55 protein-coding genes and 1 riboswitch (2 of these 56 cut by a window edge) are annotated in these 57359 nt (G+C 60.8%); of the genes, 26 read left to right on the top strand and 29 right to left on the bottom strand.

Annotation, left to right across the window (positions count from 1 at the left end; all coding sequences use genetic code 11):
* From AC1DXO_RS07495 to AC1DXO_RS07475, 5 genes are all read left to right on the top strand, one after another.
* Window positions 1-777, top strand: the 3' portion of a protein-coding gene (locus AC1DXO_RS07495) for a tryptophan halogenase family protein (RefSeq protein WP_476977495.1). Its footprint begins 756 nt before the window's first position; the window shows 777 of its 1533 coding nt (coding positions 757-1533); its start codon lies off the left edge, out of view; the stop codon is at window positions 775-777.
* A gap of 62 nt (window positions 778-839) precedes the next feature.
* Entirely contained in the window at window positions 840-2408 is a 1569-nt protein-coding gene (locus tag AC1DXO_RS07490) for a glycoside hydrolase (RefSeq protein WP_476977494.1), read from the top strand.
* An 82-nt stretch (window positions 2409-2490) separates the two neighbouring features.
* Complete coding sequence (locus AC1DXO_RS07485; protein WP_476977493.1) at window positions 2491-3282, top strand: FadR/GntR family transcriptional regulator; 792 nt, start codon at window positions 2491-2493, stop codon at window positions 3280-3282.
* A 284-nt stretch (window positions 3283-3566) separates the two neighbouring features.
* Complete coding sequence (locus tag AC1DXO_RS07480; protein ID WP_476977492.1) at window positions 3567-3821, top strand: type II toxin-antitoxin system Phd/YefM family antitoxin; 255 nt, start codon at window positions 3567-3569, stop codon at window positions 3819-3821.
* A complete protein-coding gene (locus AC1DXO_RS07475) occupies window positions 3818-4072 on the top strand; it encodes a Txe/YoeB family addiction module toxin (protein WP_476977491.1) in 255 nt (84 codons plus the stop codon). Before AC1DXO_RS07480 ends, AC1DXO_RS07475 begins: the two co-directional genes overlap by 4 nt.
* Here AC1DXO_RS07475 and AC1DXO_RS07470 read toward each other — a convergent pair.
* The 5 genes from AC1DXO_RS07470 to pgsA all read right to left on the bottom strand — a co-directional run bounded on the left by AC1DXO_RS07470 (window position 4069) and on the right by pgsA (window position 8901).
* On the bottom strand, window positions 4069-5202 hold the full coding sequence (locus tag AC1DXO_RS07470; protein ID WP_476977490.1) for an acyltransferase family protein: 1134 nt from the start codon (window positions 5200-5202) through the stop codon (window positions 4069-4071). The genes AC1DXO_RS07475 and AC1DXO_RS07470 overlap by 4 nt on opposite strands.
* 61 nt (window positions 5203-5263) lie before the next feature.
* Entirely contained in the window at window positions 5264-6238 is a 975-nt protein-coding gene (locus AC1DXO_RS07465; RefSeq protein WP_476977489.1) for an efflux RND transporter periplasmic adaptor subunit, read from the bottom strand.
* A 21-nt stretch (window positions 6239-6259) separates the two neighbouring features.
* Window positions 6260-6973, bottom strand: coding sequence for an ABC transporter ATP-binding protein (locus tag AC1DXO_RS07460; protein ID WP_476977488.1), 714 nt, complete (start codon window positions 6971-6973; stop codon window positions 6260-6262).
* A complete protein-coding gene (locus AC1DXO_RS07455) occupies window positions 6970-8106 on the bottom strand; it encodes an ABC transporter permease (RefSeq protein ID WP_476977487.1) in 1137 nt (378 codons plus the stop codon). The genes AC1DXO_RS07460 and AC1DXO_RS07455 overlap by 4 nt, the downstream gene beginning before the upstream one ends.
* A 174-nt stretch (window positions 8107-8280) precedes the next feature.
* On the bottom strand, window positions 8281-8901 hold the full coding sequence (gene pgsA, locus AC1DXO_RS07450) for a CDP-diacylglycerol--glycerol-3-phosphate 3-phosphatidyltransferase (RefSeq protein WP_476977486.1): 621 nt from the start codon (window positions 8899-8901) through the stop codon (window positions 8281-8283).
* A gap of 157 nt (window positions 8902-9058) precedes the next feature.
* Window positions 9059-9245, top strand: a riboswitch (cobalamin riboswitch).
* Between the two features lie 146 nt (window positions 9246-9391).
* On the opposite strand from pgsA, the gene AC1DXO_RS07445 reads away from it, so the two are divergent.
* The gene (locus AC1DXO_RS07445) at window positions 9392-11245 is read left to right on the top strand and encodes a TonB-dependent receptor plug domain-containing protein (RefSeq protein ID WP_476977485.1); all 1854 of its coding nucleotides are present in this window, start codon (window positions 9392-9394) and stop codon (window positions 11243-11245) included.
* Between the two features lie 306 nt (window positions 11246-11551).
* Here the strand turns inward: AC1DXO_RS07445 and moaC are convergent, their stop codons facing one another.
* From moaC to AC1DXO_RS07430, 3 genes are read right to left on the bottom strand one after another with little or no spacing between them, the layout of a single operon-like run.
* On the bottom strand, window positions 11552-12025 hold the full coding sequence (gene moaC, locus AC1DXO_RS07440) for a cyclic pyranopterin monophosphate synthase MoaC (protein WP_476977484.1): 474 nt from the start codon (window positions 12023-12025) through the stop codon (window positions 11552-11554).
* Window positions 12022-12477: a molybdenum cofactor biosynthesis protein MoaE gene (locus tag AC1DXO_RS07435; protein ID WP_476977483.1), complete on the bottom strand. Its 456-nt coding sequence runs from the start codon at window positions 12475-12477 to the stop codon at window positions 12022-12024. Before AC1DXO_RS07435 ends, moaC begins: the two co-directional genes overlap by 4 nt.
* 1 nt (window position 12478) lies before the next feature.
* On the bottom strand, window positions 12479-12727 hold the full coding sequence (locus AC1DXO_RS07430; RefSeq protein ID WP_476977482.1) for a MoaD/ThiS family protein: 249 nt from the start codon (window positions 12725-12727) through the stop codon (window positions 12479-12481).
* A gap of 110 nt (window positions 12728-12837) precedes the next feature.
* On the opposite strand from AC1DXO_RS07430, the gene AC1DXO_RS07425 reads away from it, so the two are divergent.
* Window positions 12838-14001 carry an SDR family NAD(P)-dependent oxidoreductase gene (locus AC1DXO_RS07425; RefSeq protein ID WP_476977481.1) on the top strand — a complete coding sequence of 388 codons (1164 nt, stop codon included), beginning with the start codon at window positions 12838-12840 and terminating at the stop codon, window positions 13999-14001.
* Between the two features lie 334 nt (window positions 14002-14335).
* On the opposite strand, the gene AC1DXO_RS07420 is transcribed toward AC1DXO_RS07425, so the two are convergent.
* The 3 genes from AC1DXO_RS07420 to AC1DXO_RS07410 form a co-directional block, all read right to left on the bottom strand.
* The gene (locus AC1DXO_RS07420; protein ID WP_476977480.1) at window positions 14336-14632 is read right to left on the bottom strand and encodes an endonuclease domain-containing protein; all 297 of its coding nucleotides are present in this window, start codon (window positions 14630-14632) and stop codon (window positions 14336-14338) included.
* An 82-nt stretch (window positions 14633-14714) separates the two neighbouring features.
* Entirely contained in the window at window positions 14715-15047 is a 333-nt protein-coding gene (locus AC1DXO_RS07415) for a hypothetical protein (protein ID WP_476977479.1), read from the bottom strand.
* Between the two features lie 61 nt (window positions 15048-15108).
* Complete coding sequence (locus AC1DXO_RS07410; protein WP_476977478.1) at window positions 15109-15747, bottom strand: TetR/AcrR family transcriptional regulator; 639 nt, start codon at window positions 15745-15747, stop codon at window positions 15109-15111.
* Window positions 15748-15946: 199 nt separating this feature from the next.
* Between AC1DXO_RS07410 and AC1DXO_RS07405 the strand changes: the two genes are divergently transcribed.
* From AC1DXO_RS07405 to AC1DXO_RS07380, 6 genes are all read left to right on the top strand, one after another.
* Window positions 15947-17389, top strand: coding sequence for an efflux transporter outer membrane subunit (locus tag AC1DXO_RS07405; protein ID WP_476977477.1), 1443 nt, complete (start codon window positions 15947-15949; stop codon window positions 17387-17389).
* A 45-nt stretch (window positions 17390-17434) separates the two neighbouring features.
* Window positions 17435-18634 carry an EmrA/EmrK family multidrug efflux transporter periplasmic adaptor subunit gene (locus AC1DXO_RS07400; protein ID WP_476977476.1) on the top strand — a complete coding sequence of 400 codons (1200 nt, stop codon included), beginning with the start codon at window positions 17435-17437 and terminating at the stop codon, window positions 18632-18634.
* 153 nt (window positions 18635-18787) lie between these two features.
* Window positions 18788-20359 carry a DHA2 family efflux MFS transporter permease subunit gene (locus tag AC1DXO_RS07395; RefSeq protein ID WP_476977475.1) on the top strand — a complete coding sequence of 524 codons (1572 nt, stop codon included), beginning with the start codon at window positions 18788-18790 and terminating at the stop codon, window positions 20357-20359.
* Between the two features lie 240 nt (window positions 20360-20599).
* On the top strand, window positions 20600-21463 hold the full coding sequence (locus tag AC1DXO_RS07390; protein WP_476977474.1) for an isoaspartyl peptidase/L-asparaginase family protein: 864 nt from the start codon (window positions 20600-20602) through the stop codon (window positions 21461-21463).
* 93 nt (window positions 21464-21556) lie between these two features.
* Window positions 21557-22924 (top strand): DUF1800 domain-containing protein, encoded by a 1368-nt coding sequence (locus tag AC1DXO_RS07385; RefSeq protein ID WP_476977473.1) that lies wholly within the window; start codon window positions 21557-21559, stop codon window positions 22922-22924.
* A gap of 1 nt (window position 22925) precedes the next feature.
* On the top strand, window positions 22926-24104 hold the full coding sequence (locus AC1DXO_RS07380) for a DUF1501 domain-containing protein (protein WP_476977472.1): 1179 nt from the start codon (window positions 22926-22928) through the stop codon (window positions 24102-24104).
* On the opposite strand, the gene AC1DXO_RS07375 is transcribed toward AC1DXO_RS07380, so the two are convergent.
* The 5 genes from AC1DXO_RS07375 to AC1DXO_RS07355 all read right to left on the bottom strand — a co-directional run bounded on the left by AC1DXO_RS07375 (window position 24101) and on the right by AC1DXO_RS07355 (window position 28289).
* A complete protein-coding gene (locus tag AC1DXO_RS07375; protein WP_476977471.1) occupies window positions 24101-24739 on the bottom strand; it encodes a glutathione S-transferase family protein in 639 nt (212 codons plus the stop codon). The two genes, AC1DXO_RS07380 and AC1DXO_RS07375, sit on opposite strands and share 4 nt — an antisense overlap.
* Window positions 24740-24757: 18 nt before the next feature.
* A complete protein-coding gene (locus AC1DXO_RS07370) occupies window positions 24758-25174 on the bottom strand; it encodes a YciI family protein (protein ID WP_476977470.1) in 417 nt (138 codons plus the stop codon).
* A gap of 167 nt (window positions 25175-25341) precedes the next feature.
* Window positions 25342-27261, bottom strand: a complete 1920-nt coding sequence (gene uvrC, locus AC1DXO_RS07365) for an excinuclease ABC subunit UvrC (protein ID WP_476977469.1) — start codon at window positions 27259-27261, stop codon at window positions 25342-25344.
* Window positions 27262-27358: 97 nt separating this feature from the next.
* Window positions 27359-27940 carry a TetR/AcrR family transcriptional regulator gene (locus tag AC1DXO_RS07360; RefSeq protein ID WP_476977468.1) on the bottom strand — a complete coding sequence of 194 codons (582 nt, stop codon included), beginning with the start codon at window positions 27938-27940 and terminating at the stop codon, window positions 27359-27361.
* Window positions 27927-28289 (bottom strand): hypothetical protein, encoded by a 363-nt coding sequence (locus AC1DXO_RS07355; protein WP_476977467.1) that lies wholly within the window; start codon window positions 28287-28289, stop codon window positions 27927-27929. The genes AC1DXO_RS07360 and AC1DXO_RS07355 overlap by 14 nt, the downstream gene beginning before the upstream one ends.
* A gap of 163 nt (window positions 28290-28452) precedes the next feature.
* Between AC1DXO_RS07355 and AC1DXO_RS07350 the strand changes: the two genes are divergently transcribed.
* From AC1DXO_RS07350 to AC1DXO_RS07340, 3 genes are read left to right on the top strand one after another with little or no spacing between them, the layout of a single operon-like run.
* Window positions 28453-29631, top strand: coding sequence for an acyltransferase family protein (locus AC1DXO_RS07350; RefSeq protein ID WP_476977466.1), 1179 nt, complete (start codon window positions 28453-28455; stop codon window positions 29629-29631).
* 54 nt (window positions 29632-29685) lie between these two features.
* The gene (locus tag AC1DXO_RS07345; protein ID WP_476977465.1) at window positions 29686-29937 is read left to right on the top strand and encodes a type II toxin-antitoxin system ParD family antitoxin; all 252 of its coding nucleotides are present in this window, start codon (window positions 29686-29688) and stop codon (window positions 29935-29937) included.
* Window positions 29938-30246: a type II toxin-antitoxin system RelE/ParE family toxin gene (locus AC1DXO_RS07340; RefSeq protein ID WP_476977464.1), complete on the top strand. Its 309-nt coding sequence runs from the start codon at window positions 29938-29940 to the stop codon at window positions 30244-30246.
* 5 nt (window positions 30247-30251) lie between these two features.
* Here the strand turns inward: AC1DXO_RS07340 and AC1DXO_RS07335 are convergent, their stop codons facing one another.
* On the bottom strand, window positions 30252-30725 hold the full coding sequence (locus AC1DXO_RS07335) for an NUDIX domain-containing protein (RefSeq protein WP_476977463.1): 474 nt from the start codon (window positions 30723-30725) through the stop codon (window positions 30252-30254).
* Between the two features lie 212 nt (window positions 30726-30937).
* Here AC1DXO_RS07335 and AC1DXO_RS07330 point away from each other — a divergent pair, with 212 nt between their 5' ends.
* Together AC1DXO_RS07330 and AC1DXO_RS07325 are read left to right on the top strand one after the other, a co-directional pair.
* Complete coding sequence (locus tag AC1DXO_RS07330; protein ID WP_476977462.1) at window positions 30938-31699, top strand: SDR family oxidoreductase; 762 nt, start codon at window positions 30938-30940, stop codon at window positions 31697-31699.
* A gap of 87 nt (window positions 31700-31786) precedes the next feature.
* Window positions 31787-32662, top strand: a complete 876-nt coding sequence (locus tag AC1DXO_RS07325; protein WP_476977461.1) for a TIM barrel protein — start codon at window positions 31787-31789, stop codon at window positions 32660-32662.
* Here the strand turns inward: AC1DXO_RS07325 and AC1DXO_RS07320 are convergent.
* The 4 genes from AC1DXO_RS07320 to AC1DXO_RS07305 form a co-directional block, all read right to left on the bottom strand.
* Window positions 32659-34188 (bottom strand): helicase HerA-like domain-containing protein, encoded by a 1530-nt coding sequence (locus AC1DXO_RS07320; RefSeq protein WP_476977460.1) that lies wholly within the window; start codon window positions 34186-34188, stop codon window positions 32659-32661. The two genes, AC1DXO_RS07325 and AC1DXO_RS07320, sit on opposite strands and share 4 nt — an antisense overlap.
* Before the next feature lie 66 nt (window positions 34189-34254).
* On the bottom strand, window positions 34255-35658 hold the full coding sequence (locus tag AC1DXO_RS07315) for a sensor histidine kinase (RefSeq protein ID WP_476977459.1): 1404 nt from the start codon (window positions 35656-35658) through the stop codon (window positions 34255-34257).
* 114 nt (window positions 35659-35772) lie between these two features.
* Window positions 35773-36981 carry an acyltransferase family protein gene (locus AC1DXO_RS07310; RefSeq protein ID WP_476977458.1) on the bottom strand — a complete coding sequence of 403 codons (1209 nt, stop codon included), beginning with the start codon at window positions 36979-36981 and terminating at the stop codon, window positions 35773-35775.
* A gap of 34 nt (window positions 36982-37015) precedes the next feature.
* On the bottom strand, window positions 37016-38038 hold the full coding sequence (locus tag AC1DXO_RS07305; RefSeq protein WP_476977457.1) for a polyprenyl synthetase family protein: 1023 nt from the start codon (window positions 38036-38038) through the stop codon (window positions 37016-37018).
* A 222-nt stretch (window positions 38039-38260) separates the two neighbouring features.
* Between AC1DXO_RS07305 and AC1DXO_RS07300 the strand changes: the two genes are divergently transcribed.
* Window positions 38261-38959 (top strand): tRNA1(Val) (adenine(37)-N6)-methyltransferase, encoded by a 699-nt coding sequence (locus AC1DXO_RS07300; RefSeq protein WP_476977631.1) that lies wholly within the window; start codon window positions 38261-38263, stop codon window positions 38957-38959.
* 377 nt (window positions 38960-39336) lie between these two features.
* Here the strand turns inward: AC1DXO_RS07300 and AC1DXO_RS07295 are convergent, their stop codons facing one another.
* Window positions 39337-41163 carry an acyltransferase family protein gene (locus AC1DXO_RS07295; RefSeq protein WP_476977456.1) on the bottom strand — a complete coding sequence of 609 codons (1827 nt, stop codon included), beginning with the start codon at window positions 41161-41163 and terminating at the stop codon, window positions 39337-39339.
* Window positions 41160-42152, bottom strand: coding sequence for a ketol-acid reductoisomerase (ilvC, locus tag AC1DXO_RS07290; RefSeq protein ID WP_476977455.1), 993 nt, complete (start codon window positions 42150-42152; stop codon window positions 41160-41162). Before ilvC ends, AC1DXO_RS07295 begins: the two co-directional genes overlap by 4 nt.
* Window positions 42153-42221: 69 nt before the next feature.
* On the opposite strand from ilvC, the gene AC1DXO_RS07285 reads away from it, so the two are divergent.
* The 4 genes from AC1DXO_RS07285 (at window position 42222) to AC1DXO_RS07270 (ending at window position 47477) form a co-directional block, all read left to right on the top strand.
* On the top strand, window positions 42222-43028 hold the full coding sequence (locus AC1DXO_RS07285; RefSeq protein WP_476977454.1) for a thymidylate synthase: 807 nt from the start codon (window positions 42222-42224) through the stop codon (window positions 43026-43028).
* Entirely contained in the window at window positions 43025-43543 is a 519-nt protein-coding gene (locus tag AC1DXO_RS07280; RefSeq protein WP_476977453.1) for a dihydrofolate reductase, read from the top strand. Before AC1DXO_RS07285 ends, AC1DXO_RS07280 begins: the two co-directional genes overlap by 4 nt.
* Window positions 43544-43588: 45 nt before the next feature.
* A complete protein-coding gene (locus tag AC1DXO_RS07275; protein WP_476977452.1) occupies window positions 43589-44647 on the top strand; it encodes a M23 family metallopeptidase in 1059 nt (352 codons plus the stop codon).
* Between the two features lie 115 nt (window positions 44648-44762).
* Window positions 44763-47477: a tail fiber protein gene (locus tag AC1DXO_RS07270; RefSeq protein ID WP_476977451.1), complete on the top strand. Its 2715-nt coding sequence runs from the start codon at window positions 44763-44765 to the stop codon at window positions 47475-47477.
* 62 nt (window positions 47478-47539) lie between these two features.
* On the opposite strand, the gene AC1DXO_RS07265 is transcribed toward AC1DXO_RS07270, so the two are convergent.
* From AC1DXO_RS07265 to AC1DXO_RS07240, 6 genes are all read right to left on the bottom strand, one after another.
* Window positions 47540-48907 (bottom strand): hypothetical protein, encoded by a 1368-nt coding sequence (locus AC1DXO_RS07265; RefSeq protein ID WP_476977450.1) that lies wholly within the window; start codon window positions 48905-48907, stop codon window positions 47540-47542.
* 130 nt (window positions 48908-49037) lie between these two features.
* Window positions 49038-50132, bottom strand: a complete 1095-nt coding sequence (locus AC1DXO_RS07260; RefSeq protein WP_476977449.1) for an NADH:flavin oxidoreductase — start codon at window positions 50130-50132, stop codon at window positions 49038-49040.
* 64 nt (window positions 50133-50196) lie between these two features.
* On the bottom strand, window positions 50197-50766 hold the full coding sequence (locus AC1DXO_RS07255) for a hypothetical protein (protein WP_476977448.1): 570 nt from the start codon (window positions 50764-50766) through the stop codon (window positions 50197-50199).
* Window positions 50767-50811: 45 nt separating this feature from the next.
* The gene (locus AC1DXO_RS07250; RefSeq protein ID WP_476977447.1) at window positions 50812-51399 is read right to left on the bottom strand and encodes a hypothetical protein; all 588 of its coding nucleotides are present in this window, start codon (window positions 51397-51399) and stop codon (window positions 50812-50814) included.
* Window positions 51400-51458: 59 nt separating this feature from the next.
* Window positions 51459-52625, bottom strand: coding sequence for a thiolase domain-containing protein (locus AC1DXO_RS07245; protein ID WP_476977446.1), 1167 nt, complete (start codon window positions 52623-52625; stop codon window positions 51459-51461).
* Window positions 52622-53506, bottom strand: a complete 885-nt coding sequence (locus tag AC1DXO_RS07240; protein ID WP_476977445.1) for an alpha/beta fold hydrolase — start codon at window positions 53504-53506, stop codon at window positions 52622-52624. Before AC1DXO_RS07240 ends, AC1DXO_RS07245 begins: the two co-directional genes overlap by 4 nt.
* Before the next feature lie 168 nt (window positions 53507-53674).
* On the opposite strand from AC1DXO_RS07240, the gene AC1DXO_RS07235 reads away from it, so the two are divergent.
* The 3 genes from AC1DXO_RS07235 to AC1DXO_RS07225 all read left to right on the top strand — a co-directional run.
* Entirely contained in the window at window positions 53675-54367 is a 693-nt protein-coding gene (locus tag AC1DXO_RS07235; protein ID WP_476977444.1) for a TetR/AcrR family transcriptional regulator, read from the top strand.
* Window positions 54368-54736: 369 nt separating this feature from the next.
* Window positions 54737-57025 (top strand): sensor histidine kinase, encoded by a 2289-nt coding sequence (locus AC1DXO_RS07230; RefSeq protein ID WP_476977443.1) that lies wholly within the window; start codon window positions 54737-54739, stop codon window positions 57023-57025.
* 5 nt (window positions 57026-57030) lie between these two features.
* Window positions 57031-57359 carry the 5' portion of a hypothetical protein gene (locus AC1DXO_RS07225; RefSeq protein ID WP_476977442.1) on the top strand. Its footprint extends 778 nt past the window's final position, so 329 of the gene's 1107 nt are visible here — the first part of the coding sequence; the start codon lies at window positions 57031-57033; its stop codon lies off the right edge, out of view.

The following is a 57359-nucleotide window of genomic DNA, read 5'->3' as shown; positions in this document are numbered from 1 at the left end:
GAACGGCAACAGCCCCTGACGCCCTATACGCTTTCCACGGCGCATCCGTTCGGCTGGCAGTGGCGCATCCCGTTGCAACATCGCGTCGGCAACGGAATTGTCTATTCAAGCGCCTTCGTATCCGACGATAAGGCAGCCGAAACCCTCACCGCGAATATTGAAGGCAAGGCCCTGGCGCCTCTCAATCGCATACAGTTTACGACGGGCCGGCGAAAAACGCCGTGGACAAAAAACGTCGTCGCCATCGGACTTTCCAGTGGTTTCATGGAGCCTCTCGAATCCACCAGCATCCACCTCATTCAGTCGAGCATCCAAAGGCTGATCAAGCATTTTCCCGACAGGACCTTTTCCGCGATAAATACGGCCGCCTACAATAAGGGGGCTGAGGCGGAAATCGAAAACGTTCGCGACTTTCTCATCCTGCACTATCATGCGACGGAACGTAACGACTCGGAGCTCTGGAACTACACAAGAACCATGCAGGTCCCCGACAGCCTGACACATCGGATTGAATTGTTCAGAGAGCGTGGGCAGCTTAATATTGCCGCAGAGGAGCTGTTTCAAACCACGTCCTGGCTGGCGGTATTGATGGGCCAGGGTATCAGGCCACGAACCTATATGCCGACAATGGCATTCCAGGACGATGACCTTCTCGCCGAAGGTTATGCCCGGCTTGAGCGATATCTGAAAGGAACGGCGGAACGTTTACCGGATCACCTGGAGTTCCTTCGCGCCCACGGGCTCCTCAATGAGGGGCTTCTCACGGCCGCAACCTGATCGGCACCTGGTAGCGGTCAAACACACATATTGCTTCGATTTTTTGGGTCATAGGCAGGTAGATGTCAATTCAACGTCCGCACCGGGCAGGTTCACGCAGGTGGCATGGCGCATGGCTGTTTGGCGGCTATGCTCTGATTCAGGCGGCCTGCCTCGCCACAGGCGCTTTTGCACAAGCCTGCCCTGCGTCCGGCCCCGCCGATATCGTGGACGTTGACGTGTCTCCGCGATGGTCTGAACCGGGCAAGCCATTCGAAGGTTGGGGGACGGCGCTCGCCTGGTTCGCTAATGTCACGGGGCAACTGCCAGCGCCGGTCCGCACGCGGTTGGCGGACCTGCTTTACAGCAAGGACGGCTTGCAGCTGAATATCGCCAGGTACAATATCGGCGGCGGAAATTCACCCGAAACCAAGCCTTATCTGCGCGCCGGCGGTGATGTTCCGGGCTTCTGGCGCCGCCCTGAAGGCGTTGCGTCAATGGACGACTGGGATCCGCGGGATCCGGAGCAATGGGACTGGTCCGCAGATGCAGGGCAACGCTGGTGGCTTGATGCGATCAGGGAGCGCGTGCCGGAGAGCGAAAGGATTTTTGAGGCTTTTTCGAACTCGCCGCCTTATTTCATGACGGTCAGCGGCCTGGTTTCCGGCCATCAGGACGGCCTGCAAGACAATCTTCGCCCGGGCTACGAGTCGAAATTCGCCGACTACCTGGTCCAGGCGACAGCGGAGCTGGAGAAGCGCCATCATATCGTTTTCCGGACACTCTCGCCGGTCAATGAACCGAACACGCCCTACTGGCATGCCGACAATGCTCAGGAGGGGGCGCACTGGTCGCCGCAACGACAGGCACTTATTATCAAGGCGGTCGCACGCGCACTGCGCAGCCAGAATCTGACCACGGAAATTGCCGGCGTCGACGAGACGAATGCACAGACCTTCATGCTTGATTGGTCCGGCCTCGACGATGACGCAAGGGCCGAGATCGACCAGATCAACATCCACAGCTATGACACGACCGGCAAGGCAGGCGTGCGCGATCTGGGCCGCCGCACGGGAAAGCGGCTTTGGATGTCGGAAACCGATCTATCCCCGCCCAATGTCTGGCAGGACTATGACGACATGCGGCCGGCAATTGCGCTGGGAGAGCAAATTGTCAGCGATATCAATCGGCTGCAACCTGTTGCCTGGGTTCTTTGGCAAGCCGTCGAGAACGAATCAGCCGATCCTAAAGCGGGATCGAACTGGGGACTGATCAAGATGGACTTCTCCAATCGAGTCTCACCCGACATCCACCTGACGTCAAAATACTGGGCGATGGGGAATTTCACCAGATATCTGCGCCCGGGAGATCGCTTTGTTCCGGTCGATGATGACGACACAGTTGTCGCTGTCAGGCCGGGTACACCCGGCTTCACGGCCGTCCATGTCAATCCTGGCGTCCTGGCTCAACGCGTGCACATCAACCTGCCGCCGGCAGCACAAGGGGACAGCAAGAAACGGTCATACACGGTGTCGCTTGTCGTGTCGGATAGTCACCGTCATCTGAAAAACGAATGCGGCGTTGTGCGAAATGACGACGGAACCGTTGTCGTCCCGCCCATGTCGGTGACGACCATCCGGTTTGATCACTGACCGACGGCCGTCGGGCCGGCGCACGTGCCTTGCATTGTATGTCGGATAAAGCGTAAGTTACTGGTTAGAGCGTAATCGAAACATGGGCGAAAAAGACATTTCCAGAAACAAGGTGACATCGGCAGATTATGCCTTCGAGGACGGCAATTCGCAGGGGCGCCTGCATGGATCGCTAGCCCATCGCCTGGCCGTCGATATTTTGAACGGGGTCTATCAGCCCGGTGATATTCTGCCCTTCCAGCTCGATTCAAGCGAGGCGCTGAATATTTCCCGCACGCCATACCGGGAAGCGCTGAAAATATTGACGGCCAAGGGTCTTGTCGAAAGTCGTCCGAAACGCGGAACGCAGGTATGTGACCGAACACATTGGAATTTGCTCGATCCGGAAGTGATGGGGTGGATGTTCGAAACCACGCCGACGTCGGACTTCATCGACGGTCTCTTTGAATTGCGCCTGATTAACGAGCCAGCCGCCGCCGAACTTGCCGCGGAGCGCCGTACCGAGGAAGAGGTCCGACGCATGAAGGAGGCGCTCGACATAATGGGGCGCGAGACCCTGGCGACCGAAACCGGCCGAGCAGCTGATCTCGATTTTCACAAGACGCTGTTGCTGGCTACACGAAATGAAGTGTTGGTCTCACTTAACAGTTCGATTGCGGCTGCCATTGCCTGGTCAACCCGCTTAAAATCCACGGACCCCAAGGACGCTCGCGATAGCTGGCCGGATCATGCCCGCGTCTACGAAGCCATCGAAGCCAGGAATCCCCGTGCCGCGCGATGGGGCATGGAATGCCTGGTTCGCTTCGCACTGGAAGACACACGCCGCTCTCAGGTTCGTCACGCTCACGCCGACGAAAATGAGAACCGGCGATAGATGGTCTTTAGGCCTGGATGATCGTTCATTTTCGAAATTCTCGTCAAAAACAAACAGCGGCTACCGTTCCGGCGCGTCCAAATGGCTATTCCGACACGGGAGCGAAACGAATCATGAAGGTCTTGCCGGCGATCTCGGTGAGACAGTTAACGCCCCTCAGCCCGGTAAAGGGCTGCGGCCTTTGTCTGACGATTCTATTTAAAGTCATTTCGCTTCAAGTTGCCGGACGCGGTTTGACGTGTTAACGTCGACAATGTACAATAATACGTACAATTGAGGCCATCATGAGACACGTCACCTATTCCGCCTTCCGCAACGATCTTGCCAAACTGCTGGACAAGGTTGCGGAGGATCACGCGCCTTTGCTGATCACCCGGCAAAATGGAGCTCCGGCCGTCGTCATGTCGCTGGAAGATTTTTCGTCGTGGCAGGAAACGGCCTACCTGATGTCCAGTCCGAAAAATGCCGAACGTCTCAATGAGTCCATTGCACAGCTTCGAGCAGGCCGCGGTACAGAGCGTGACTTGATTGAAGAATGAAAAAAGTCTTTTCAGACAGGGCGTGGGACGACTATTTGCATTGGCAGGCTACGGATAAGGCGCTTCTTAAGCGTATCAATGCGTTGATCAAGGATATCGACCGCAGCCCGTTCGAAGGAATTGGACAGCCAGAGCCACTGAAACACAATTGGCAAGGTTTTTGGTCACGAAGAATAGATCAGGAGCACCGCTTGATTTACGAGATTTCAGAAGATTCGATTTTCATCGCCCAGATGCGCTTCCATTACTAAACTCCACCTTTAACGAATCCCAGTTTAGACACCCGTTCGCTCAACGGCTTGTCGATCAGCGCGTCGAACACAAATGCCGTCACGATCGCCGCCGCGACTCCCATTGCCCACAGCCCCCACTGTACAGGCGTGCTCAGCCCGAACCGCTCGACCAGTTTCGGCATGGCGCTGAACCAAACCGCGCCGACCAGCGAATGCGTCAGGAACAACGCGAACGACGCCTGGCCCATGCGCTTGGTCACCATTGTCTCGCCGAAGGTCACAGCCCCGGACACCGCGAGCACCGTGCCCAGCAGGCACAGGATCGCGCTGTCCGTCCCGGCGTGGCGTGGCAGGCCTGACAACAGGCATATGCCGGTGAAGGCGGCCGCCAGGGTGGACCAGTAGACGATTTTCGAGACGCGCAAGCCGGCGGTCATACGCTCGATGAGGTTACCCAGAATGAAAAGCGGTACGGCGCGCAACAGTCCCCAGGCAAACGGCAAATCGACAAAGGCATGATCCGCCAGGGTCAGGGCCAGGAGATGTCCGGCCAGCAGAATGGCAAGCGCCAGGCCAGCCAGGACCGCCAATGAGCGGTTATATATCCATGGCAGATAGACACTGAACAGGGCATAGCAGACCAGCAGGGCTGAGATCGTCCAGGTCGGCACATTCCACGCCGGCTCATGGATAATGCCCCAGCCATGAACCAAAAATGCCTGCGCAAACAAGGCCAGACCACCATATTTCTCGGCGTGATTGGGCGCAAATCCGGCCAGGCTCGACAAGGCCACAAAGACCGCAAACGCCGCCAGCACGATGACATGCGACGGCCATAGCCGCGCAAACCGCTTCAGGAAGAAATGCGACCGGCGCATGTGCGAGGTCACCAGCCTCTGGCCATAGGCGCGCGACAGCACATAACCCGACAGGAAAAGAAAGAAATCGGTCGCCAGCCAGCCCTGGGCAAAAACCGGCGATACCTGGTCCAGCGAAACCGGCGCGGACTGGCCGTAATGGAACAGCAGGATAAAGCTGGCGGCCAGGAAGCGCAGCACATCAAGGCTGGCGCCCCCGGCCCGGCCGGACACGGCAACCGGTGCGTCGGCCGCGGCTGTAAAGGAAAAGGAAAAGGACAGGGTTTTCACCCTGCCCTTTTAACCCATACCCGTTAAATTCTCGTTTTGTGAGGTCAAGTGAGGTCTGGAACTACTTCGGGGCTCCACCCGGCGCCGGAGGTGCCGCCCGCGGTATGCCGGCCTTTTCGCCCGGCTTCATGAACTTGACCAGGACGCGCTGGCCGATGAGGAACGGCGTTCCCGCGGCCGACACCACGACCTCGACGACGCGCTCGTCGCTGGCCTCGTTGCCGCCGTCCGACTTGAGCTTGCGGGCGCCGAAGGTGGCGGCGATGCGGATGACCTTGCCGACATAGAGCTTGGTCGGGTCGGCTTCCGGGATGATTTCGACGTCCTGGCCGACGGTCACGGACGGAATGGCGCTTTCGACGATTTCCGAACGCACAATGTGCGGGATGGCGGGTTCCAGGTCGAACATGTTCGACACGTTCAGGGTCGATGCCCCGGCGCCCGGCTGGGCGTAGCGACGGATGATCTTTCCGTCCATCGGCGCGCGAACCGTCGTCAGTTCAAGATTATATTCGGCCTGGGCCAATTGCGCCCGCGAGGTCGCGACGGCTGCCTGCTGGGTGCCGAGTTGCGCCTGCGCCGTGGCAATCGCGTCGCGCGCCTGATCCAGCTTTTGCTGGGCGACAAAATTACTGGGCGCCAGCTTGGCCAGGCGGTCATATTCGCGTTGCGCCGTCGTGATATTGACCTGGGTCAGGGCCATCTGGCTTTGCGCCTGGGCAACCTGGGCACGGGCGCTGTTGACCGCCAGAACCGAGTCCGTGTCCTCCTGGCGCGCCAGGATCTGGCCCTTGGTGACCATGTCGCCTTCCTGGACATAGACGGCGCTGACCACGCCGGCGCGGCGGGCGGCTACCTCGACGACACCGCCTTCGACGTCGACCTTACCGGCCGCAATGGCGGCATAGGGCGAAGGCGGCGCCTTGACCGCGGCCTTGGGATCGGGCTTGGCACCCGGCATCTTGCAGGCGGTCAGGGAGCCGGCCGTGAGGGCCAGGATGGCGAGAGCGGTGGCGGTGGCGAACGTGCGGGACATAGGGGTTCTCTGTTCCAAAACTTAGGCGATCGAAGGCGGTTCGGAGATCATCGTATCACTGAGGATCTTGCCGTCTTCCATGTGAATGACTCTGTCGGCATAGGCTTCAAGGCGCGGGTCATGGGTCACGACGACCACGGCCGCCCCACGTTCCTTGGCCGCCTGGTGCAGCAGCTTGATACAGACCTGGCCGCTCACCGAATCGAGCGCCGAGGTCGGTTCATCGGCGAACAGAAGCGATGGCATCTTGGCCAGGGCGCGGGCGATGGCAACGCGCTGCTTTTCCCCGCCGGACAACTCCGCCGGATATTGCTTCAGCCGATTGCCCAACCCGACCGATTCCAAAACCGCGACAGCCCGCTTATGCGCCTCTGCCTTGGGGACCTTGCAATATTTCAGCACCTGCTCGACCTGTTCGGTGGCGTGCAGCGCCGGGAACAGGTTAAAACCCTGGAAGATAAAGCCACAGTGGTCGAGACGAAACTTGTCGACCTTGCCGCGCGACTTCTTCCACAGGCTTTCGCCCAGCGCCATGACCTCGCCCTCGTCGGGCTTCATCAATCCGGACAAGGCGGCAATAAGGGTCGATTTGCCCGAACCCGACGGCCCCATGACCATGGTCACCTGACCGTGCCAGGCGGTGAAATCGACGCTCTTCAGCACCTGCTGCTTGATCTTGCCGATCTTGTAGCCCTTCGACAGGCCCTTTGCGTTCAAAGCTAGTTTCGCACTCATCGCAACAGATCCGCAGGCTGGCTCTTCTTCAGGACACCGAGCGAGATGATGCCCGACAGGATGGAAATGATCATCAGCATGATGGCGACCGGGATATCGATGAACAACGGAAAGTCCATCGGCACACCGTAGGTCTTGGCCAGCGCCCCTACCCCCCCGACAAGCACCACCGTCAAAGCCAGCCCGGCGATCCCGACCCAGAAACTCAGCTCCATGATGATCAGCCGCAACGATCCCATGGAAACGCCCAGTGCGCGCAGCGAGGCAAACTCCTTGATATTGGCCATGATGGCGCCCTGCAGGGTCTGCCAGGTGATGATGATGCCGATGCCGACCCCGACGATGGCCATGAAGCCGATCATGATGGCGATGCCGCCTTCCTTCAGTATGCCGGTCTGCGAGCTCTTGGCCAGTTGTTCACGCGTCCATGCCTTGAATTGACCGGTGCCCATGGCGTTGAGTTCGGTGGCCACTTCCTTGACGCGCGCAGGGTCCTTCAGCTTGACCAGCAGCGGGCCGACCCGTGGGCCGTCATCGGCGACATAGATTAGCTTGGCGGTCTGGTACGACGTAAAGACCTGGGTATTGAACATGTTGGGATAACCGTCGACCACGCCCGCGACCGTGACAGTCCGCCCGTTCATCTTGGCCTTGTCGCCCAGCTTTACGCCCAGCTTGCCGAGGCTGGTACTGTCGAGGACGACGGCGAACGGCTCCTTCAGTGCCTCGATGGTAGCTTCGGAAAAATCGTCTGGCAGGGTGACGGCGCCCTTGACCGGGTTCACTACGACGACCCGGACCCCGTCGCTTTTCGACGGCTGGCCGTCCTTGGGGAAGTTCGAGAACATGGCCCAATTCATCACCATCGGCTGGACTTCCGTAACCTCCGGGTGCTGGTAGATGGTGGGGATCAGCCGGCGCGGCTGACCTGAGTCACCGAAGATGCCGTCGGCCTGTGGCGGCAGGATGATGATCTGCGCCGGCGAGTGTTCGATGGTAGCAGTGAACGACTTGGCCATGCCCATGAACATGCCAGTCATGGCAAGGACCAGCAGACCGGCGCAGGCCAGGGCGATGACGGCCGCCAGATAGCGCCGCCATTCGTAAATCAAGGTCGATAAGGCGAGAGACATATTACCACGTGTGAGGCGCGGAAGGCGCAGGCCGTAACATTTAGGACTTTCTTATAAAGGTCTAATTAAATCGGCGTAACATGCGTGACGATTTTGCAATGTGGCTGCAATACCACCCGCATAAGGACGAAAATGCCGGATAGCGGGATGTGACGTGCGCATCCGTTATTCGGATTACAGGTCTTTCGAGGCGGCCACAAAATAGGTAATCCCCGACCACAGCGAGGCGATCGCGGCCAGAACCAGCAGCAGATTGGCGATTATATAGGCCGTATCCGACCATTCGAGCGGCAGGTCGAACGCCGCCCAGCTTTCGGTCAGCAGCAGAGCGCCCAACGCCACCAGTTGCAGGGTCGTCTTGATCTTGCCCATGAAGTTGACCGGGACCTTGACACCCTTGGCGCCCGCCGCTTCACGCAAGGCGCTGACAGCGAATTCGCGGAACAGGATGATGGCGGCCGGCAGGGCGAAGACCGGATCGCCGGTCTTGATGCAGAACAGGCCCAGAATGGTGCCGCAGACCAGGATCTTGTCGGCGATCGGATCGAGAATGGCGCCCCACTGGCTTTCGGCGTGCAGCTTGCGCGCCAGGATACCATCGAACAGATCGGTAAAGGCCGCAATGACGAACAGGTAGAAGCCCCAGCGCTGGGCCGGATAATAGGCGCCCGAATTGACGTCAAAGAAGGGTATGCCGCCGACCGAGGCCGCCAGCAGGCAGAACATCACGATCCCGGCGACCAGACGGATCATGGTCAGGATATTGGGGATCGGATTGACTTTTTCACCTGTCATCGGGGCACCGTTGGCTTGAATCTGGCGCGCAGCCTGCCCGCCATGGTCACGGCGAGATAGCACACTCCATTGCCAATACCAGTGCATTTTGTTGCTTTAGCGGCACGCCGGCCACAATTGCGCTCACACGCCTTGACCTGAATGTCCATGAACCGCTAAGGCCCGTGCGTGCTGAAGGTGCTCCCGTTTGCCCGGGAGATAATAGGGAAGCCGGTGAGATTCCGGGACTGTGCCCGCAACTGTAAGCGCCGAGTTCGATGGCACATGTCACTGGTTAAGCCGGGAAGACGCCATCTGACGTTTCAGGCGCAAGTCAGGAAACCTGCCTCGGCTGTCGTCCTTTGCGCCGCCGGGTCCAGCGTCGCCAGCAAGAAGCCTCTTGAGAGACGATGTGTTTGTAAGCCGTACAGCGTTCGCTGCCCGGTTTTCGTCCCTGACTGGTCGTGCGGCGCCCGCCGCACAGCTTGGTCTCTCACTGAAAGACGCTGACATGTTCAAGCGAATCCTCCTGACAACGGCCACCCTGCTGGCTCTCCCTCTCCTTGTCCACGCCGAAGACACCGAAGTTATTGTCACCATCACGCGCCAGGACCTGCCCGTCGCCAAGGTCGGCCAGGCCGTCGACGTCCTGAACCAGCAGGATATCACCTCCTTCCAGTCGGTCATGCTGGCCGACCTGCTGACCCACACCACCGACCTCAGCCTGACGCGCAATGGCGGACCGGGTGCCGCGGCCAGCGCCTCGATCCGCGGAGCAGGCGCTGACCACACCCTGTACCTGCTCGACGGCGTGCGGCTGAACGACCCGTCGCAGGTCGGCGGCGGCACCAATCTCGGCCTGGTTGCCACCGACGACGCGGCACGCATTGAAGTCCTGCGCGGTCCGTTGTCGACCCTGTGGGGCTCCGGCGCCCTGGGCGGCGTGGTCAGCGTCACCACACGCAAGGCGGCCCAGCCTCTCGAAGGCCAGGTTGGCGTCGAAGGCTTCGACGACTACAATACAGCCCATGCTGCCGTGGGTGGCAAGAGGGGCGGCTTTAGCTGGCGCGTCTTCGGCAATGCCCTCCACGACGACGGCGTCTCGGCCTTTGCCGGCGGTACGGAACCCGACGCTTTCGACCAGACCAACCTCGGCGCCAGGGCGTCATACGACCTGACGGACAGCACAACGGTGCGCGCCTTTACGACCTACAGCCGCAGTCGCAACAATTACGACGGCTACCTGCCGCCGTCCTATGCCTTCACCGACACCGACGAATTCGGCCGGACGAAGACGCGACTCAGCTATGTCGCGCTCGACAACCACTTCGCCAACGGCGAACAAACCTTGTCACTGAGCGAAAGCCAAGCCGATCGCCATGACTATTTCGCTGATGGCTCGGAATTCGTGGCGCGCGGCCATATCCAGTCGGCCGATTACCACCTGCTGTATCGCCTTGGCGACACGACCCGACTGCTCGGGGGCGTGACCTATGAACGCGACACCATGCGCATCGCCTCCCCGGCGCCGTGGGATCCGAACCCGACGCCGCTGTCAGTCTCGGTGACGACGACCAGCCTCTACGGTCAGGCGTCGCGCGACTTCGGTCCGGCCACCGTGTCGCTGAGCGCCCGCCACGACGACAATTCGAGCTATGGCAACCAGGACATCGCCCAACTGGCCTTCGCAACGAAGCTTAACGATCGTGTCCGCCTGCACGCCAGTGCCGGTCAGGGCGTCAAGACTCCCAGCCTCTACCAGCTTTACAGCGACTACGGCACAGCCAGCCTGGTCACCGAAAAGGGCCTGACGATCGATGGCGGCGCCGATGTCGCATTGGGCAACGGTTCGCTCGGCGCCACGGCCTTTACCCGCACCGTGCGTGACCTGATCGACTTCGGGTACGACAACTGCACGGCGGTCCAACCTTACGGCTGTTACGGCAATATCGACCGATCAAAAGCCTCGGGCCTGGAGCTGGAAGGCCTCCAGACCTTCGGCGCCTGGACCGTCCGGGGCAATTACAGCTTCCTCGACACCGACAACCGTTCCTTCGGGCTGGAAGGCAAGAAGTTGCCGCACGCTCCGGAACAAATGGGCAGTATCGATATCGCCTGGCAGGTCAATGACCGGCTGTCCCTCGGCGGCGGCCTGCGCCACGTCGGCGACAGTTTCGACAACGCTTCCAACACGCGCAAACTAGCGGCCTATGACCTGGTCGACCTGCGCGCCAGCTACGATATCGGCCGCGTACGTTTGTACGGCCGGATCGAGAACGCCGGCGATACGCGCTACGAGACGGCGGGCGGTTATGGCCAACCCGGCCGGCGCATTTGGTTGGGGATCGCAGCGAAGATCTTCTAAAAACCAGGTCTTTTAGGAAGTAAACCCCCGCGAACAGGGGGTTGTCACGGACGGTCGAGGGCGCGACAGTCATGGCGTTCTTTTAAGCCATTTCAAGATACGTCTTTTAACAGGGGCCGCGGGTTGTCCAACCATCCGCGGCCTTTTATTTCAGGAATTTTCCCACAGATTGCCACAGATTTTCACAGATTAGCGCAGGCGAACTGCCGATCTCACAGCAATCATGAAGGCCTGCAGCGCGGAACTGTCGCGTATGCTACTGAAAAATCTGTGAAAATCTGTGCCAATCTGTGGGGAAAAATACTTTTACCCCTTCACAAAGTCCGCCTTGCCGCCGGTTTTTGAAACGACCTCGATCCCCTCGATGCGCATCGTCTTGTCGACCGCCTTCAGCATGTCATACAGCGTCAGGCCCGCCACACTGACCGCTGTCAGGGCCTCCATCTCGACCCCGGTCTGGCCGCTGGTCCGGACCTCGGCCGCGATGACGAAGCCCGGCAGCGACGCGTCTTCGGCAATGGACACCACAACCTTGGTCAGGCTCAGGGGATGGCACAAGGGGATCAGGTCGGCCGTCTTCTTGGCCGCCATAACGCCCGCCAACTCTGCCGTCGAGATCACGGCGCCCTTCGGCGTCCTGCCCTCGCGCACCAGGTCCAGGGTCGCGGCGGCGCAGACCAGGCGGCCCGTTGCCCTGGCGGTGCGTACCGTCACGGCCTTGTCCGAAACATCGACCATACGCGCCCGGCCATGTTCGTCGATATGCGACAGATCGCTCATGACCACCTCTTCAAGCTCAGCGCGTCTTCGGCCCTGGGCTCTACCCAGCGGTCTGTGTCCTCGCCCACCTCGCGCTTCCACAACGCCGCCTCGGATTTCAACCGGTCCATCATATAGTCGACGGCCTCGAAGGCTGCCCGACGATGGCTCGATGCCGCAGCCACAAAAACCACCGGTTCACCCGCCTCTACGCGGCCACAGCGGTGCAAGACCGTCACCGCCTCGACGTCGAACCGCGCCCGGGCCGCCACGACGATGGCTTCAATCGACGCTTCAGTCATACCGGGGTACCAGTCGAGATAGAGGTAATCTACCAGGGCGGACGTTCCGCCGCCGGTCTCGGCGCGCACGACGCCGGTAAAGCTGGCCACGGCGCCGTGATGGCCGTTCTCGACCAGGAATTCGGCCTGGGCGGCTGCCGCATTGAGCGGCTGTTCCAACAACTGGATCATGCTATCCCCCGGAAAAGACGGAAAAAAACGCGACTTCATCGCCGTCGCGCAAGGGCTGGTCATCGGTCACCTGCTGGCGATTGACGCTCATCCGGATGGCCGGCGTGGTCACCTGACCGGTCGCCAGCGCCTCGGCAAAGAGGTCGTCCCTGAGGGCCAACAGGCCGTCGGCCTGGCGCATAATCCGCCTGACGCCGGCGATGTCCGCCATGCGTCCGAAAAACAGCACCTCGACATGTGCTTGACCCATGCGTCATCCTTTATCAAGATTTTCTGCCGCTTACCGTATATGCGCTTGATAAAGCACTCATAAACGTTTCAATAGCCGCCAATCAAGCCAAGCCTTCCCTTCGGGTCTTCATGAGTCTGTCCAATTACCGGCTACTGCGTTTTTTTGCCCGTCTGTTCGGCAAGAAGGCCGACCCTCTGCCGCTGCCCGACCCGTCCGACCCGGCCTCGTTCAAGGTGCTGCTGCATCGTCCCCAGGTCGAGCTCGACACCGAGGGGCTGAAGAAGTTTTATACCGGCAAGCGCATCCTGGTCACCGGTGCCGGCGGCTCCATCGGATCGGAAATCGCCAAGCAGGTTCTGTCATTGGGTGCTGCCCATGTGGCCCTGGTCGACCACTCGGAACTGGCCCTCTATGAGATCGACCGCGCCATCCGCGGCGAATTCCCCGGCGTATCCGCCCGCCCCATCCTGTGTTCGATCCGGCGCAAGGAACGTTTTGCCGCCGTCGTCGCCGAACAAAAGCCCGATGTCATCTTCCACGCTGCTGCGCTGAAACACGTGCCGATGGTCGAACTGAACCCGTCGGAGTCCGTCCTGACCAATGTGCTGGGCACGCAATATGTCATCGACGCCGCCAAGGCCGCCGGAGTGAAACAACTGGTCCTGATCTCGTCGGACAAGGCGGTGGCGCCGTCGTCTCTGATGGGCGCGACCAAACGCCTGGCCGAGCACCTGATCCGCACCCAGATTTCCGACACACACCAGGCCTGCGTGGTGCGTTTCGGCAATGTCCTGGGCTCGACCGGCTCAGTCGTCCCCTTGTTCAAGTCGCAGATCGAACGCGGGGGGCCGATCACCCTGACCGACCGCGACGTCGAACGCTATTTCATGACCATATTCGAGGCGGTGCAGCTGGTCCTGACCTCGGCGATGAACAATGCCCAGACGCCGGAGCACAAGTCGGGCCTGTACATTCTGGAGATGGGCAAGCCGATCAAGATCATGGATCTCGCCAACCGGATGATCAAACTCTATGGCCTGCGTCCGGACAAGGACATTGCCATCACCTTTACCGGTCTGCGTGAGGGCGAAAAGATTACCGAGGCGCTGGTCGACGACAATGAGGTCCGCGAACTGGTCCTGCCGGGTATATTCGAGGTGGTCAACCAGGCCAGTGTCGCCCCGATCAGCGATGCGATCATGCAGACCCTGTACGGCCTGGCCCAGGAAGGTCATGACGAACAGGCCAAGACCATGGTGTTCAATTTGGTCAAGAGCCTGCGTCAGGCTTAAGGATGCCCCCTCCGGCGAGACAAGCTCGCCACCTCCCCCGTAACGCCCTGCGGGCTACGGTGGAGGACTAAGTTTTTACATATTGATTTCAAATCCGCTATAGCGCAATCCGATAAAGTGGATGCCACTTTTCGGTTAAATTGCGCGACAAAACAAAAAGTTAGAGCGAAATGACGATTCTATCTAAAGTCATTTCGCTCTAAGGCCAGTCCTCCACCGTAGCGTAGTGCAACGAAGCGTTACGGGGGAGGTGGCGAGCTTGTCTCGCCGGAGGGGGCCCTCTTCTCTTACAGCCCGCCATTCGCACACAAATTGCTTTGCCTGCCGGCGGGCACTATTCAATCGGCGGCAAGCCCAACCGCTTCCCGATCAAACCGACAATCTCCGCGGCAATGTCTTCGCCGTGCGTCATGACATCTTCATGCGCAAACCGAAGCGTCTCGACCCCGCGCTGGGACAACCACGCATCACGCACAGCATCCCGGCGCATCCGTTCGTCGTCATTGTGCACCGAGCCATCAATCTCGATGGCCAGTTTCGCCTTATCGCAATAGAAATCGAGAATGTATGGGCCGACCGGGTGTTGTCGCCGTATCGTAAAGCTCTGCTTCGAGCAGCCCTTCAATCCCATTCACAGCTTGACTTCGGACCGGGTCATGGTCCGCCGGAAATGCCGTGCCAGATTGGTCTTGGCGCCTGGCCGCACGTCCCAATCAGCTCCGCGGCGTGCCGTTCAGGCATTGCGCCGAAAAGACCTCATAGGTCTGGCCGGCGGTGGCCTTGGCCGCCTTCATTTGACTCCAGCGCGCATTGCACGCCCCCAGGCGATCCTGGCGCATCCTGTCGGCCGGGCTCTGGTTGGCGGAGGCCTGGGACTTCGCCATGCATCGCGCCGCATAGGCCTTCATGGCCGCCTTGTCGGGCTTTTTCGCCGTACTGATGGTCTGCCACTGTTCAGCGCAGGTTTGCGGCTTATCGGCGGCGTGGGCCACAGCACCGACAAGCGCAACGGCAGCCAGGAATCCTGTAAAAGCAGCTCTGCGCATGACGGCACCTCCAACGCCCGATTTAGCACGGCGCAGGTTACGCGACAATTGCCAGAGAGGCCTAACCCTTATTAACGCTGTAGGCGGCGAAGAAGACAAAAATGGCGCTGTCGACCTCGGCATTGATCTCTTCGTCGGTCGGTACCGGCAGGTAGTTGAGCAGCCGCGCCTTGATAAGCCGGCCGTGGATCAGCGAGGTGAACTGGTGCGCCGCGCGCAGTGTATCGTCGATCTTCAGTTCGCCACGCGCCACCGCAAGGTCAAGATACTCGGCCAGCAACCGCGCGCCGCGCAGGGGCCCTGTTTCATAGAATAACCGCCCCATTTCCGGAGACTTGGCGCTCTCGGCCGAGATGACACGCCAGTTCTGCAGCGTTTTTTCCGACGTGAAGATACGAAGGTATTTGCGGGCAAAATTGGCCAGCACAGCGCGCGCCTCGCCCTCTTCCTTCAGCAACTCGCCGATCTGGCCACGGTGGAATTCGCAATTGCGCTGCACATAGGCCGTGAACAGCTCTTCCTTGCTTTTGAAGTAGTTATAGAGCGTGCCCTTCGATCCGCCCAGCCGCGCGGCGATCACCGACATCGAGGCCGAGGCATAACCTTCCTGAAGGAAGATCTCGGTCGCAACATCGAGAATCATCTCGCGGCGATCTTCCCGGTCGATACGCCCCTTCGCTTCCACAACGGGGTTGGACACGGGTTTTGTCTGCTGACTCGTCTGGGTACTCAATTCGGTTTCCATGGTTTTCGCACTGCAAAAAATAATCGCAACCGTACGGTACGGTCAGTTGACATATAGTAGATCGGGGCCTATATGTCCAGCCATCAAAATGACCATACCGTACGGTTAGTTCAAGAACATGAGTTCAAGAACATCAGTTCAAAGAGTTGTCCCGATGCCGACCTCGATCTTCAAACACAAGTATCCCCTGATTCTCGCCGCTCTGCTCGCAACGACGGCCCTGACCGCCTGCACGACCGTGCCGCAGAGTGCACCGTTTGCCTCCGAGCCCAGCCAGGCCAAGAAGGATAACCCCATCGAGGCGGCTGTCAATGAAGCGTGGTGGCAGGGGTTTGGCGATCCGCAACTTCAAGCCTTGATGGCGGAAGCCTTTACCAACTCTCCGACCCTGGCCATGGCCGAAGCCCGCCTAAACCAGGCCCAGGCGGTCACGGCACAATACAAGTCCGCCAACCAGCCGTCGGTCGTCTTCAATACTGACGTCCATACCATCAAGCAGAGCTACAATAACGGTTTCCCGCGTGAGTTCCTGCCGCAAGGCTATAACGACCAGGGCGCCGTAACGCTGAACTTCAACTGGGAGCTCGACTTCTGGGGCCGCAACCGCGCCGCCATCGCCGCCGCCAGTACGTCGGCCCTGGCCGCTCAGGCCGACACCGCCCAGGCGCGCCTGGTCCTGTCGACTGCGATTGCATCGGCCTATATCGACCTCGACCGCCAGTACAAGCAACGCGACCTCGCCGAGCGCGCCGTCGCTATCCGCCAGGACAGCGCCAATCTCGTCCAGAAGAAATTGGACAACGGCGTCTCCAACCAGGCGCAGGTGCAACAGGCCAAGGCCGGTGTCTATGCAGCCCAGGCCGACCTGACGGCGCTGGATGAGCAGATCAGCCTGACCCGGCACATGATCGCCACCCTGGTCGGCGCCGCGCCCGATCGCGCCACGGCCATCACCCGACCGCAGCTCGACGACAATACGATCGCCTTTGCCTCCGCGCCGGATCAGCTCAATCTCGACCTGATCGGCCGCCGCCCTGACATCATCGCCGCCCGCTGGCGCGCCGAAGCGGCCTCCGCCCATATCAAACAGGCCCACGCCGCCTTTTATCCCAATATCAACCTGCGCGGCCTGATCGGCTTCGAAGCCCTGGGCCTCGGCAACCTGTTCAAGGACGGCTCCGACTTCGGCCAGGCCGGCCCGGCGCTCAGCCTGCCCTTGTTCGAGGGTGGCGCGCTGAAAGCCAATTTGAAATCAGCCGAGGCTGAACACGCCCTGGCCATCGCCGTCTATAACCAGGACGTCCTGGTCGCGCTGCAGGAGGTCGCCGACACCCTGACCAGCCAGCAGTCGCTGGACAAACGCCTCGGCGAATCACAGCAGGCCCTGGCCGCCTATGAGGAAGCCTACCGTCTGACCAAGCTGCGTTATGATGGCGGCCTGACCGACTACACCTCGCTGCTGCTCGCCGAACAGAGCCTGATCGGCCAGCGCCAGGCCGTTACCGCCCTGCAAAGCCGCGCCCTAACCCTCGACGTCGCTCTGATCAAGGCCCTCGGAGGGGACTACGGCGCCGCCAAAAGCCTGGCTTCACGCTAACGAACAATAATTTGCACGCCCGACAGTAGATCAAGAGATACGACCATGCCCGACACAGCCAAACCCAGCCTCGACTCGACCAAAGAAGCTTATGTGCCTGCCGCCGATACGCGGTCGGCCCCGCCCGCCAATCCGCAGGCGGCGTTGAACACCAAACGCAAGCGCCTGCTGACCTATGTCGGCATTGCCGCCGTCGTCGGCGCCATCGTCTGGGGCGCCTATTATGGCCTCGTCGCGTCGCACTATGTCACGACCGACAATGCCTATGTCGGCACCGACACCGCCCAGGTCAACGCCCTGGTCGCCGGTCCGGTCTCACGTATTTTGGTCAATGAAACCCAGGTCGTGAAGGCCGGTGACGTGCTGCTGACCATCGACGACGCCGACGCCAGGATCAATGTCGAACAGGCCCAGGCCTCGCTCGCCCTGGCTCAGCGCCACGTCCAGGGCTATTACGCCAGCGACGCGGCCCTGGCCGGCCAGGTCAATGTCCGCCAGGCCGACGTCGAACGGGCCAACGCCGGCATTGCCTCGGCCCAGGCCGATCTCGACAATGCCAGGACCGAACTGGCCCGCCGCCAGAACCTGGCGCAGTCCGGCGCCGTATCGCAGGAAGAACTGACATCGGCACAGAACGCCTTTGCCCGCGCCCAGGCCGCCTACACCACCGCTCAGGCCAACCGCAACGGCGCCATCGCCGCGGTCCAGGCGGCCGGCGGCCAGCGCGCCACCAACGCCACGCAGTTCTCCGGCGTCTCGGCCGACCAGAATCCGGAAGTCCTGGCTGCCAAGGCCAGGCTCGACGCCGCCCAGCTGGCGCTTGACCGCACCGTTGTCCGCGCGCCCACGGCCGGCGTCGTCACCAAGAAGGCGGTCCAGGTCGGCCAGCAAGTCGCCCTGGGTACGGCTCTGATGACCGTGGTCCCGACCGGCACCGCCTATGTCGACGCCAACTTCAAGGAAGGCCAGCTGACCAAGGTCCTGCCCGGCCAATGTGTCGAGCTGACGTCGGACCTCTACGGCAAAAGCGTCAAATATCATGGCACGGTGCGCGGGCTTTCCGGCGGTACGGGCTCGGCCTTCTCGCTGATCCCGGCCCAGAACGCTTCGGGCAACTGGATTAAGGTGGTCCAGCGGGTGCCGGTGCGGGTCGATCTCGATCCGAAGGACGTCGCCGCTCATCCGCTGCGCGTCGGCCTGTCGATGGACGCCCGTATCGACGTCTCAAAGGCCAGCTGCAGCTAATCTCGCCATCTCCCCTTCTCCCCACCTGAGGGGAGAAGGTGGCCGCAGGCCGGATGAGGGGTCTGCCGACAATGAAATTGAATCAACGGTGGAATTAACCCCTCACCCAACCCTCTCCCCTCAGGTGGGGAGAGGGGGAATTAGAGCTCTCCCATGTCCTCAGCCACCGCTACAGCTGCGCCTGCCGCACCCGCCTCCCTGACCGGCGCCACCTTAGGGGTCACGGCCATCGCCCTGGCGCTCGGCACCTTCATGCAGGTGCTCGACTCGACCATCGCCAATGTCTCGATACCGACGATCGCCGGCAATCTCGGCGTCTCGACCTCGCAGGGCACCTGGGTCATTACCTCGTTTGCCGTCGCCAACGGCATCTCCGTGCCCCTGACCGGCTGGCTGATGGGCCGTTACGGCGTGGTCAAGGTCTTCGTCGCCTCGGTCGTCATGTTCACCATCGCCTCCTTTCTGTGCGGCGTAGCGTGGAACATCGAATCGCTGATCGCCTTCCGCATCCTGCAGGGCGGCGTGTCCGGGCCGATGATTCCGGGCTCGCAGGCCCTGCTGATGATGATCTTCCCGCCCAATAAACGCGGTACCGCCCTGGCCATCTGGTCCATGACCACCCTGGTAGCGCCAATCTGCGGACCCATTCTGGGCGGCTATATCTCCGATAACATCTCGTGGCCGTGGATCTTTTTCATCAACCTGCCGATCGGCGCCATCTGCGCCTTTATTGCCTGGCGTTCGCTGTCAGACCGGGAAACCCCGACCTTCCAGAAGCCGATCGACCGCACCGGGTTCGCCCTGCTGGTGGTGTGGGTCGGCGCCTTGCAAGTCATGCTCGACACCGGCAAGGAGGCCGACTGGTTCCATTCACCGGCCATTGTGGTCGAGACGATCGTCGCCATCATCGGGTTTATCTCCTGGGTAATCTGGGAACTGAATGACAAGAATCCCATGGTCGACCTGTCGCTGTTCAAGACGCGCAACTTCGCCATCGGCACCCTGGTCCTGTGCGTCGGCTACGCCATCTTCTTCGGCAATAACCTGCTGATGCCTTTGTGGCTGCAAACCCAGATGGGCTATATCGCCACCTGGGCCGGCCTGGTCGCCGCCCCCTCCGGCGTCATCGCGGTCATCCTGACGCCGTTCGCCGCGCGCATGTTGAACCGTTACGACGCCCGCATCCTGGCGACCATCTCCATGGTCTTCTTCAGCTTGAGCTTCTACATGCGCTCGCTCTATACGCCCGACGCGGACTTCTACGCCCTGGCGGCGCCGATGCTGGTCATGGGCGTGGCGATGAGCTTCTTCTTTATCTCGATGGTCAGCATCGGGCTGAACGGCGTGCCGGGACCGCAGGTGCCGGCGGCATCGGGCTTAAGCAACTTCTCGCGCATCACGGCGGGCAGTTTCGCGGCCTCGCTGGCCACGACCATCTGGGACAACTTCGAGGCCAATCACCAACTGCGCCTGGCTGAATCGATGGGTGGCCCCGCGGGTGCCTCCGGCCCGGTGGCCAATGCCCTGTCCCAGGCAGCCAGCGCCGGCCTGACCCAGTCCCAGGCGGCGGGCGTCATTATCCGCCAGGTGGTGGGCCAGGCCTATCTCGGCGCCGCTTTGGACTTCTTCCGAATTTCCGCGATCATCACGCTTTTGCTGATCCCGCTGATCTGGCTATGCAAGCGCACCATGGCCCAGGGCCCGGTGCACGCGGCAGCTGATTAAGGAAGTATGGGATCCACAGATTACACCGATTACACAGATTATTCAAAACCTTACCCTGAACCAGAAGATCGAACTGATGCATTCTATCGATCGCGAAGCGATCATAAGGGACGACGGAGCCACCTTGGCTACAGGCGACCGCTCTGAAAAATCTGTGTAATCGGTGTAATCTGTGGATCCCCGCCTTGCCTGCTTACCACAATCCCGGCATAGCCCGTTTCACATGATACGGAGTCTATTATGATCGCCCTCGCCCTGCATGGTGGCGCCGGAGCCAAGGCCGGCCGCGACTACACCGCCGAAATCAGCCATATGCGCGAGGTCGCCGCCAAGGCTCGCGAAGCCCTGAGGGCCGGCGCCCGCGCCTTCGATGTCGTGACCGATGTCGTTGTGGCGCTCGAAGACTCCGGGCTCTATGTCGCAGGCCGAGGCGCCTCGCCCAATGCCACCGGTTGCTACGAACTGGACGCCAGCCTGATGCGCGGCGCGGACCAGGCCTGCGGCTCAGTCGCCGCCCTGCAAGGCTTTCCCAATCCGATCCGCGTCGCCCGCGCTGTCATGGAACATACGCCGCATGTCATGCTGGCCGGTGACGGGGCTGCCCTGTTCGCCAATGAACAGGGCTTTCTACCCATCGCGGACGAAGCCGAATATTTCACCCGCGCCGGCCGCTTCGAATCCAACCACCCGCCTGGCACGCTCGCCCATGGCACGGTCGGCTGCGTCTGCCTCGACAGCCACGGCGATATGGCGGCGGCGACCTCGACCGCCGGCGTGTTCGGCAAGCTGGCCGGCCGGGTCGGCGACACGCCGCTGATCGGCGCTGGTACCTGGGCCGATGCCCAGACCGCCGTCTCATGCACGGGCCAGGGCGAATATTTCATCCGCGTCAATGCCGCAGCCCAACTGGCCTTCCGCCATCTTGGCGGAGAGCCGATCGATGTCGCCGGCGATGCCGTGCTGACGCAAATCAACGATATGGGCGGGGAAGGCGGACTGATCGCCGTCAATGTCCACGGTCACGTCATAACACCCTATCGCTCGCAGGGCATGAAGCGCGCCTGGTTCTCGGGGGATGGCGAAATTGCCTCAGATGCCTTTTAATCACCTTGAAAGAGACGGAATTTGTCGCATTTTGGCCCAACCGGGCGCTTAGTCTGGCGACATGAAATTGGGGTGGTAAGGTAGATTTGCGTAATGTCAGGTTCGGTTGAGTTTGATCAAGCCCTGGCCCTGTCCCGTTTCGGATTGGGCAGCACAGCCGACGGTGTCCAGGCCCTCGCCCGGCCGGCGCGACAGGTGATCTTCGACGAGATCGACCGCGGAAGAGTCGCCATGCCGGGCAATGGCAAGCTGCCCGACTCGGCCAGCCTTCTGGCCGAGGTGATCGACGTCCAGACCCGCAATCGCGAATTGGCCAAGGCTAACAGCAGCCAGGAGCGCCTGCCCTCGCCCACCGGTCCGCGAAGCGAAGCCGAGATCGCTGCGCGCTATGACGGGCCGCTGCGCCGCGAGCCTTTCGGCTTCGGCGAACGTCTGGTCATGTTCTGGATGAATCATTTCGCCGTCAGCGTCGACAAGGGCTCGGCCGTCCATATTTCCGCCGGCGCCTACGAACGCGAAGCCATCCGTCCCTTCGTCTTCGGCCGGTTTACCGACATGCTGATTGCCGTCGAGACGCATCCCTGCATGCTGTACTACCTCGACAATATCACCTCGACCGGGCCCAATTCCCAGGCCGGCATGCGAGACGACAACGGGCTGAACGAGAACCTGGCGCGTGAGATCTTCGAACTGCATACGCTGGGCGTTGATTCCGGCTATACCCAGGCCGATGTCACCGCCTTCGCCAAGGCGCTGACTGGCTGGACCGCGGCGCGCAACCCGATCTATGACGATGCCCCACTGGGTAATTTCACCTTCCGCCCGTCGGCACACGAGCCCGGCCCGCAGGTCATTCTCGGCAAACACTACGGCGACAACGGTTTTTTCCAGGCCGGAGACGTCATGGTCGACCTGGCCGTTCATCCCGCCACCGCCCGCCATATCACCACCAAGCTGGCCCGCTATTTCGTCGCCGATGATCCACCGCCGGCCCTGGTCGACCGCATGATCCGGGCGTGGATCAATACCGGCGGGGATATGTCAGTGGTCTACGACACCCTGATAGACGCCGAAGAAGCCTGGACGCCCGAACCGACCAAGCTGCGCACACCGCAGGAATTCCTCATCGCCGCTCTGCGCGCCACAGGTGTCGAGGCTGACGTAGCGACGATCGCCAAGCTGTCCCAGACCCTGGGCCAGCCGATCTGGCAACCTTCGGGACCGAATGGATTTCCCGACATCACCGCCGCCTGGCTGACCCCGGAAGGCCTGGGCGCCCGCATGCAGGTCGCGTCCGCCATCGCCGCCAAGGTGCCCCAAACCGCCGATCCACGCGCCTTCGCCGAAGCCATTCTGGGCGCGCGCCTCAGCGACACGACGCGTGACGCCATCGCCCGCGCCGATTCTGTCCCTCAAGGCATCAGCCTGGCCCTGATGTCACCCGAATTCATGAGGCGCTGACATGACCCTTGATCGCCGCGGATTTCTGAGAGCTGGGCTGGGTATAACCGGTACGGTCGCTTTTGGCGCCTTCATCCCCCAGATCTCGTCGGCCGCCGGTGCGCGCGATCCGCGTTTCATCACCCTGATCCTGCGCGGCGCACTCGACGGCCTGGCGGCCGTGCCGCCCATCGGTGATCCCGGGTTTTCTTCGCTCGGCCGTGACGCCCTGACCGGGACAACCCTGCCGCTCGACGGCATGTTCGCGCTGCACCCGTCGCTGGTCAATTTTCAGCGCCAGTACAAGGCCGGTCAGGCGGCCGTCGTCCACGCCAGCGCCACCGCCTATCGCGACCGCTCCCACTTCGATGGCCAGGACGTGCTCGAGTCAGGCTATGCCGTACCGGGGCGCCGCGACAGTGGCTGGATGAACCGTCTGCTGGGCCAGTTGCCGAAAGGCCAGCGCGCCTCCAGCGCAGGGCTTTCGGTGGGCAGCACCACACCGCTGGCCCTGCGCGGCCCGGCCGAGGTCATGGGTTGGGCGCCCACCACCCTGCCGGTGCGTGACGACAACCTGCCGATGCGCATCATGGCCCTGTATCAGGAAAGCGATCCCGACCTGGCGCGTGCCTTCGACACCTCGATGGCTACCGCGAAGCTGGCCCAGGGCGCGACCGGCGCGGCCAGGGGGCCGGGGATGGGGCCGATGACGGCGACGGCCCGCGGCGCGGCGCGTCTGCTGGCGCGTGAGGATGGTCCGCGCGTCGCCGCCCTGTCCTTTATGGGCTGGGACACCCACGCCTCCGAAGCCAGCCGTTTGGCCAGCCTGCTGACGGATCTCGATGGCGCACTGGCGCAGTTCGAAACGACCCTGGGCGGCGCCTGGCGCGACACGACGATCCTGGTCGCGACAGAATTCGGTCGAACGGCGGCGGTCAACGGCACCAAGGGCACCGACCACGGCACGGGCGCTGCGGCGTTCCTGGTCGGCGGTGCCGTCAAGGGCGGCCAGGTGATCACCGACTGGCCGGGCCTGCGTCCCACCCAGCTGCGTGACAATCGCGACCTGGCGCCGACGACGGACCTGCGCGCTGTGACCAAGGGTTTGCTGAGCGGGATTTACGATCTCTCGCCTGCGGCCTTGGCCGAGGTATTCCCCGACTCCGAGGCTGCCACACCCACGGCAGGGGTTATCGCTTAACCCGCATTGATCGCCAGTTGCGCGGCGAAAGCCCGCTGATAGGCCGGACGCGCTTCGCCGCGGGCGACATAGGCGGCCAGGTTCGGAAATTCGTCCAGAACGCCCGACGATCTCAGGCGGAGCAACACCGAAGCCATCATCAGATCGCCGGCGCTGAATGCGCCGTCAAGCCATTCGGCGTCGCCCAGCCGGACGGACAGTTGCCCGAGCCGCTGCCGAAGCGGCGCCAGAACCAGAGGCAAGCGTGCCTGGGCCCACGGCTTGTCGCCCTCGAACAGCCTGACGGTGGTCAGGTCGAGGATCGGCGGCTCCACCGTGTTGACCGCCGCGAACATCCAGGCGATGGCGCGCGCCCGGGCATTGGCGTCGTCGGGCAGAAGCCCGCCGTAGCGCCCGGCGATGTGCAGGACGATGGCCCCGGTCTCGAACAGGACGAGATCGCCCTCTTCATAGGTCGGGATCTGGCCGAAAGGATGAAGCGCCAGGTGGGCGGGCGACTTCATCGCACTGAACGAAACCAGGCGAACTGCGTAGGGCTGGCCCGCTTCTTCAAGCGCCCAGCGAACGCGCGTGTCACGCGCCAGCCCCTTGCCGCCGTCGGGCGACCGCTCAAAAGCGGTAATGGTAATGGTCATCTCGAGTTCCTTTTGATTTCAGTTCTGATCCAGAACCTGGTCGCGACGCGCCTGCATCCCGCCGGCAAATTCACCGTCCGCGTCCCATTCGGCAAAGTCCTCCATGCTGAAAAGCGGCCGGATGTCGACCTCGCCGGGCGTCGGGGATTTCTTCACCCAGGCTACGGCCTCCTCCATGCTGCTGACCTGCCACAGCATGAAACCGGCGATCAACTCCTTGGTCTCGGTAAAAGGTCCGTCGGTGACAACATGGTTGATACCGTCATAGTTCACGCGCACAGCGGCCGAGGACGGCTTCAGGCCCTCTGCGGCCAGCAGAATGCCGGCCTTGATCAGTTCCTCATTGTATTTGCCCATCGCTTCCATCAGTTCGGCGGACGGAGCGCCGCCGCTTTCGGTTTCGCGGGTCGCCTTGCCAATTACCATGACCTTCATCTGTCTCTCCCTTTGCTCTGAGCGCGGCATGACACCATGTCAGTGCGGTCGGCTCTGTCAACACATCGAACAGGGTCGGCCGGAATCGACATACGCGTGGAAATAATTTTGGTGATCCTGCAGTTTTCCGGGCAAAACGACGAGAGACAGGCCCGTCAAATCCATCCTCACCCAGCGTGGAAAAAGTCGTAGATCTTCTGCGCCAGGGCTTCGCTGATCCCTTCGACCTTTTGCAATTCCTCGACCCGCGCAGCCGCCACCTCGCGGCCCGACCCGAAAGCCGCCAGCAGCGCGCGCTTGCGCCGCGCGCCGATGCCGTCGATCTCGTCCAGCGGATTTTGCGTGATCGCCTTGTCGCGTTTTTGCCGGTTGGCGCCGATGGCGTAGCGGTGCGCCTCGTCGCGCAGGCGTTGCAGATAGTACAGAACCGGTGATTTCGGCTCCATCATGAAGGGCAGCCGCCCCGGCATGAAGAAGCGCTCCAGCCCGGCGTCACGATCCGGCCCCTTGGCAACCCCGACGACCCGGATATCCTCCATGCCCAGCTCTTTCATCACGGCCAGCACGGCATCCAGTTGCCCCTGGCCGCCGTCGACCAGAACCAGGTCGGGACGGCCGAACGCCTTTTCACCTTCCGGCAGGTCCTTTTCCTTGATCAGCCGCATGAAACGCCGGCGGAAGACCTCTCCCATCATGGCGTAGTCGTCGCCGGGCTTGGTATCGAGGTCGCGGATGGTGAACTTGCGGTACTGCCCTTTCAGGAAGCCTTCCGGCCCGGCGACCACCATGCCACCGACCGCGTGCGTGCCGCCGAGGTGCGAATTGTCATAGACCTCGATACGAACCGGCGGTTTCTCCAGCCCGAAAGCCTGTTGGACGCCCAGCAACAGCTTTGACTGCGCCGAATGTTCGGCCAGCCGCCGCCCCAGGGCGCTCTTGGCGTTGTTGAGCGCGTGCTGGACAATCTCGCACTTGCCGCCGCGCTGGGGCCGCAACACCTGAACCTTGGCAGTTCTATTAGAAGAATTGGCGGCCTTCAGGCTCAGCGCCTCCATCATCAGATCGGATTCATGCAGGTCGTGCGAGACGAGGATCAGCTTCGGCACCTGGCGGTCCTGGTAGAACTGGCCCAAAAAGGCATCGAGGATGGCGCCTTCATTGTCTTCGGAATCGACGCGCGGGAAATAGGCCCGGTCGCCCCAGTTCTGGCCGGCGCGATAAAACACCGCCTGGACGCAGGCCGCGCCGCCTTCGGCAAACACCGAAAAGACGTCGGCCTCATCCTCGTTCAGATCGACCGAGGTCGACATGGCGACGTGGTTCAGCGCCCGCACCCGATCGCGCAAATGGGCGGCGCGTTCGAAATCCATATCGTCGGACGCCTGCATCATCTCGGCCGTCATGCGCTCAATCACCTTGCGGCTCTTGCCCTTCAGGAAATCGTGGGCCTGGCCGACCAGCCCGCCATAGTCTTCGAGACTGATCACGCCGGTGCACGGGGCGCTACACCGTTTGATCTGGTGCAGCATGCAGGGGCGCGTGCGCCCCGCATAGACATTGTCGGTACAGGTGCGCAGCAGGAAGGCCTTTTGCAGCGTATCCAGCGTATTGTTGACGGCGAAGGTCGAGGCAAACGGACCGTAATAGTCGCCCTGGATCGAATGAGCGCCGCGGTGCTTGGTGATCTGCGGCGCTTCGTGATCCTTGCGGACCAGTATCTCGGCGAACATCTTGTCATCGCGCAACAGGACATTATAGCGCGGCTTCAAAGCCTTGATCAGCCGGGCTTCCAGCAGCAGGGCCTCGCCCTCGGTATCGGTGCGGATCAGCACCATTTCACGCGTCAGGGCGACCATGCGAGCAATGCGCTGGGTATGGAAACGGCCCTGGGCGTATTGCAGCACGCGTTTCTTCAGGCTCTTCGCCTTGCCGACATAGAGGACCTCGCCGTCCTCGCCCAGCATGCGATAGACGCCGGGCTTGTCTGGCGCCAGGGCGGCTTCACGCCGGATCAGTTCCGCGCCTTTCAGCGGTTCTTCGGGCGCCGGACTGTCCGGCGTGGCGATTATGATCTCTTCGTTGTCCACGACTTGGGGTCCACGACTCAAACTCTGGCACTCACGCTTTGAGAACACAGATGGAACAGGCAGGACGTCAGGGCAAGTCAGCAGACAAAGAAATCTCTCACGGCTCCGACAGCAACCCGGCGATGACGCTCAGGCTGGCGGTATCGATCTTGCGCCCCTCGACGACAAAGCCGAGATAGGTCCAGTAGATGATGTTCGTCCGCAACCGCGCCAGGCTTTCCTCCACCCCCTTGGCCTGCAATAGCGTCATGATATAGCCGCGGCGCAGGTCGTCGACCTGAGTCACGGCCCTGGCCGCGACCACTTCCTGGCCCGCCCAGGCGCGCATCGCCGCTTCAAGCACCGTCGGTGCCTTGAAAACGCGCATGATCAGGGCGAACAGACGATCGCTGTCATCGGGCAGATGCGAAATTTCGGCGATAATGGCGTCCGTCGCCACGGCGCGCCAGTGATCGGCGACGGCCTGGTGAAAGGCGGCCAGGTCGGCGAAATGCCAGTAGAAGCTGCCGCGCGTCACCCGCAGGCTGCGCGCCAGCAGATCGGCCTTCAGTGCCTGCGGCCCGACCCCGGCCAATTGTTTCAGACCGTGCCCGACCCAATCGGCTGCCGTCAGTTTTTCCGTCATGAGCACGACTATAGGAGAAGTCGCCCCGCCGCGAAACAGCCTATCGGCCAGCATAGCACAGCCCCACGACGATCAGCATGGCGATCCAGCCTGGATGACGGCCGCGCGTGGCGATGAAATTGGCGACGGCGACATAGCCATAGACGATCATGGCGGCGATGGCGATGACCAGCCTGGCCGTACCCGTCATCAGATGTGGCGTCAGTATCAGCACGACGCCGATGACGATCCATTCCACGGTCGATGCCTGCCAGATCAGACGGATCAGGGTGCGCATGGCTTCCGGCTGAACAACCGATTTGCGAAAGACGTAGAGCTCGGCGGTAAGGCCATGTCCTATGGCGACAGCGATCGCCAGACCGCCGGCAACCATCAGACAGATATCAGGGGGTAGAGTTGGCATAGACACCTCCATACAGAACTGTATGCTACTATTTGCGCCATACGCCCCGTTCGTCAATACAGTAGTGTATGTGGCAGATGGCCGCACGACCTGTAACAATTTCTGTTCACGCGTCCGTGATATTGCACTTGCTAAAAACGGCGTTTCACGTCATTTCCAAGAGATGCGTTTTGTATCGCCCGTGCTTAATGTCCTGAAGGCTCTGCCCCACGCCATCACAGCGGCGGCCCCGGCCGGTGCGCGGGCTGAAATCCGCTCGCTGACCGGCCTGCGCGGACTGGCGGCCCTGTACGTCGTCCTGTTCCATGCCAACGGTTTCTGGCGCTTCCCCGACGCGGTTCGGCCCTTTATCCATCACGGCTATATGGCGGTCGACCTGTTCTTCATCCTCAGCGGCTTCGTCATGGCGATGACCTATGCCAGCCTGTTCGACGACGGCTTCTGCCTGAAGAAATTCAAACATTTCCTGCTGCTGCGCCTGGCGCGGATCTATCCCCTGTTCGCCCTGATGACAGTAGTGACGGCGCTGCTCATCGTCACCGTACTCAGCTCGACCTACCGGTTCGAAGACCTGCCACGCGCCCTGCTGTTCAATTTCAGCCTGATCCAGGTGTGGGGCCTGTCCAATTCGGTCGTCCCGCCGGCGTGGTCGATCAGCACCGAATGGCTGGCCTATCTGCTGTTTCCGCCCGCCATGTGGGTGGCGTTGCGCGTCTCGCGGCGCTGGAGCCTGCTCGGTCTCGCCGTAAGCTTCGCCATCCTGGGGACGATTGCCTACGGCCCGCAATGGATAGCCGAAAAGCCGCTGGCCCATCGTCACGGCCCGCTCGATATCGCCAGCTCCTACGCCCTGGGCACGACCTTGCGCTGCCTGGCGTCCTTCTATATCGGCCTGGTCGCCTATCGTTTCCGCGACCTGATCCCGTCGCGCGCCGCCTCGGTCATGTTCATCCTGTCGCTGGTGCTGTTGTGCGTGAAGGGTTCTGACCTGTTCCTGATCGGCATATTCGGCGTCCTGATTATGGCGCTCAGCCATGATACCGGTTGGGTCGCGCGCCTGTTCCAGGTGCGCTGGGTCTACTGGCTGGGCGGGATTTCCTATGCCCTGTACCTGATCCACGACCTGGTCCAGAAAATCATCTTCAAGGCCTTCCCGGCCTGGGGTTTCAGCCACGCCCTGCCCAAGCCGATGTGGGTGCTGATCTCGGTGTCACTGTCGATCGCCCTGGCAGCGCTCAGCCATTACAAGTTCGAACTGCCGTCACGCAAATGGTGCCGGGCCTTTATCAAGGCGCCCAAGACCGAAGCCAAGCCCGAAACCGTCACGGCCCCCGCCGAGTAATTGACGTTTGTCGCCCAGCGTAATATCATTAGATGATATTTCAGCGAGGTTGCCATGGCCAGCAGCTATTCACTTGGCGAACATTTCGAAACCTTTGTGCAAGGTCAGTTGGCCAGTGGCCGGTACAATAACGCCAGTGAGGTTCTGCGTGACGCCTTGCGTATGATGGAAGAGCGCGACACACGCCTGCAGGCCCTGCGCGCTACGCTCAACGCTTCGATTCAAGCGGGAGGGCAACACAGTGACGAAGATATCACCGCTGCTCTGGACGCAGAGGAAGCCGACTTGGCGCGGGACGGTTTCTAAGTGCGCAGACTGGTTTACCTGTCGTCCGCGCGTCAAGATTTTCGCGATATTTTTCGCTACATATCCCGGGAAAGCGGTAACCGCGCCATCGGCCGCGCCTTCGTCGATCGTCTTCAAACACAGTGCCGGAAACTAGCGTCGCTGCCAGGCACACTTGGCCGGCCACGTTCTGAATTACGCGCCGATATCCGCAGCTTTCCGTTTCGCGGCTACGTTATCTATTTCCGTTATCACACCGACATATTCGAGGTCGTCAATGTCCTCGAACGCCACCTCGACGTGGATGCGGCATTCTCACCGGACGAATAATCATCCTACCACAAGGGATCAGGCGGAAAGCCCATCAGGGCTTCCTGGATACGACGCAGCGAACCGCCGTTGATATTGTCCGGCAGCTTATCCGGCGCGAAGAAGCCGACATTCTTGATCTCGGCATGCGACGTCATCGGGCACGGTTCCCAGTCATCGACACGGAACAGCAGCACGTGATCGCCCGGGAAGAAACGCTCGTTGGAATGGACGGACAGCAGCTTGGGCTGTTCCAGCGGATTGACCCCCGCCTCCTCGCGCAACTCACGCGCCACAGCGTCATGCGCCGTCTCGGCGGCATCGACACCACCGCCGGGCAGCCACCAGCCTTCGAGATAGGTGTGCTCGATCAGCAGCACCCTCCCGTCCTTGTCGAGCACCAGACCGCGCACCCCCAGCGTCTTGCCCCGCGTCGTGCGCGAATAGGCAAAGAACAGCGGGCGCGAAAAGGGTTCGACGACTCTCTTCCAGTCTTCCATCCCTTACATTTGCCGACTGTGCGACCTTTTCGCAAGTGGACAAAGGCGGACAAGGCGAAAAAACGTCGCACCATTGCCCGCCCCTCTTGCCCGCCTCCCGCAAGACGGCTAACAGAGTTTATTCTGTCCGGAGCGTATCATGATCGCCATCTATATCCTTGCCGCCTATATCCTGGTCCAGTTCCTCCTGAACCTGATCGACTTCCGCCGCATTGACTAATTACGGCTCAAACACCGCCCTGGTGACCGGCGGCGCAAAGCGCATCGGCCGGGCGATAGTCATGGCTTTGGCGCGTAAGGGTTACGACGTCGCCGTCCACTACAATCAATCCGAACAGGACGCGGCCGAACTGGTCGCCGAATTGAAATCGGTTGGCGCCCGTGCCGTCGCCGTCCAGGCCGATCTCAGCCAGACGGCGACGGTTGCCAACCTGATCGACGACACCGTCAAGGCCCTGGGGCCGCTTGGCGTCCTGATCAACAATGCCTCGGTCTTTGCCGACGACCGCGCCGGTTCCGTCACGGTCGACAGCTTCACCACCCATATCGATACCAATCTGCTGGCGCCCATCCTGCTCAGCCAGGCCTTTGCCGCACAACCCCATTTGCCGGCCGATGCCTCGATCATCAACCTGATCGACCAGCGCGTGCTCAAGCCGTCACCGCCGTTTTTCAGCTATGGCCTGTCCAAGGCCGGCCTGTGGCACGCCACGCGCACCCTGGCCCAGGCTTTAGCGCCGCGCATCCGCGTCAATGCCGTCGGCCCGGGCCCGACCTTGAAATCGATCCATCAGAGCGAAAAAGACTTCGAACGCGAATCCCGCGCCACCCTGCTGCAAAAGCCGACCTCGCCCGATGAGGTCGCCGCCGCTGTGGTCTATCTGCTCAGCGCGCCCAGCGTCACCGGCCAGATGATCTGCGTCGACTCGGGCCAGCATCTGAACTGGAAAACGCTGGATATGTTCGATCTGTAGGTGAAGGCCATCTCTTTTCCCTGAATCCGCTTGGGTTTCGGGTCTTCTGTGGCATAGTCCGGTAAATCATAATCAGGGACGACGCCTATGACCACCACACGCCGCACAGCCTTTATGGCCGGACTGGCCGGTATAGCCCTGGCCGGCAGCGCCACGGCCAAGCCCGACACCAAGGCCGCGCTAAAGCCCTTCGCCTGCAATCTCGACACATGGTTCACGCAAGCGCCCTTCCCGGAACGCTTTGCCATGGCGGCCGGTCTTGGCTTTTCCCAGGTCGAGTTCTGGCCGGCCAACCGCAAGGACGTCAGCACAGCGGCCTCGATCCGCGCTCTGCTCGACGCCCATGGCCTGACCTGTACGCAATATGCGCCCCCAGCGCCCAATTTTTCCGATCCCGGCAATCACGGCGCCCTGATCGACATGATCCACCAGACCATTGCCGACTGCGCCACGCTGGGCTGCCGTATGATCACCCTGGTCGGCCATCATGTGGTCGACGGCATGTCGCGTGAAGCCATGCTGACCGGCTATACGGCGGGCCTGATGCGTATCGCGCCACTGCTGGAAGCTGCCAACATCATGGCCCTGGTCGAGCCGTTCAACGCAGTCAACCACCCCGGCCACCTGCTCAACGGCTCTCGCCCGGCGGTCGGGATGATCCGCGCCGTCAAATCACCGATGATCAAGCTGCAATGGGATTTCTACCATATGCAGTTGGAAGACGGCGACCTGATCGAGAAATTCACCGCCGGCATCGATTGTGTCGGCTATATCCAGTTGGGCGACGTTCCCGGCCGCCACCAGCCCGGCACCGGTGAGGTCAATCACGTCAACCTGCTGAAGGCCATCCGCGCGGCCGGCTATTTGGGTCCGATGGGCCTGGAATATTTCCCGCTCGACAAGGACGATGCCAAGGCCGCTGCCGACGCGGTCACCCTGTCCCAGGCAGCGGGATTAATTTAACGCCGCCGGCGCGAGGAATTACCGAACATGCCGCGCATCAATTGCCCGACAATGGCAATCCCGACCGAGCGGATGATCGGCACAGCTACCGATGTCACGACCTTGACCGTTTGCTGGGTTGCCTTGGCGCGCGCTTTTTCGTCAGCCAGCCGTTTGCGTTCCTCGTCGCGGGCTGCCACCTCGGCCGCGTGAGCCGCGGCTTTTTCGGCCTGGCTCGGCGGCGGTGGCGGCGCGTCGGCCATGGCTTTTGCTGCCCGGCCCGCCAGGATCTCATAGGCTGACTCGCGGTCCTTCATGGTGTCGTAGGCGCCGGATACCGGTGACGCAGCAATAATAGCCGCCCGCTCGGCCTCGGTCGCCGGGCCCATGCGCGACGCCGGTGGCCGGATCATCGTCCGGTCGGTGATGTTCGGCCGGCCCTTTTCGTCGAGCAGTGAAACCAAGGCCTCGCCGGTTCCCAGGGCCTGCAGCACTTCCAGCGTATCGAAGGCCGGGTTCGGGCGGAACGAATCCGCCGCCGACCGCAAACCCTTCTGTTCCGAAGGCGTATAGGCGCGCAAGGCGTGTTGCACCCGGTTGCCCAGTTGCCCAAGCACGTCGTCCGGCACATCAGCCGGGTTCTGGGTGATGAAATAGATGCCGACGCCCTTCGAACGGATCAGACGCACCACCTGTTCGATCTTGTCCTGCAGCGCCTTGGACGCCTCGCTGAACAACAGGTGGGCCTCGTCGAAGAAGAAGACCAACCGCGGCTTTTCCGGATCGCCGACCTCCGGCAGTTCCTCGAACAGCTCGGCCATCAGCCATAGCAGGAAGGTCGAATACAGCTTCGGATTCTGCATCAGCTTGTCCGAAGCCAGGATATTGACATAGCCCTTGCCGGAAATATTGGTCCGCATCAGGTCTTCCAGGCGCAGAGCCGGCTCGCCGAAGAACTGGGCCGCGCCCTGATTTTCCAGGGTCAGCAGGTTGCGCTGGATGGTGGCGATGGTCGTCGGTGACACCTGGCCGTAGGTCGAGCCGATTTCCTTCGCATTATCCGACAGGTATTTCAGCATAGCGCGCAGGTCGGCCAGATCGAGCAGCAGCAGGCCTTCCTTGTCCGCCACCGCAAAGGCTATATTCAGCACGCCTTCCTGGACATCGTTGAGATCGAGCAGACGGGCCAACAGCAGCGGCCCCATCTCGGATATGGTGGCGCGGATCGGGTGGCCTTTTTCGCCGTACAGGTCCCAAAACACGACGGGCGCCGCGGACGGCACCAGGTCGAGGTTCATCCCCTTGGCGCGTTCCAGCAGCTTGTCATTGGGCGTTCCCGGCTGCGAAATCCCCGACAGGTCGCCCTTGATATCGGCGGCGAAGACCGGCACGCCAGCATCGGAAAAAGCCTGGGCCAGAATCTGCAGGGTTATGGTCTTGCCGGTACCGGTCGCTCCGGCGATCAGGCCATGGCGGTTGGCGCGGCTGTAGAGCAGGATTTCAGGTGCTGTGGCTTGGCCTACAAAGGCGCCGGGCAGGTCGGTCATGGTCGTCCCCAAAAATGGAATCGCTTATCGGGTGTAGAGCAAAACCATCACGCCGGGCAACAGCCGTTACGCCGCGGCGCTGACGGGAATGCCGTGCGCCACGGCAGGCGGCTTGGCCAGGGTGAAACAGAAGCGCGCCCCCTCGCCCGGCTTTGATTCTACCCATATGGTACCGCCATGTCGCTCGACGATCTTGCGGCAGATCGACAGGCCCAGCCCGGTGCCCTGATACTGGTCCCAGGTGCACAGCCGGCGGAAGGGCTCGAAGATCTGGGCTGCGAATTCCGCCGGCACGCCGATACCGTTGTCCTGGACGGCAATCATCCAGCGCTCGCCGTGGTCTTCGGCCGAGAATTTAACGTGGGGCACCTGCCCGGGCGGCTGGTATTTGATGCCGTTTCCGACGAGGTTTTCGAGCACGCGCTGTATCTGCACCGGATTGCCCCACACCTGCGGCAGGACGCCGTCCTCGACCACGGCATCTGTATCCGCCAATAGCTGCGCCAGGTTGGCCCGGACATATTTGACCTGCTCGCCCAATTCGAAGGCCGTTTCCTCGCCGCGCGCGTTGCGCAGCCGCGAATAGTGCAGGAGATCGCGCACCATGGTCTGTATGCGCGTGGCCGAACCGGAGATAATACCGAGATAGGTACGACCTTTTTCGTCGAGCGACTCCGCATAGTCACTGGCCACCAGTTGACTGTAGATATGGATCATCCGAACCGGCTCCTGCATATCGTGCGAGGCGACATAGGCAAACCGTTCCAATTCGGTATTGGACTCCATCAGCTCCTTCAGCAGCTTCTCGCGATTCTCTTCGGCCAGCCGGGTACGGTTGATTTCGCGCGTGATGAAATGGGAGACCAGCCATAAACTCAGTGCAGTCGCCCCCGCGATCCCAAGCAAGGTCACGGCGACAAAGCCCACCATACGGTCGCGGCCGTAACGCTGTACCTGGCCGCCAACAGCCAGTTGCGTGTCGCGCGTCAGGGCGACAATGGCGTCGATTTCCTGCTGGAACTGGATGCGTTCGGACCGCGTGCGGATGCCGATCGCCTCTGCGGCCGCCGGCGACACCTCGACGCCGACACGCGCCAATTCACGCCGCGTCGCCACAAAGTCACGGGTCCTGGCTTCCAGCAGGTCGAGATTGATATCATTGCCCGCCGTGCCGTCTGCCCGCCACTGCTTTAACAGGTGCTCGATCATGTCGAGATTATCGCCCAGCCGGCCGGCGAATTCCTGGGCTTCATCGGGTGAGGCGGCATGATAGATGCCGCGCGATTCCATCACGACATTGCTGATCAGGTAGTTTAGACGCTCGCCGTTGTAGGCATTTTCCGACACCCGGCTGTATTCGGCCATCATGCGATTATAGTCGGTGATGGTGGTCAGGCCCAGCCCCATGACGACCAGCGCCATGGCGACAAAACCAGCGACCAGGATGAGGATGCGGCGCGATAAAGACATGCTTGACAAGCCTGAACTCTGGTAGGTCCCAGGCGTTGCCCCGCCGGCACCCCACCCCGAAAATAGATGATACCAGTTGAGCCCGCGACTGTAAACTCGCCCCCGAAGCGAGCTTTACAGAACCGCCGCGCCCGGCAGCAGGCGCCGGTTCAGCCAAGTCTTCAAGAACCGGCGCATCGGCATCTCGAAGCGATTGAAACTGACCCGTGCCAGCCAGATGGCCACGCCCATATAGAGGACGAATACGACCGGCGACGAAAACAACACGGCGCGCGTGGTGAAGGGCAGTCCCGCCAGCCCCAGCATCAGCAACAACTGCAAAGGAAAATGGATGAGGTACAGGGAATAGCTGATGTCGCCGACCCAGGCCCAGGCTTTCAGGCGTTCGAAATCCAGCCATCTCCCTTGACGTAATCCGAGCGCCAGAAGGGTCAGCGGCACCAGGACATAGACAAAGCTGTCGGTGGTGAACAGAAACGACCGCGAACCGATCCCGTGGCCTTCCAGCCAGTCCTCGACCGGCAGCCAGATGGACGGATGGGTTCGCAGATACATCAGCCCCCACAGGACCGGCACGACCCACAACAATGCGTCGTCGATGCGTTTCACCAGGGCTTCACGCCCCAGTTCGCGCAGATAGCGGACGACGTAGAAGATCAGGCCGCCAAGGAAGAAGTTGGGAATGCCGCGCGCAAAATCGGCGGCTGGTTGCGGCTGCAGATATTTGAACGCCAGTCCGAACAGCACCACACCGGCGATCATCTGCGGCCGGTTAAGACGGAAGGCGCACAGGGTGAAGAAGGCGGCGTACAGAAACACCTCGACAGAGATCGACCAAGATGGACCGTTGAACGATAGCTCGGCATGGGGCAGCCATTGGTGGACCATGAACAGGTTCAGTGTGAAATTTCCGGCGGAGTTGTGCGGATAGATGTAGCCATGGCCGTAGCGCGCCGTGAACCACCACTGCATCAGCGCCACGGCGACCAGGGTCACGAAATACAGCGGATACAGCCGGGAAAACCGGGCGATGAAAAAGCTGCGCAGATCGACACGGCGTTGCGCCACCGCCTCGGCGTAAAGCCAGAAGAAGACATAGCCAGAAATCGAGAAGAACAGCTCGACGAACGACTGGCCGTAGACATAGACCGGCGCCAGCACACTGTAGAGCGGCATGTGGAGATAGTCGAAATTGCCGAAATCATCGAGCAGGAAGTGCTTGTAATGGAACAGCACCACCATCACGGCCGCCACGCCACGCAGGATATCCAGTTCGAAAAACCGGGCCTCCGCGTTACGCGTCGAAACCAGATCCTTGTTCAAGACCCCGTCACTTACAGCTTCCGCGACCGGGCGATCAGTTCTGGCGCTCGACACTGTACAGCGCCAGGCTCTCCAGGGCGCTCCGCCACGGTGAAGACTCGAAAATGGACAGGGCGGCGCGCGCCTTGTCGGCATAGGCCCGGGCCACGCCGCGCGCCTGATCCAGCGCGCCGCTGGAAGTCATCAGACTCTGGGCATGGGCGAAATCACCCGGCTGTTGCACGCGTTCGCCGATGGTCCGCGCCCAGAAGGCGCCCTCAGTGGCGCGCGTCGCCTGCATGGCCAGGATCAACGGCAGGGTCGACTTGCCTTCGGCGAAATCATCACCGGCATTCTTGCCCAGGTTTTCGGCCGAGCCCTGGTAATCGAGCACATCGTCCTGGATCTGGAAGGCCAGGCCGAGATTGAGGCCGTAGCTGTAGAGCGCCGTGATCTTTTCTTCCGACGCGCCGGCGGCGACTGCGCCGCTTTCCGACGCTGCCGAAAACAGCGCTGCCGTCTTGGATGAGATGATTTCGATATAGTCGGCCTGCGACAGGTTCAGGTCGAAGGCCTTCATCAGCTGCAGGACTTCGCCCTGGGTGATGACGGCCGACGCCTTGGACAGGATATCGAGTGCACGCAGGGAGCCAGTCTCGACCATCAGCTCGAAGGCGCGGGCGAACAGGAAGTCGCCGACCAAGACCGACGACGGTGCGCCCCAGATCAGGTGCGCGGCGACCTTGCCGCGGCGCAGCGACGACGAGTCGACGACGTCATCATGCAGCAGGGTGGCGGTGTGGATGAATTCGACCGCGGCAGCCAGTTTATGATGGTTTTCGTTATTCACGCCGCACAGGCGGGCGGCGGCGACGCACAGCACGGGACGCAACCGCTTGCCGCCGGCGGCGATCAGATGGTCGGCCAGGGCCGGAATGACGGGAACCTCGGACTGCATGCGCGCGGTGATCAGGCTGTTGACCTTGACCATATCGGCGGCGGTGAGACCGATCAGCGCCTTGACGTCGGGCTTGCCGATGCTCGCCGTGCGCACAGTATCGATATTGGCCGAATCCAATGCGTTAACTCCTGACACAATCCGATAGGCCATAAACTGCCTTGACGGTACAGGCAATGGGCCGCGATACTAAAGCCGGTACGAAATTGCTCGAAACCGCCGCATTACGACGGCAAATCTATCAGAAAACAATTCGTTATGGGCACAGGTGACGTTCCGTCAGCTTCGCATTGTGACACAGATGCGACCTTTACGCATCTGTTGGGGGGCCGCGTCAAAGTGATGCAGCCCGCACGCGGCTACCGGATCGGCATGGATGGCGCCCTGCTGGCCGCGGCCTGCGCGACGCTGGCCACCGACCGCAAAGCCTTGTCGGCCATGGAACTGGGCTGCGGTGCCGGGGGCGCCTTGCTGTCGCTGAAGGCGCGCTGCCCGGCGCTTCACATCACCGGCATTGAACGCGAAGGCGATTATGCGGCCCTGGCCCGCGACAATGTGCCCCTGAACGGCTTTGACACTATAGACATCGTGACGGGCGATATTGGCAAGGGATTCAAGGGCTTGGGCCTTGATCGTGTCGATCTGGTCTTTTCCAACCCGCCCTTTTTCGACGATCCCGACGCACTGCGCCCGCCGCATGACGCCAAACGCCCGGCGTGGATCGCCGATGACGGCCTTCATGCGTGGCTCGACTTTGCCCTGGCGGCGGTCAAGGATGGCGGCGACATCGTCTTTATTCACCGCGCCGACCGCCTGGCCGACCTTCTGTCGGGCCTGTCAAGCAAGGCGGGTTCCTTTATCGTGCGGCCGATCCAGCCCTTCGCCGACAAGGAGGCCAAAAGAGTCCTGGTCCGCGCCCAGCGCCTGGGCAAGGCGCCGCTACGCCTGCTGCCGGGATTAGTGCTGCATGATGGCGGCGTGCGGAAGCACACGGAAGAGGTCGAGGCGATCCTGCGCGGAGAGGCCGGTTTGGGGTGGTAAAAACTATCGTAAATTTGCCTCTTCCCGTTTACGGGGAGAGGCCGGCGCGGAGCGCCGGGTGAGGGGCAAATTCCACGAGCGGCGCAGCGCTTCCGGCAGCAGCCGATTGCTATAGCACATGGCGGAACTATCCGCCGAATCTTTCTATGTGCGGTAGCCAGAAACCCAAATTTTCCACGCCAGCAGAGACCGTTTGTACCGTGGAATGCCCCTCACCCGGCGCTCCGCGCCACGCCACGGGGCGCCCCGCCTCTCCCCGTAAACGGGAAGAGGGGAATAAGAAAAAGCGAAGGGCCAAGAGTATCAGCATATGTCACTGAAAAATCTGCGTTAATCTGCGAAATCTGCGGTCAAGACTTCATCAACCCGACCTGAAACTACTGTGCAATCTCCGCCGCCAGCAACCCGGCGCCGGTCACGCTCAAGTGTTGACCGTTGAAATACAGCACGCCGACACCCCCTCGCCAGACATGGCAGAAGCCATCGCCACACAGCACATCGGCCGGACGCAGCACCTCGATGCCGTGAATGGCCGTGAAATCTTCCAGTTCGGCGATCACCTGGCCATTGGCGCGTTCGAAAACCTCTCGCGAGACACCAAGCTCGCCCGGATCGCGCCCCAGCCGCATGGCCAGACCGACTTGGGACGGCGGATCGAAGCCATAGACTGGCACTGGCTCGACCACGACGACGCGTTTTCCGGCCGATTTCAGGTCCAATGCGGCCAGTTCCAGCCCCGACAGCATGCGATCCGGGTGATCAACGGCATAACGCTGATAGTTGGCAAGCAGGACCACGGTCGTCACCGCCTTATCCAGTTTCAGGTGCAGCAGCATGTCGGCGTTGTGTGCCCGGCAAGTCGGGTTATAGGCGATCTCATAACCGACCGAAGGCGGACAGGCTGAGGCCGTAATCTGGCGCACACCTCCGCCCAAATTACCGATCGCCTGGGCCAGTTCGGCGCCGTGACTGTCACCCCACACGGCAACTGTCGCCGCGCCTTTCCCGTAGACACAGGTCTCGCGATAGTCGACGCGCACCCCGGGATCGAGGTGGCAATTCCCGCGCCGGTGATTGAAATCGTCGCTGGCCGCGAAAGCCGCCTGTTCCGTCGCGTTGAAGCGCTGCGGTACACCGTTCAGGCCATAGATCGCCAGGCAGGCAATGATTGATCCAGCCATGGCAAGGCCGCCGAAAACAAAGATATGCCGCCGCATTTCCAGACATGGTGTCTCGACGTAACGCCAGGACAGCCACGAAAGCCCGCCCGCTGTAACGACCGCGCCCAGGGCGACCCACCAGATGTCACCGAAGACCAACCGCCCCATGACCAGCAGCGGCCAGTGCCACAGGTACAGCGAATAGGACAGGTCGCCGACGGCGATCAGTGGTGGCGCCGACAACAGCCGTCCGCCGAAACCACCCGGCGCCACCAGCAGACAGGCGGCCCCCAGACAGGGCCATAGAGCCCACGGCGCCGGAAAAGCCAGGCTGCCCTTGAGCCAAATCAAGGCCGTCACAACCAGGAACAGCCCGGCCAGCGATACCTGGCGGCGCAGTTTATCCGACAGGCCGAGCCTGGGTTCCAAATGAACACACAAGGCCCCGATCAGCAGTTCAAAAGCGCGGGTCGTCGGCAAATAGAAGGCTGCCTCCGGAGAGGCCGCCAGCCCCGCCACCAAGGACAGGCCCGCCAGACCAACCAATATCCACCACAACCACGGCCGCAGGAAGCGCCGCAATGCCATCAGAAGCAGGGGAAACAGCAGATAATACTGCTCCTCGACACCCAGCGACCAGGTATGGAGGAGCGGCTTCAGGCCGGCTTCGCTATCGAAATAGCCCGACAGGTGGGCAAAGGCGAAGTTGGATGCAAAGAGCGTGGTGAAGAACTGCGTATAGACCAGTTCCGACAGCAGTTTCGGCGGCAGAATCAGCAGACCCAGGGCCAGCACAGCCGCCAGCATGACATAGAGGGCGGGAAACAGCCGCCGCACCCGCCGGCGATAGAAGTCCGCAAGGCTGAACTCACCTGCGTCCATATCGCGCAACAGAATTCGCGTGATCAGGTAGCCTGAAATGACGAAGAAGATATCGACCCCGGCAAAGCCGCCGCCGAGCACGCCCGGCGCGGCATGAAACACCACGACGGCTAATACAGCCAGCCCGCGAAGGCCCTGGATGTCGCTGCGATGCGCACTCATGCCTGTTTTGCCACACCGTCGAGATAAGCCTTGGTCCGGTCGAGCAAGCCACCGCGCCCGGCCGTTCGTCGCGCCAGCAGGTCGGGACTGCCGGCATTATAGTCCGTCATCAGGCGGCGGACGAAGTCGCCAGACTGGACATCGCGCAACACGTCCTGCATCGCCGCCTTCGATCCATCATTGATTATGCGTGGCCCGGTCAGATAGGCGCCATATTCCGCCGTGTTGGAGATCTTCTCGAACCCGCCCGCCATGCCCAGTTCCCACAACAGATCGACCACTAGCTTCAGCTCGTAGCAGGTTTCGAACCACGCCACCTCGGCCGGATAACCGGCATCGACCAGGGTCTGGAATCCGGACGTCACCAACTCACGCGTCCCGCCGCACAGCACCACCTGTTCGCCGAACAGGTCGCTCTCGCATTCCGCCTTCATCGTCGTCTCGAAAATGCCCTTGCGGCCGCAGCCCAGGGCCGCCGCATAGGACAGCCCCAGCGCCTTGGCACCGCCGGACGCGTCCTGATGAACGCCGAACAGGCAGAAGACGCCCTCACCCGCCACATAGAGGTCGCGAATGCGCGGACCGATGCCCTTGGGCGAGACCAGGATCACATCGACGTCGTTCGGTGGCACCACCAGACCGAAATTGACCGACAGGCCATGGGCGAAAATCAAGGCTTGATTGGACCGCAGATGGGGCAAAATCTCATCGCGGAACAGGCCTTCATGAGCTTCGTCGGAGGTCAGCACCACCATCACGTCCGCCCACAGCACACCGTCGGAAACCGTAACGATTTCAAAGCCATCCGACTCGCACCTGAGACGCGTTTTCGAGTCCTCCTTAAGGGCTACCTTAATCTGCGATACGCCAGAATCACGGGCGTTCAGCGCCTGGGTGCGGCCCTGCGAGCCATAACCGATGACCAGCACCTTCAAACCCTGGATCAGGCTCAGATCGCAGTCGCGATCGTGATAAACGGCTAGGGACATGGGCGCGGCTCGGCTATAGTGGACGGCAGAATCGCCGCCAGAATCGCCGTAAGTGTAGTGCACCCAGCCATGTTTGATCACCCCGAATATCAGTATCTCAACCTGCTGCGCGACATCATGGACAATGGCGTGCGCCGCGACGACCGCACCGGCACCGGCACATGGGGTCTGTTCGGACGGCAGATCCGCTTCGACCTGTCGAAGGGCTTCCCTCTGCTGACGACCAAAAAGGTCCACTTCAAGTCGATCGCCGTCGAACTTCTGTGGTTCCTGCGTGGCGATACCAACGTCAAATTCCTCCACGATCACGGCGTCAGCATCTGGGATGAATGGGCCGATAGCAACGGCAATCTCGGTCCGGTCTATGGCAAGCAATGGCGCTCGTGGGCTGCGCCCGACGGTCGCGTCATCGACCAGATGACGCAGTTGGTCGAGAACCTGAAGGTCAATCCCTATTCGCGCCGCCACGTCATCTCGGCGTGGAACCCGGCCGAGGTCGAGGACATGGCCCTGCCGCCGTGCCACTGCCTGTTCCAGTTCTTCGTCGCTGATGGAAAACTGTCGTGCCAGCTATACCAGCGCTCGGCCGACATCTTCCTCGGCGTACCGTTCAATATCGCTTCCTATGCCTTGCTGACCCATATGGTGGCGCAAAGTGTCGGCCTGCAGGTGGGAGACTTCGTCCATACCTTCGGCGATGTCCATCTCTACCAAAACCACCTGGAGCAGGCCAAGACCCAGCTGGAACGCAGCCCCCACGCCTTCCCGACCCTGAAAATGGCCCCCAAGAGCGACCTCTTTGCCTTTGAATTCAGCGACTTTACGGTTGAAAACTACCAGTCCCACGGCGCGCTGAAGGCGCCGGTCGCTGTATGACCCCCAAGATCAGACTGTCGCTCGTGGTGGCCATGAGCGACAACCACGTCATCGGCAACAAGGGCGGCCTGCCCTGGCACCTGCGGTCGGACCTGAAGAAATTCAAGGAAATTACTCAGTTCAAGCCGATCATCATGGGCTCCAACACCTGGGACTCGCTGCCGAAAAAGCCCCTGCCCGGCCGCCTCAACCTGGTGCTCAGCCGCGACCTGAAATTCGAGGCCGAGGGCGGGATTGTGTGCAGCACCCTGTTCGAAGCGATCGATATCGCCAAGGAACATGCGGCCGACGACGGCGGCGACGAGATCTGCGTCATCGGAGGCGCCAATGTTTACGAACAGCTCCTCGTCAAGGCCGATCGGTTATATGTCACCCATGTCCATGCCCAGGTCGAAGGCGATACATACTTTCCGGCCATCGACCCGGCCAGGTGGAAAACCGTGTCCAGCGAAGACTTTGCGCGTGCAGACGGCGACGATCACGACTTCACCCTGACCGTTTACGACAAAGTGTGATCGCCCGGGGCTTGCGGACATCCGACGGGCGACTATGATCGCGCCATGAGGTTTCGCGCACTCGCCGTTTCGCTGGTTATACTTGCTGTGCCGGCGTGTTCGCCCAGGCACGACAAGACCAGCTTGCCTGACTTGACACCCATAGACGACATAGTGCGGCCCGTTGTCACTCAGTCGCCCGGTACCTTCAGCCTGGCCAGCCCAATCGCCTGCACCATCGGCAAGGATTGCTTCATCCAGCAATATGTCGACCATGACCGGTCAAAAGACTACGCTTTCGACTATCTGTGCGGGCACGCCGTCTATGAAGGCCACGACGGCACCGATATCCGCCTGCCGGACAAGGCTGCCCAGGCGCGCGGCGTCGCCGTCCTTGCCGCCGCCGACGGCGTGGTGATGGGTATGCGCGACGGCGAACCCGATTTCGACGTCGGCGCCTTCGACCAGGCCAAGGTCGATATGGACAAGGCCTGCGGCAATGGCGTCATCATGGACAATGGCGACGGTTGGCAAACGCAGTACTGCCATATGCGACGCGGATCGGTCATCGTAAAAAAGGGCCAGGTGATCAAGACCGGCATGCCGTTGGGAATGGTCGGCCAGTCCGGCGACGCGGCCTTTGTCCATCTGCACCTGACCGTCCGCCACGACAAGAAGCCTGTCGATCCTTTCGGTACGGCGACCGAGTGCTCCGGCGCCTCTGCCACCACGCTGTGGCGGGCCGAACTGCGCGACCAGATGGTCTATCGCGGCCGTCAGGTGCTCAATGGCGGTTTTTCAGGGACCCCGGTGTCCATGGATCAGATCGAAACCGGCGGCATAGCCGCACCAAACCGGTCCAGCCCTGTCCTGGTCGTCTATGTCCGCGGCATCAACCTCACTGAGAATGATATCCAGACCCTGACCCTGTATGGACCTGACGGCGCTGTCCTGGCAAAGAATGAACTGCCGCCACTGGACCGCAACAAGGCCCAGTATCAGATATTCACGGGCGTGAAACGGACGTCCAGCCAGTGGCCTGCCGGAACCTATTACGGCGTCTACGCGATCACCGCCGGAAGCCAGATAGTGGTTCGAAAAGCCTTTAGCCTGCCCCTCTCCTGAGCCGCCAACGACCTCGTTCTCCGCTGGGGATAATGTTACTTTATGCGTATCTGTGCCGTGCTACACCTGCGTGCATTCTAAAAAAACTGATCGAAACATTACAGGGAGCTCCCCCATGCCCAGCAATTATCAGCCGTACCTCGCGATCAACTATCTTGTACCGCTCAGCGGAATTTTCCCGCCGCGCAACGCCGACACCTATCACGGTCAGGCCGTCCATAAATTCGCCATCGGTGATATTGACGACGGCATCAACAGCGCCCCCAGCTATCTGGGCGCCGTGCGGATGTTTGCCGGCAATTTCGCCCCCTATCAGGATGCCTATGCCGCCGGCCAGCTTTTGCCGATCTCGCAGAACACAGCCCTGTTCTCGATCTACGGCACGACCTACGGCGGTGACGGCAAAACAACCTTCGCGCTGCCCAATCTGCAAGGGCGCATTCCGGTCAGCGAACACCAGGGACCGGGACTGACCGACCGCTACCTGGGTGAGACCTACGGCACTGACGATGTCGTCGTGACCCAGAGCGCCCTGCCGCCCAGTTCCGGGGGGACCAGTTCGGGCGACAACAGCCAGCCGTCCCTGGCCATGCACTACATGATCAATGTCTATGGCATCTATCCCAGCCAGAATGCCGAGGTCGACGGCGGTATCATGAGCGGCGAGATGAACACGATCGGCTTCATCTCCCTGTTCGGCGGCAATTTCTCGCCAGTGGACTATGTCGAATGCGACGGGCGGCTGTTATCCATCGCCGATAACGAAACCCTGTTCACCATTATCGGCACGACCTACGGCGGTGACGGCGTCACAAACTTCGCCGTGCCGGACCTGCGCGGCCGCGCCATTCTGGGCGCCGGCAATGGTCACTATCTGGGCGAGGTCCAGGGCTCGGAAAATCTCGGCATTACCCAGGCCAACATGCCCGCGGCCATGGGTGGGTCCAACCAGCCGATCAACAACGACCAGCCCACCCTGGCGCTGAATTACATCATCTGCCTGCAGGGTATCTTCCCCAGCCGCAATGCCGACGTCAACAATGCCGACGGGGACGAAGCCTATCTCGGCGAAATTGTCGCCTGGGCCGGCAATTTCGCGCCCAAGGGCTGGGCCCTCTGTGCCGGCCAGACCCTGGCCATCAACCAGAACCAGGCGCTGTTCTCGCTCCTGGGCACGACCTATGGCGGCGACGGCCGGACGACCTTCCAACTGCCGAACCTGCAGGGCCGCGTCGCCATGGGCGCCGACGGCGGCAGCCACGCCCTGGGTGAGGTCGGCGGCAGCGACAGCTTCACCCTGACCATGGCCGATATTCCGGCGCTGAGCTTCTCGGGCAATGGCGCGCTTTACGGCGGCAACCTGAACGACGTCATCAATGGCGGCGGTGCAAATGACACCATCACCGGCAACGGCGGCAACGACACGCTCAATGGCAATAACGGCAATGACAGCCTGAATGGCGGCGACGGCGCCGACACCCTGACGGGTGGCGAAGGCAACGATTCGATGGACGGCGGAACCGGCCTCGACACCATGACCGGCGGCAATGGCAATGACACCTATTACGCCGATATGTCGAAGGACACGGTCGTCGAATACAATGGTTCGACCGGCGGCGTCGACCTGGTCATCACCACGCGCAGCTTTACCCTGGGTAACAATGTCGAAAACCTCACCATGCTGGGGAATGGCATTATCGACGGCAGCGGCAACAGCCAGGCCAATGTCATCCTTGGCAACAATGCCGCCAACACGCTTTCCGGCCAGGCCGGCAATGACAATATCGATGGCGGCGGTGGCAATGACACGATGAACGGCGGCCTGGGCGACGACACCTTCACGGTCGGCGCGGCGGGCGACGTGGTCAATGAAAATCCCGGCGAAGGCACCGACACAGTGCGTTCAACGGTCGACTATACCCTGGGCGCCAATCTCGAAAACCTCGTCCTGCTGGGCGTGGCGATCAACGGCACCGGCAATGACGTCGCCAACAGCCTGACCGGCAACGCCTCCGCCAATGTGCTGAACGGCCTGGGCGGTGACGACACGATCGACGGCGGCGCTGGCAAGGACACCATGAATGGCGGTCTCGGCAACGACACCTACTATGTCGACAATACCGACGATGTCGTCTTCGAGACCCTGGGCCAAGGCAGCGACCTGGTCATAGCCTCGGCCAGTTTCCGCCTCGATTCCAATGTCGACAGCCTGAACCTGGTCGGCACGGCGCTGATCGGCGTCGGTAACGGCCTGGGTAACAAGATCACCGGCAATGCCGAGAACAACACCCTGGACGGCAAGACCGGCAACGATGTGCTGGACGGCGGCGCCGGCTCCGACACCATGATCGGCGGGGCGGGCAATGACACCTACTATGTCAGCACCTCGGCCGATGTGGTCACCGAGAATCCCGGTGAGGGCACCGACCTGGTCATGACCAGCGTTGGCGGTACCCTGGCCGCCAATATCGAAAACGTTACCCTGCTGGGCAGCGGCAATACCAGCATCAAGGGCAATGCGCTCGACAATGTCATCATCGGCAATACCGGCGCCAATACGCTGAACGGCTATGGCGGCAATGATACCTTCACCGGCGGCGGTGGCGCCGATACTTTCCTGTTCCTCGCCGCCAGCGGCGCAGACAGCATCACCGACTTCTCGGGCGCGCAAAACGACACAATCAATGTCAATGCCTATACGGGCGGCGTCGCCCATGCCGGCTATATTACCCAGACCGGCGTGAACGTCACCATCGACCTGGGCGGCGGCAATGTCATCACGGTACTCAATGCGGTCCAGGCCGATGTCCTGGCCCACATGGTGTGGTAAACCTATAAAAACCCTGTCGGTGACCGCCGGCAGGGTTTTTGAACTGTCGAAAATGGCGAGCTTTATGGAATAAGGCTGCCGACGCCCTGCTTGACGATTTCGCCGAACAGGCTGCCCTTCTTCTTTTTCTTCTTGCCGTCATCGCCCTGTTGCGGGGGCTGTTGCGGCTGCTCGTTGCCGGATGGTGCCGTGGCGGTGTCGTCATCATTATGGCTGCCGCCGAACATGCCGGTGCCACCCATTCCGCCCATGCCACCCATGTCCTGGCCCAGCATGCCGCCGGTCGTCGAGCGGTAGCGTATCTTGGTCGTCCACTGGATATTCCACGCCACCTTCGGATCGGCCGGACGCGCCGGATAGCTGAGATTGGTCTCGCCGCCATAGGCCGTAACGCCGTACATCGCGCCTTCGGTCGCCTTGGCGACTTCGGATGGCACCGTGCAGCCCGTTGCCGTGCCGGGGAGCAACACCTTCGACGCCGTCAGCCTGGCGATATCGCCGGGCGTCATATAGTCGGGCGCCACGCCCATCCAGCCGGTCTGGGATGCGGCTGAGGTCCACATAACGACGACGTCCTTGCTGCCGCCGATGACGGTGGCGACAAAGCCCTTGGCACCCGGAATCGCCGCCCAGGTCAGGGGCACGGCGCCCGAGGCCGATTTCTGGTTGCCGCTGACCTGGATCGGCGCCAGGAAGTCCTGGCTCTGGTCCAGGGTAAAGGCGATGTTCGGCGCATAGTTGGCCTTGACCGTATGGGCGCCGACCAGCGAGCTGTTACTATCCAGGCCCGTCTTGCTCTTGACGTTCGGCCATTCGCCGAACGATTTGAAATGGCTGGGCAGCGGCGGATTGACGGTCTCGAGCGTGACCGACGGCGCCATCTGCCGCATCAGGGTCGTGCGCTGGGCTGGATCGGTGATCTTGGCCAGGTCGATAACGACCGGCTGGCCTGCCGGTGCGTGTTCACCGCAACCCCAGAAGATCAGGATCTTGCCCTTGGGGGCTTCGTAGGTTTCCGGTGTCGACGGCGTGTCGTCGCGCGGCTGCGAAGGGCCGGATGTGACAACGGGTGCCTTGTAATAGAGCGGCAGGTCAGCGCCGGCATCGAGAGTTGCCGGCGGCAGGTGATCGCCCTGGGCCTCACCGGTGGCAGTCTGGCTGGAGCCCAGGCGCAGGCTCATGGTGTGCTGCGCCCCGCCGTTCATCATGTTCATCATCGACGACATGGACGGGCGTCCACCGCCCTGCAGGCCGCTCATATTGAAGCCGGAGCTGGTGGTCGTATCGATCCAGTACTGGGCGACCGGTCCGGTCACCACCTGTTTCGGCGTCGTTTCCGTGCTGCCCGGCCCGCCCAGGCCCAGCACCATGGCGGCTGAAATGCCGGTCACGGCGACGCCGCGCAGAAGCCTGTTACGCATCTTACCCATAGCCGTTCTCCCAGTTTGCGAAAGCTGTTCGCAAAATACGGGAATGCGGCATGGGCGACAACATGCCTAAACAGGCAATTGGTGGAATTTTTCGCTAATCCCGGCCTAGATAGGAAACATTTAGGATGATCTATACGAGTTGACCAAGCAGCGTGCGCTCGAATGGGTTGAGATCGCCGTGCGTACCGCTCTCGACCTTGCGCACCCAGTCGGGATCGGACAGCAGGGCGCGACCGATGGCGACCAGATCGAATTCGTTGCGCTCCAGGCGTTCCAGAAGTGCTTCGATCGAAGCCGGTTCCGAACGCTCGCCGCCAAAGGCCGCGATAAACTCCCCGCTCAGGCCGACACTGCCGACCGTGATCGTCGGCACGCCCGTCAGTTTGTGCGCCCAGCCGGCAAAGTTGAGGTCCGAGCCCTCAAACTCCGGCTCCCAATAACGGCGTTGCGAGCAGTGCAGCATGTCGGCACCGGCGTCGACCAGGGGCCGCAGCCAGGCTTCCATTTCATCCGGCGTAATGGCGTTGCGCGCGTCATATTGGCCCGACTTCCACTGCGACAGGCGGATAATGACCGGAAAGTCGGGCGAGACCACAGCGCGCACGGCCTTGAGGATTTCGGCGGCGAACTTTGTCCGTTCGCCAATGGTCGCGCCGCCCCATGTGTCGTCGCGCTTGTTGGTCTGGGCAAAGAAGAATTCGTCGATCAGATAGCCGTGGGCGCCGTGCAGCTCGACGGCGTCGAAGCCCAGGCGTTCAGCGGCTGCTGCCGAACGCGCAAAGGCCGAGATGGTGTCGGCAATATCGGCGTCGCTCATAGGCTCGACGGCCGGCTTGCCTGACAGCGTCAGGCCTGAAGGCGCATCCATCGGCGTCGGGCGATAGTCGGGATTGTTGCCCAGCACGATGCCGGTGTGCCAGATCTGCGGCGCGATTCGGCCGCCGGCAGCATGAACGGCGGCGACCACCTTGGCCCAGCCGTCCAGCGCATCGCCATAAAAGAAGGGTATATTGGCTTCGTTCTTCGACGCCGGCCGCTCGACCACCGTGCCTTCGGTCAGGATCAGCCCGACGCCGCCCTTGGCCCTTCGCTCGTAATAGTCGACCACGGCCTGGTTCGGAATGCCGCCCGGCGAGAAGTTGCGCGTCATCGGCGCCATGACCACGCGGTTGGGCAGGGTCAGGGACTTGAACGTAAACGGTTTGAACAGGGCAGCGAGCGACATGGGCATCTCCGGTTTCCCCAGATGTAGGCACGTCAAGCCTAACTGTCACCGGGACAGTTATGATTTATTCGGCAAAAATGTGGACAATCGCGTCACCCGTGTCGCGGAACTCCTGAGCGACACGAGGAAACTGCGCGATACAGACGCCCAGGATCACGACACCGATAACGACGAACACCCCTGCGACCAGGTTGCGAAGCCAGGCTGCCTGCTGTTCCATCCGAGCAACTTGCAGGGAGCGGCCCCAGCGCCACAGATAGAAGCCGTGCCGCGCCAGGTATCTTTGGCCATCCAGCATCATCTCGCCGCGCAGCAAGAACATCAGGCCGATTCCGATGGCGCAGATGGCCCAGCACATGAATATCAGCATGTTGTCGCCTGTCATGCCGCCTGCGATGCCAGCGAGAAAGCAGACGGCAAAACCGGTCCAGCCGATCAGCATGACCAGGTTCAACAGCCAATACAGCCGATCATACAGGTAGGGCGCGCCCGGTGCCTGAACGGCCCTTGGTCCACCGGTCAGGAGTCCCCAGACAGCCCGCACTAACATGAAACAGCCTATGGCGATGAAAGCCAGAGGTACGGCCAGAAACAGCCCGCGGGTTTGCAACAAGGTCAGCAAGTTAACGGACATGACACCAATCGGATGAGCCATACATTGTAGCTGAAGCGACTGTTCCTAGAGGCCGCGATCGTCTTCTGCCTGCTTAATTTGTTGACACGTCTCGAAATTGGAAAATTCATAGACAAGCTTCAAATAGGTATCATGCAGATTTTGCGCATCAACTTCCAACTGTACGATGGAAATAGTCTGGGACGCGCTCGCCTTCGGCGACCAAAATGATACCAGGACTCGCTCATTTTGATTGATCGACGCGGCCCAATCATTTTCCCGGCTCCAAAGGGCGCCATCTCTTAGAAAATCATACGACGTCGGCTCACCGTATTTACCACTCAGCGCGGCGAGCATGCCTTTAAAATCAGCTTTTACATCATCGCCGCTGCTATCATTTTCATGAATCTTACCAAGGCCTATGACCTTGCATACACCAGTCTCTTTCGTAGCCAGAACGAGATAAGACTCAAATTCGGAGTTCGGCAGAGGTGGAACAACGCTATAGCCCTTCAGCGGCCCATCCGCTTCTACAGTATCAACGACCTTAAGCGTCGAGACAGGTGTTCCCATATCGATGCCAAACGCTCCAGCGTGGGCCGAACCAACAACCAGCCAAAGACATCCGGCAGCAACGGCTATGCGTCTGAACATTGCACCCTCCCCCATTTCACGTAAGCCTTAACTATTGCGAGCCGATATGGCAATACCCGTCACAACCTTTCCAAAATCGAGACATAGTTGGCAACCGCCCCTCCGCCCATGTTGAAACACATGCCCAAATTCTGGCCGAGCTTCGAGTCGGGCAGCTGCATCTCGCCCGCCTCACCGGTCAGTTGCTTTGCGGCGATGACGTGCATCGACACGCCGGTCGCGCCCACCGGATGGCCCTTGGCCTTTAGCCCGCCCGACATGTTGATCGGCAGCCGTCCGTTGCGCCCGGTGCCACCGTCGATGACCAGCTCACGGGCCCGACCGGGTTCGGCCAGGCCCATGGCCTCGACCGACAGCAACTCGGCGATCGTGAAACAGTCGTGGACCTCGGCGAACGAGATATCGCCGACGTTGACTCCGGCCTGCTCATAGGCCCTGGCAAACGCCCTGCGGGGTCCTTCGAAAGCCGTCAGGTCCTTGGCCGACAGTGGCAGCAGGTCGTTGATCTGCTGGGCGGCGCGGAAACCGACGGCACGTTTGAAATCGCCGGCCATATCCTCGCGCACCAGCACGATGGCCGCCGCCCCATCGGAGACCAGCGAACAGTCGGTTTTTTTCAGAGGCGCAGCGATGATCGGGTTTTTCTCGGATGCATAGCGACAGAAGTCCAGCTCCAGCGGCTTGCGCAACTGGGCCAGCGGGTTATGCACGGCGGCGGCGTGGTTCTTGGCGGCGATATGCGCCATGGCCTCGGTCGGGTCGCCCCATTTGGCCTGATAGGCCAATGCAAACTGGGCGAAGATTTCCGGAAACGACAGCCCCGCTTCCTCGCGCTGATAGCTGGCGGCGCCCAGGGCGCGGGTGACGCCGGCGCCATCGACGGCGGTCATCTTCTCGGCTCCGACGACCAGGGCGACCTTGATCCGGCCGGCGGCGATGGCATCCATGGCGGCGTATAACGCAGCCGACCCCGAAGCACAGGCGTTTTCCAGCCGCGTCGCCGGCTTGAAGCGCAAGCCCTCATCGGCGCTCAGGATCATCGACGAACAGAAACCGTCGGGTACCATGCCGGCGTTGAAATTGCCTAGCCAGACGGCATCGACGTCTTCGCCGGTAATGCCGGCGTCATTCAGCGCTTCCCGCGTGACGGCATGGATCATCTCTTCCAGCGACAGGTCGAGTTTACCGAACGGGGTGTGGCCCCAACCAACGATAGCGGCTTTCATGCGCGGGTCTCCCAAAAACGCGTATCAAGGTCTGCGAGGAAAAGTTCGATTGCGGTCACGGCCTCGCCTTCGTCGAGCATGGGAGCATGGCCGCGATTGGCGACGGTAACGGCCCGCATGCCGGTATGGCGCTCGGCCATCCGCTCCAAGGTATCGGCCGATAACAGGTCGGAAATGCCCCCGCGCACCGCCAGTATGGGGAGGCCCTCCAGCTTGTCCCACATACCCCACAGGTCCGGAGGTGCTACTGTAGGCTCAGGGGTCGCGAAGGCATTGGCAATCGCGGGATCATAGGCCGGCTTGATGATACCGTGACCGTCGACGGCATAGGTCCGGCGCGCAAAGTCGAGCCAGTCATAGTCATGGTAGTCCGGGAAGGCCACGCCATTGACCTCTTTGGCCCGTTGCGCTGCCTCGGCCCAGCTACCGACCACGACGCCTTTGCCCGTATAACCGGCGATGCGCGCCAGGCCGGCCGGGTCGAGTTCGGGGCCGACATCGTTGATCACCATGCCGATGACAGCCTGGGGGGCGATATTGCCGATGATCATGGCCATCAGCCCGCCCATGGAGGTGCCGACAATCGCCGTCCTGGCCAGGCCCAGGTCGCCCATCAGCTTGAACATGTCCTGGACATAGATGCCGGGATTGTAATTGGCCGGTTGGTCGTCCCATTGCGACTTGCCGCGGCCGCGCTGATCGACCGAGATTACGCGGTAATGCTGCGACAGATGGGCGGCGATCCATTCGAAATCGGCGCTGTTGCGCGTCAGGCCGTGCAGGCACAGCACGGGCATACCGGGCCCGCCGTAGTCACGGGCATAGAGCTGCAGGCGTGTATCGGCGCTCTGGTACCAAATGTCGCTATATGTGGTCTGCACCCGGACCTCCCTGTTTTCGGCGTACTTAGGCCCATTCTTATAGTTTGTCGCGATACTATTTTTCAACATACGTTGAATACCATTATTCACGCTATTGCGACGGAAAATTTGACCCGGGGGGCGCAGCATGGCACAGGTTCGCCGTCACAAAATAAGAGAACGCCGGTCTTGGAAGCACAACTGAAGACAACCGACCGCAAACGCCCGCTGCCTAAGGGGGCCGGCAGCCAGAGCCGACGCGAACTGGTGCTCGACGCCGCCGAAGCCCTGTTCTCGGAGCGTGGATTTTACGGTGTCACGGTGCGCCAGGTGGCCGACCTGGCCGGTGTCGATGTCGCTCTGCCGAACTACTATTTCGAGTCCAAGCGTGGCCTGTTCGACGCCGTCTTCCTGCGCCGCGCCGAGATCCTCAACCGGCAACGCAGCGACACACTCGACAGCGCCCTGGATCTTGCCCGCAACGAAAACCGCCTGATCCAGGTCGAGGACATTCTCAATGCTTTCATTCGCCCGGTCATGGCCGCCCAAAGCGCCCAGGATCCGGGCTGGCGCAACTATTGCCGCCTGGTCGCCGAGGTCAATTCATCGGCCGTATGGGCCGGTATGATGAGCGCGCACTTTGACAGCCTGATCGCCAAGTTCATCGCCGCCCTTCATGCCGCCCTGCCCGGCGTTAGCGACAAGGACATGTACTGGGCCTATCATATGCTGACCGGCGCCCTGACCCTGACCATGGCCGATACCGGCCGTATCGATCGCTTGTCGGGCGGGTTGTGCCACTCCGGCGATGCCATCGACGCCTACAGCCATCTGGTCAGCTTCTTTGCCCGCGCCTTCGAGGCCCTGCCGAAAAACGCCTAAGTTAGAAGCCGTTCGACCATGCCCAGATAGCCGCTTCCGAAAAGCCGGAAATGCACCATAGCCGGCCACAAGGCGTAAGGTGTGTAATAAAAACAGACCTGTTGGCGTACAATACCTGTTACGCTCGGTCATTGTTTAAGCTAGAAATACAACGCTTTGCGTCAGCCGGCAGGCACTTGATCCGAGCTCGAAGGGACACGACCATAAGCGCTGCTATCTCAGCCGCCCAAAAGCTAAAGTTGGTGGGTTCACTGCACGGTCAGCTGCTTATTTTATGCCTGTCACTATGCGTTCCGAATACGGAACCTCAAAACGCTTGCCGCAATAAGATCAACTGTTTAGCATCGAAATTCGACGACGGGGATTGCCATGTCAAAATTCGAGCAAGCAAAAACTGATCTCCTCAAGGAGCTAGCCAAATCGAATTCAGATCCGAGAATGCTTTCGAGTCTCAGTGACGCGCTGCTTGATAGCGCTGAGGGTTCCGTTCGCTTCACAGTTGATGCTCAACACATAAATAGGCTGGGCCTTGAACTCGTCGGCAAACAAGAAACAGCCTTATCGGAACTTGTCAAAAACGCTTATGATGCCGACGCTACGACCGTAGATGTGAGTTTCACGAATTACGATCAGCCGGGTGGTATCCTTGTGATCAGAGATAATGGATCGGGGATGACAGCCCAAACAATCCGAAATACTTGGATGCGTCTTTCGACCAACGATAAAGGTGATAACCCGGTATCACCACGTTTCGGACGCCGACGCGCAGGGAGGAAAGGAATAGGGCGCTTTGCTGTTCAAAGGCTAGGCAAAACGTTATTACTCGAAACCGGACTGAAGGGTGATAAAGAAGGCATCCGCGTTCGTTTTAACTGGGAAGGTGAGTTCACTGCTGGCACAAACTTAAATCAGGTCTGGCACGAAATTGAAACCTATCCCAAAGACCCTGAGACATCCGGTACAACTCTAAACATTCAAGATCTTCGCGATCGGTGGACCGAGGTCGCATTCGATCGAGTTTGGAAATCAATTCTATTTTTGCAGCCGCCTTTTGCAGCATCAAAGAAAAAAGACGCCAATATTGATGAATTTAGTGTGCGTATTAATGGTGTAAATAGCGGTAAACGCCGGATTGATCTTAACCTTGAGAACAGTTTTCTAGCACACGCGCTTGCAGAGATTACGGGTACTGTCGATGGCAGTGGCGTTGGCACATTCAAAGTAAAATCCGATAAATTGGGGATGGATGAAACCTTCGTATCGGATTCAAAATATTTTCTCACTGGCCCCCTTGAGCTTCAAACTAAATATTTCATTTACCTGGCTGAGACGATGTCCGGCATTTCCGTTCGATTAGCTGCAGAAATGGGTCGCGCTTACGGCGGTGTTCGTGTGTATAGAAACGGCTTCAGGGTGCTTCCCTACGGCGAGCCACATGATGATTGGTTAAAACTTGCCGAAGACGCCGCCCGAAGAAATGTCTTGGTCCCGGCCAACAATTTCAGCTTCTTTGGCCACGTCGATTTAGACTCGATAAACAATCCACTGCTTGAGGAAACTAGCTCAAGAGAAGGCTTTATTGAGAATGAGGCATTTGCGGAACTTCAGCTCTTTACACGCCGGTGCATCGAATGGGCGGTTCTTGAAGTGGCCGCCGTTCGTAAACGGAAGACAACAGCTTCCCAACCAGGTTTTACATCTACAGCACCAAACAAACCCTCCGAAGCCATTCGACAAAAGCTCTCGGAATTTAAACGGGAGGCCGCAAGCGAAGGAAGTTCGGTGCCAGAGCCCGATAAGCCGGACGAGCCCAAAGCGTCGCCTAGCGACAGCAGCAGCACAGAAAAGTTGCTCGGCGAATTACTTGAGGACGCAGAGGCGTTTGAACAGGACGTAAATGATCGATTGAATCGTTCAATAGAATACGAGAGCATGCTGCGCATCCTTGCGTCGCTTGGAATTTCGATCAGTATTTTTGGTCACGAAATCAAAAGCGCAACAACGGGTGTTGATAATAGCCTGGCCCTGGCGTCGATTGACACCGACGAGTTGAAAGATGAAGCTGAGAGGGCGCTAATCCACGAAGATCTCGGTAAAATTAAAAGTGCCACCGATCGAATATTCGATCTCGGCAGTTACGTTGAAGCGTTGATTTCCCGTACAAGGTCGAGGGCACTGACCCGCGTCCACCTCAACGCCAGCGTCGACCGGTTTGTCACTCAATTCAAAACTTACCTTCAAAAACGCCACATAGAGTTCGAAGTGGATATTGTTCCATACGATCTTATGACACCAGCGATGCATGCCTCCGAGTTTGACTCTGTTCTATTCAATCTTTTAACAAATGCTGCGAAGGCGATCGACAAAGCCCAACCGGTGAAACCCAAGTTAAAGATTACGGGACGTGACGATGGCGAATTTATAGTCGTAGGTTTTCAGGATAACGGCACCGGGGTAGCGGATAAAATCAAAGGCAGAGTGTTCGAGCCGTTCTTCACGACGACTGAACAAGATGGGGACAGTATTTCAGGGATTGGGACTGGGCTAGGGTTAAAAATTGTAGCTGACATATCTTCAGCTTATGGTGGTCGAGCGTCGCTCCTAGATCAAGTTGACGACGGCTACAGCACTCATTTCGAAATTACGTTCAGGAAATAGACAAGATGGTTGGCTACTTTATCGATGATAAAAAGGACGACCGTGAAACGATTTCACGTCTTCTAAGTACGGCACAATTGACGATAAACCCTGAACTGCCTACGGAACCGGTCGCTTTAAAAGACAAATTGGTGGCGGGCGGGACAGATATTCTTGCGCTCGACTTCCGGCTCGACGAAGAAGATTTGAAGGAAAATCGCTACAAAGCGGGGGCACTGGCGCAACTGCTTCGAGAAGCTTTGATAGAATCACCAGCGCAGGACTTTCCAATTGTACTGATTTCGACCGAAGAGAACATCAATCAAATCTATAATATCGATAAGACATCTCACGA

This window comes from Asticcacaulis sp. P2_C5, assembly GCF_056404555.1.
This window is presented reverse-complemented; position numbering and strand designations above follow the sequence as displayed.

Coding starts and splice junctions, on each gene's coding strand:
- AC1DXO_RS07445 (WP_476977485.1), top strand. CDS start 9,392: ATGTTCAAGCGAATCCTCCTGACAACGGCCACCCTGCTGGCTCTCCCT.
- AC1DXO_RS07405 (WP_476977477.1), top strand. CDS start 15,947: ATGCCGACCTCGATCTTCAAACACAAGTATCCCCTGATTCTCGCCGCT.
- AC1DXO_RS07385 (WP_476977473.1), top strand. CDS start 21,557: ATGTCAGGTTCGGTTGAGTTTGATCAAGCCCTGGCCCTGTCCCGTTTC.
- AC1DXO_RS07270 (WP_476977451.1), top strand. CDS start 44,763: ATGCCCAGCAATTATCAGCCGTACCTCGCGATCAACTATCTTGTACCG.
- AC1DXO_RS07430 (WP_476977482.1), bottom strand. CDS start 12,727: ATGGGTCAAGCACATGTCGAGGTGCTGTTTTTCGGACGCATGGCGGAC.
- AC1DXO_RS07485 (WP_476977493.1), top strand. CDS start 2,491: ATGGGCGAAAAAGACATTTCCAGAAACAAGGTGACATCGGCAGATTAT.
- AC1DXO_RS07425 (WP_476977481.1), top strand. CDS start 12,838: ATGAGTCTGTCCAATTACCGGCTACTGCGTTTTTTTGCCCGTCTGTTC.
- AC1DXO_RS07280 (WP_476977453.1), top strand. CDS start 43,025: ATGACCCCCAAGATCAGACTGTCGCTCGTGGTGGCCATGAGCGACAAC.
- AC1DXO_RS07345 (WP_476977465.1), top strand. CDS start 29,686: ATGGCCAGCAGCTATTCACTTGGCGAACATTTCGAAACCTTTGTGCAA.
- AC1DXO_RS07475 (WP_476977491.1), top strand. CDS start 3,818: ATGAAAAAAGTCTTTTCAGACAGGGCGTGGGACGACTATTTGCATTGG.
- AC1DXO_RS07370 (WP_476977470.1), bottom strand. CDS start 25,174: ATGAAGGTCATGGTAATTGGCAAGGCGACCCGCGAAACCGAAAGCGGC.
- AC1DXO_RS07245 (WP_476977446.1), bottom strand. CDS start 52,625: ATGAAAGCCGCTATCGTTGGTTGGGGCCACACCCCGTTCGGTAAACTC.
- AC1DXO_RS07375 (WP_476977471.1), bottom strand. CDS start 24,739: ATGACCATTACCATTACCGCTTTTGAGCGGTCGCCCGACGGCGGCAAG.
- AC1DXO_RS07335 (WP_476977463.1), bottom strand. CDS start 30,725: ATGGAAGACTGGAAGAGAGTCGTCGAACCCTTTTCGCGCCCGCTGTTC.
- AC1DXO_RS07260 (WP_476977449.1), bottom strand. CDS start 50,132: ATGTCGCTCGCTGCCCTGTTCAAACCGTTTACGTTCAAGTCCCTGACC.
- AC1DXO_RS07395 (WP_476977475.1), top strand. CDS start 18,788: ATGTCCTCAGCCACCGCTACAGCTGCGCCTGCCGCACCCGCCTCCCTG.
- AC1DXO_RS07265 (WP_476977450.1), bottom strand. CDS start 48,907: ATGGGTAAGATGCGTAACAGGCTTCTGCGCGGCGTCGCCGTGACCGGC.
- AC1DXO_RS07250 (WP_476977447.1), bottom strand. CDS start 51,399: ATGTTCAGACGCATAGCCGTTGCTGCCGGATGTCTTTGGCTGGTTGTT.
- AC1DXO_RS07320 (WP_476977460.1), bottom strand. CDS start 34,188: ATGACCGACCTGCCCGGCGCCTTTGTAGGCCAAGCCACAGCACCTGAA.
- AC1DXO_RS07315 (WP_476977459.1), bottom strand. CDS start 35,658: ATGTCTTTATCGCGCCGCATCCTCATCCTGGTCGCTGGTTTTGTCGCC.
- AC1DXO_RS07230 (WP_476977443.1), top strand. CDS start 54,737: ATGTCAAAATTCGAGCAAGCAAAAACTGATCTCCTCAAGGAGCTAGCC.
- AC1DXO_RS07415 (WP_476977479.1), bottom strand. CDS start 15,047: ATGCGCAGAGCTGCTTTTACAGGATTCCTGGCTGCCGTTGCGCTTGTC.
- AC1DXO_RS07355 (WP_476977467.1), bottom strand. CDS start 28,289: ATGCCAACTCTACCCCCTGATATCTGTCTGATGGTTGCCGGCGGTCTG.
- AC1DXO_RS07390 (WP_476977474.1), top strand. CDS start 20,600: ATGATCGCCCTCGCCCTGCATGGTGGCGCCGGAGCCAAGGCCGGCCGC.
- ilvC (WP_476977455.1), bottom strand. CDS start 42,152: ATGTCCCTAGCCGTTTATCACGATCGCGACTGCGATCTGAGCCTGATC.
- AC1DXO_RS07275 (WP_476977452.1), top strand. CDS start 43,589: ATGAGGTTTCGCGCACTCGCCGTTTCGCTGGTTATACTTGCTGTGCCG.
- AC1DXO_RS07460 (WP_476977488.1), bottom strand. CDS start 6,973: ATGAGTGCGAAACTAGCTTTGAACGCAAAGGGCCTGTCGAAGGGCTAC.
- AC1DXO_RS07380 (WP_476977472.1), top strand. CDS start 22,926: ATGACCCTTGATCGCCGCGGATTTCTGAGAGCTGGGCTGGGTATAACC.
- AC1DXO_RS07490 (WP_476977494.1), top strand. CDS start 840: ATGTCAATTCAACGTCCGCACCGGGCAGGTTCACGCAGGTGGCATGGC.
- AC1DXO_RS07285 (WP_476977454.1), top strand. CDS start 42,222: ATGTTTGATCACCCCGAATATCAGTATCTCAACCTGCTGCGCGACATC.
- AC1DXO_RS07435 (WP_476977483.1), bottom strand. CDS start 12,477: ATGATCCAGTTGTTGGAACAGCCGCTCAATGCGGCAGCCGCCCAGGCC.
- AC1DXO_RS07465 (WP_476977489.1), bottom strand. CDS start 6,238: ATGTCCCGCACGTTCGCCACCGCCACCGCTCTCGCCATCCTGGCCCTC.
- AC1DXO_RS07325 (WP_476977461.1), top strand. CDS start 31,787: ATGACCACCACACGCCGCACAGCCTTTATGGCCGGACTGGCCGGTATA.
- AC1DXO_RS07400 (WP_476977476.1), top strand. CDS start 17,435: ATGCCCGACACAGCCAAACCCAGCCTCGACTCGACCAAAGAAGCTTAT.
- AC1DXO_RS07255 (WP_476977448.1), bottom strand. CDS start 50,766: ATGTCCGTTAACTTGCTGACCTTGTTGCAAACCCGCGGGCTGTTTCTG.
- AC1DXO_RS07480 (WP_476977492.1), top strand. CDS start 3,567: ATGAGACACGTCACCTATTCCGCCTTCCGCAACGATCTTGCCAAACTG.
- AC1DXO_RS07420 (WP_476977480.1), bottom strand. CDS start 14,632: ATGGGATTGAAGGGCTGCTCGAAGCAGAGCTTTACGATACGGCGACAA.
- AC1DXO_RS07360 (WP_476977468.1), bottom strand. CDS start 27,940: ATGCTGGCCGATAGGCTGTTTCGCGGCGGGGCGACTTCTCCTATAGTC.
- AC1DXO_RS07350 (WP_476977466.1), top strand. CDS start 28,453: ATGCGTTTTGTATCGCCCGTGCTTAATGTCCTGAAGGCTCTGCCCCAC.
- AC1DXO_RS07455 (WP_476977487.1), bottom strand. CDS start 8,106: ATGTCTCTCGCCTTATCGACCTTGATTTACGAATGGCGGCGCTATCTG.
- pgsA (WP_476977486.1), bottom strand. CDS start 8,901: ATGACAGGTGAAAAAGTCAATCCGATCCCCAATATCCTGACCATGATC.
- AC1DXO_RS07300 (WP_476977631.1), top strand. CDS start 38,261: ATGCAGCCCGCACGCGGCTACCGGATCGGCATGGATGGCGCCCTGCTG.
- AC1DXO_RS07295 (WP_476977456.1), bottom strand. CDS start 41,163: ATGAGTGCGCATCGCAGCGACATCCAGGGCCTTCGCGGGCTGGCTGTA.
- moaC (WP_476977484.1), bottom strand. CDS start 12,025: ATGAGCGATCTGTCGCATATCGACGAACATGGCCGGGCGCGTATGGTC.